This window comes from Oryzobacter faecalis (genome assembly GCF_046764005.1).
Lineage (GTDB): Bacteria > Actinomycetota > Actinomycetes > Actinomycetales > Dermatophilaceae > Oryzobacter > Oryzobacter faecalis.
On the sequence record NZ_JBKOFW010000004.1, the window covers coordinates 1 to 57421 of the forward strand.

Annotated in this window: 48 protein-coding genes, 2 tRNA genes and 1 pseudogene (1 of these 51 cut by a window edge); 39 read left to right on the forward strand and 12 right to left on the reverse strand. The window is 73.8% G+C overall.

Annotation, left to right across the window (positions count from 1 at the left end; all coding sequences use genetic code 11):
* Positions 1-896: 896 nt before the first annotated feature.
* From ACK8HX_RS08950 to ACK8HX_RS08960, 3 genes are all read right to left on the reverse strand, one after another.
* Positions 897-4538 carry a TM0106 family RecB-like putative nuclease gene (locus tag ACK8HX_RS08950; RefSeq protein ID WP_411940342.1) on the reverse strand — a complete coding sequence of 1214 codons (3642 nt, stop codon included), beginning with the start codon at positions 4536-4538 and terminating at the stop codon, positions 897-899.
* 70 nt (positions 4539-4608) lie between these two features.
* Positions 4609-5058 (reverse strand): hypothetical protein, encoded by a 450-nt coding sequence (locus ACK8HX_RS08955; RefSeq protein ID WP_411940343.1) that lies wholly within the window; start codon positions 5056-5058, stop codon positions 4609-4611.
* Positions 5059-5144: 86 nt separating this feature from the next.
* Positions 5145-6704, reverse strand: coding sequence for a dolichyl-phosphate-mannose--protein mannosyltransferase (locus tag ACK8HX_RS08960; RefSeq protein WP_411940344.1), 1560 nt, complete (start codon positions 6702-6704; stop codon positions 5145-5147).
* A gap of 82 nt (positions 6705-6786) precedes the next feature.
* Between ACK8HX_RS08960 and rsmI the strand changes: the two genes are divergently transcribed.
* The 5 genes from rsmI (at position 6787) to ACK8HX_RS08985 (ending at position 12860) form a co-directional block, all read left to right on the forward strand.
* Positions 6787-7617, forward strand: a complete 831-nt coding sequence (rsmI, locus tag ACK8HX_RS08965; protein WP_411940345.1) for a 16S rRNA (cytidine(1402)-2'-O)-methyltransferase — start codon at positions 6787-6789, stop codon at positions 7615-7617.
* Between the two features lie 122 nt (positions 7618-7739).
* The gene (locus ACK8HX_RS08970) at positions 7740-9257 is read left to right on the forward strand and encodes a M28 family peptidase (protein ID WP_411940346.1); all 1518 of its coding nucleotides are present in this window, start codon (positions 7740-7742) and stop codon (positions 9255-9257) included.
* Between the two features lie 141 nt (positions 9258-9398).
* A complete protein-coding gene (locus tag ACK8HX_RS08975) occupies positions 9399-10106 on the forward strand; it encodes a succinate dehydrogenase cytochrome b subunit (RefSeq protein ID WP_411940347.1) in 708 nt (235 codons plus the stop codon).
* Between the two features lie 13 nt (positions 10107-10119).
* Positions 10120-12120, forward strand: coding sequence for a fumarate reductase/succinate dehydrogenase flavoprotein subunit (locus ACK8HX_RS08980; protein ID WP_411940348.1), 2001 nt, complete (start codon positions 10120-10122; stop codon positions 12118-12120).
* The gene (locus ACK8HX_RS08985) at positions 12117-12860 is read left to right on the forward strand and encodes a succinate dehydrogenase/fumarate reductase iron-sulfur subunit (RefSeq protein WP_411940349.1); all 744 of its coding nucleotides are present in this window, start codon (positions 12117-12119) and stop codon (positions 12858-12860) included. The genes ACK8HX_RS08980 and ACK8HX_RS08985 overlap by 4 nt, the downstream gene beginning before the upstream one ends.
* 37 nt (positions 12861-12897) lie before the next feature.
* Here the strand turns inward: ACK8HX_RS08985 and ACK8HX_RS08990 are convergent, their stop codons facing one another.
* Both ACK8HX_RS08990 and ACK8HX_RS08995 read right to left on the reverse strand, forming a co-directional pair.
* Positions 12898-13641, reverse strand: coding sequence for a CPBP family intramembrane glutamic endopeptidase (locus ACK8HX_RS08990; protein WP_411940350.1), 744 nt, complete (start codon positions 13639-13641; stop codon positions 12898-12900).
* A 113-nt stretch (positions 13642-13754) separates the two neighbouring features.
* On the reverse strand, positions 13755-13940 hold the full coding sequence (locus tag ACK8HX_RS08995; RefSeq protein WP_411940351.1) for a hypothetical protein: 186 nt from the start codon (positions 13938-13940) through the stop codon (positions 13755-13757).
* A gap of 125 nt (positions 13941-14065) precedes the next feature.
* On the opposite strand from ACK8HX_RS08995, the gene ACK8HX_RS09000 reads away from it, so the two are divergent.
* Together ACK8HX_RS09000 and ACK8HX_RS09005 are read left to right on the forward strand one after the other, a co-directional pair.
* Entirely contained in the window at positions 14066-14659 is a 594-nt protein-coding gene (locus ACK8HX_RS09000) for a TetR/AcrR family transcriptional regulator (RefSeq protein ID WP_411940352.1), read from the forward strand.
* Between the two features lie 70 nt (positions 14660-14729).
* Positions 14730-15554: a hypothetical protein gene (locus tag ACK8HX_RS09005; RefSeq protein WP_411940353.1), complete on the forward strand. Its 825-nt coding sequence runs from the start codon at positions 14730-14732 to the stop codon at positions 15552-15554.
* Between the two features lie 17 nt (positions 15555-15571).
* Here the strand turns inward: ACK8HX_RS09005 and ACK8HX_RS09010 are convergent, their stop codons facing one another.
* Positions 15572-16174: a DUF4126 domain-containing protein gene (locus tag ACK8HX_RS09010; RefSeq protein WP_411940354.1), complete on the reverse strand. Its 603-nt coding sequence runs from the start codon at positions 16172-16174 to the stop codon at positions 15572-15574.
* 174 nt (positions 16175-16348) lie between these two features.
* Positions 16349-16666 (reverse strand): hypothetical protein, encoded by a 318-nt coding sequence (locus tag ACK8HX_RS09015; RefSeq protein WP_411940355.1) that lies wholly within the window; start codon positions 16664-16666, stop codon positions 16349-16351.
* Positions 16667-16841: 175 nt separating this feature from the next.
* Here ACK8HX_RS09015 and metG point away from each other — a divergent pair, with 175 nt between their 5' ends.
* From metG to ACK8HX_RS09045, 6 genes are all read left to right on the forward strand, one after another.
* Positions 16842-18644: a methionine--tRNA ligase gene (gene metG / locus ACK8HX_RS09020; RefSeq protein ID WP_411940356.1), complete on the forward strand. Its 1803-nt coding sequence runs from the start codon at positions 16842-16844 to the stop codon at positions 18642-18644.
* 51 nt (positions 18645-18695) lie between these two features.
* Positions 18696-19502 (forward strand): TatD family hydrolase, encoded by an 807-nt coding sequence (locus tag ACK8HX_RS09025; RefSeq protein WP_411940357.1) that lies wholly within the window; start codon positions 18696-18698, stop codon positions 19500-19502.
* Positions 19503-19843: 341 nt separating this feature from the next.
* Positions 19844-20953: a ubiquitin-like domain-containing protein gene (locus ACK8HX_RS09030; protein ID WP_411940358.1), complete on the forward strand. Its 1110-nt coding sequence runs from the start codon at positions 19844-19846 to the stop codon at positions 20951-20953.
* Between the two features lie 57 nt (positions 20954-21010).
* Complete coding sequence (rsmA, locus tag ACK8HX_RS09035; protein ID WP_411940359.1) at positions 21011-21928, forward strand: 16S rRNA (adenine(1518)-N(6)/adenine(1519)-N(6))-dimethyltransferase RsmA; 918 nt, start codon at positions 21011-21013, stop codon at positions 21926-21928.
* Positions 21929-21959: 31 nt separating this feature from the next.
* Positions 21960-22889, forward strand: coding sequence for a 4-(cytidine 5'-diphospho)-2-C-methyl-D-erythritol kinase (locus ACK8HX_RS09040; RefSeq protein ID WP_411940360.1), 930 nt, complete (start codon positions 21960-21962; stop codon positions 22887-22889).
* Positions 22889-24712: an ABC-F family ATP-binding cassette domain-containing protein gene (locus ACK8HX_RS09045; RefSeq protein WP_411940361.1), complete on the forward strand. Its 1824-nt coding sequence runs from the start codon at positions 22889-22891 to the stop codon at positions 24710-24712. The genes ACK8HX_RS09040 and ACK8HX_RS09045 overlap by 1 nt, the downstream gene beginning before the upstream one ends.
* A 1076-nt stretch (positions 24713-25788) precedes the next feature.
* Here ACK8HX_RS09045 and ACK8HX_RS09050 read toward each other — a convergent pair.
* Positions 25789-27390, reverse strand: a pseudogene (locus ACK8HX_RS09050) (AMP-binding protein); the annotation flags it as partial.
* A gap of 66 nt (positions 27391-27456) precedes the next feature.
* Positions 27457-27954 (reverse strand): MarR family winged helix-turn-helix transcriptional regulator, encoded by a 498-nt coding sequence (locus ACK8HX_RS09055; RefSeq protein ID WP_411940362.1) that lies wholly within the window; start codon positions 27952-27954, stop codon positions 27457-27459.
* Positions 27955-28016: 62 nt separating this feature from the next.
* Between ACK8HX_RS09055 and ACK8HX_RS09060 the strand changes: the two genes are divergently transcribed.
* A complete protein-coding gene (locus ACK8HX_RS09060) occupies positions 28017-28877 on the forward strand; it encodes a methyltransferase domain-containing protein (protein WP_411940363.1) in 861 nt (286 codons plus the stop codon).
* Between the two features lie 23 nt (positions 28878-28900).
* Here ACK8HX_RS09060 and ACK8HX_RS09065 read toward each other — a convergent pair whose 3' ends face one another.
* Positions 28901-29512 (reverse strand): TetR/AcrR family transcriptional regulator, encoded by a 612-nt coding sequence (locus ACK8HX_RS09065; protein WP_411940676.1) that lies wholly within the window; start codon positions 29510-29512, stop codon positions 28901-28903.
* Between the two features lie 182 nt (positions 29513-29694).
* On the opposite strand from ACK8HX_RS09065, the gene ACK8HX_RS09070 reads away from it, so the two are divergent.
* The 8 genes from ACK8HX_RS09070 (at position 29695) to ACK8HX_RS09105 (ending at position 38535) form a co-directional block, all read left to right on the forward strand.
* Positions 29695-29773, forward strand: a tRNA-Gln gene (locus ACK8HX_RS09070).
* A 256-nt stretch (positions 29774-30029) separates the two neighbouring features.
* Entirely contained in the window at positions 30030-30791 is a 762-nt protein-coding gene (locus ACK8HX_RS09075; RefSeq protein ID WP_411940364.1) for a DeoR/GlpR family DNA-binding transcription regulator, read from the forward strand.
* Positions 30788-31735 carry a 1-phosphofructokinase gene (pfkB, locus tag ACK8HX_RS09080; protein ID WP_411940365.1) on the forward strand — a complete coding sequence of 316 codons (948 nt, stop codon included), beginning with the start codon at positions 30788-30790 and terminating at the stop codon, positions 31733-31735. The genes ACK8HX_RS09075 and pfkB overlap by 4 nt, the downstream gene beginning before the upstream one ends.
* Positions 31736-31762: 27 nt before the next feature.
* Positions 31763-33898 (forward strand): PTS fructose transporter subunit IIABC, encoded by a 2136-nt coding sequence (locus tag ACK8HX_RS09085; protein WP_411940366.1) that lies wholly within the window; start codon positions 31763-31765, stop codon positions 33896-33898.
* Positions 33899-33960: 62 nt separating this feature from the next.
* Entirely contained in the window at positions 33961-34230 is a 270-nt protein-coding gene (locus tag ACK8HX_RS09090) for an HPr family phosphocarrier protein (RefSeq protein ID WP_411940367.1), read from the forward strand.
* Positions 34231-34235: 5 nt separating this feature from the next.
* Positions 34236-35918, forward strand: a complete 1683-nt coding sequence (gene ptsP, locus ACK8HX_RS09095) for a phosphoenolpyruvate--protein phosphotransferase (protein WP_411940368.1) — start codon at positions 34236-34238, stop codon at positions 35916-35918.
* A gap of 101 nt (positions 35919-36019) precedes the next feature.
* The gene (gene glmU, locus ACK8HX_RS09100) at positions 36020-37534 is read left to right on the forward strand and encodes a bifunctional UDP-N-acetylglucosamine diphosphorylase/glucosamine-1-phosphate N-acetyltransferase GlmU (RefSeq protein WP_411940369.1); all 1515 of its coding nucleotides are present in this window, start codon (positions 36020-36022) and stop codon (positions 37532-37534) included.
* A complete protein-coding gene (locus tag ACK8HX_RS09105) occupies positions 37531-38535 on the forward strand; it encodes a ribose-phosphate diphosphokinase (protein ID WP_411940370.1) in 1005 nt (334 codons plus the stop codon). Before glmU ends, ACK8HX_RS09105 begins: the two co-directional genes overlap by 4 nt.
* A 12-nt stretch (positions 38536-38547) precedes the next feature.
* Here the strand turns inward: ACK8HX_RS09105 and ACK8HX_RS09110 are convergent, their stop codons facing one another.
* Positions 38548-39102, reverse strand: a complete 555-nt coding sequence (locus ACK8HX_RS09110) for a CGNR zinc finger domain-containing protein (protein ID WP_411940371.1) — start codon at positions 39100-39102, stop codon at positions 38548-38550.
* Positions 39103-39199: 97 nt separating this feature from the next.
* On the opposite strand from ACK8HX_RS09110, the gene ACK8HX_RS09115 reads away from it, so the two are divergent.
* From ACK8HX_RS09115 to ACK8HX_RS09190, 16 genes are all read left to right on the forward strand, one after another.
* Positions 39200-40165, forward strand: a complete 966-nt coding sequence (locus tag ACK8HX_RS09115; RefSeq protein WP_411940677.1) for a DMT family transporter — start codon at positions 39200-39202, stop codon at positions 40163-40165.
* A 210-nt stretch (positions 40166-40375) separates the two neighbouring features.
* On the forward strand, positions 40376-41074 hold the full coding sequence (locus ACK8HX_RS09120) for a 50S ribosomal protein L25/general stress protein Ctc (protein ID WP_411940372.1): 699 nt from the start codon (positions 40376-40378) through the stop codon (positions 41072-41074).
* Positions 41075-41236: 162 nt separating this feature from the next.
* Positions 41237-41839 carry an aminoacyl-tRNA hydrolase gene (gene pth, locus ACK8HX_RS09125; protein WP_411940373.1) on the forward strand — a complete coding sequence of 201 codons (603 nt, stop codon included), beginning with the start codon at positions 41237-41239 and terminating at the stop codon, positions 41837-41839.
* 112 nt (positions 41840-41951) lie between these two features.
* Positions 41952-43439: a tyrosine-protein kinase domain-containing protein gene (locus tag ACK8HX_RS09130; protein WP_411940374.1), complete on the forward strand. Its 1488-nt coding sequence runs from the start codon at positions 41952-41954 to the stop codon at positions 43437-43439.
* 63 nt (positions 43440-43502) lie between these two features.
* The gene (gene mfd, locus ACK8HX_RS09135) at positions 43503-47081 is read left to right on the forward strand and encodes a transcription-repair coupling factor (RefSeq protein ID WP_411940375.1); all 3579 of its coding nucleotides are present in this window, start codon (positions 43503-43505) and stop codon (positions 47079-47081) included.
* Between the two features lie 30 nt (positions 47082-47111).
* Positions 47112-47645, forward strand: a complete 534-nt coding sequence (locus tag ACK8HX_RS09140) for a SurA N-terminal domain-containing protein (RefSeq protein ID WP_411940376.1) — start codon at positions 47112-47114, stop codon at positions 47643-47645.
* Positions 47642-48604, forward strand: coding sequence for a MazG family protein (locus tag ACK8HX_RS09145; RefSeq protein WP_411940377.1), 963 nt, complete (start codon positions 47642-47644; stop codon positions 48602-48604). Before ACK8HX_RS09140 ends, ACK8HX_RS09145 begins: the two co-directional genes overlap by 4 nt.
* 136 nt (positions 48605-48740) lie before the next feature.
* Positions 48741-49910 (forward strand): PfkB family carbohydrate kinase, encoded by a 1170-nt coding sequence (locus ACK8HX_RS09150; RefSeq protein WP_411940378.1) that lies wholly within the window; start codon positions 48741-48743, stop codon positions 49908-49910.
* A complete protein-coding gene (locus tag ACK8HX_RS09155) occupies positions 49907-50857 on the forward strand; it encodes a pseudouridine-5'-phosphate glycosidase (protein ID WP_411940379.1) in 951 nt (316 codons plus the stop codon). The genes ACK8HX_RS09150 and ACK8HX_RS09155 overlap by 4 nt, the downstream gene beginning before the upstream one ends.
* 98 nt (positions 50858-50955) lie before the next feature.
* Entirely contained in the window at positions 50956-52248 is a 1293-nt protein-coding gene (eno, locus tag ACK8HX_RS09160; protein WP_411940380.1) for a phosphopyruvate hydratase, read from the forward strand.
* Between the two features lie 20 nt (positions 52249-52268).
* Complete coding sequence (locus ACK8HX_RS09165) at positions 52269-52820, forward strand: FtsB family cell division protein (RefSeq protein WP_411940381.1); 552 nt, start codon at positions 52269-52271, stop codon at positions 52818-52820.
* Entirely contained in the window at positions 52817-53350 is a 534-nt protein-coding gene (locus ACK8HX_RS09170; RefSeq protein WP_411940382.1) for a DUF501 domain-containing protein, read from the forward strand. The genes ACK8HX_RS09165 and ACK8HX_RS09170 overlap by 4 nt, the downstream gene beginning before the upstream one ends.
* On the forward strand, positions 53347-54291 hold the full coding sequence (locus ACK8HX_RS09175) for a Ppx/GppA phosphatase family protein (protein WP_411940383.1): 945 nt from the start codon (positions 53347-53349) through the stop codon (positions 54289-54291). Before ACK8HX_RS09170 ends, ACK8HX_RS09175 begins: the two co-directional genes overlap by 4 nt.
* 31 nt (positions 54292-54322) lie before the next feature.
* Positions 54323-54397: transfer RNA gene (locus ACK8HX_RS09180), tRNA-Leu, on the forward strand.
* Positions 54398-54546: 149 nt separating this feature from the next.
* Entirely contained in the window at positions 54547-55383 is an 837-nt protein-coding gene (locus ACK8HX_RS09185) for a Bax inhibitor-1/YccA family protein (protein ID WP_411940384.1), read from the forward strand.
* Entirely contained in the window at positions 55380-55730 is a 351-nt protein-coding gene (locus ACK8HX_RS09190) for a hypothetical protein (RefSeq protein ID WP_411940385.1), read from the forward strand. Before ACK8HX_RS09185 ends, ACK8HX_RS09190 begins: the two co-directional genes overlap by 4 nt.
* A 71-nt stretch (positions 55731-55801) precedes the next feature.
* On the opposite strand, the gene ACK8HX_RS09195 is transcribed toward ACK8HX_RS09190, so the two are convergent.
* Positions 55802-57025: an acetyl-CoA C-acetyltransferase gene (locus tag ACK8HX_RS09195; protein WP_411940386.1), complete on the reverse strand. Its 1224-nt coding sequence runs from the start codon at positions 57023-57025 to the stop codon at positions 55802-55804.
* 184 nt (positions 57026-57209) lie between these two features.
* Between ACK8HX_RS09195 and ACK8HX_RS09200 the strand changes: the two genes are divergently transcribed.
* A protein-coding gene (locus ACK8HX_RS09200; RefSeq protein WP_411940387.1) for a RidA family protein crosses the window boundary here: on the forward strand, positions 57210-57421 show its 5' portion. The gene runs 181 nt beyond the window's last position; 212 of the gene's 393 nt are visible here — the first part of the coding sequence; its start codon is at positions 57210-57212; its stop codon lies beyond the right edge, outside the window.

Sequence of the window (57421 nt, forward strand, 5' to 3'; positions counted from 1 at the left end):
AGCAGCTCGCTCGGATGCCCGGTGCGGCTGCTGGTCGCTGGTGCGGTGCTGCTCATGCTGTCCCCCTCCCCTGTACCCGCGAGCCTACCCGCCGACGACCATTAGCACAAGTGTTCGATAGCTCGAATGTGGATGACCCACAGCCGAATTCGCGCGGCAACCTGACGTCGGTGCGCGCCCTCCGCACCGCCCTGCGTCGGGCGAAGGTGGGTGAGAATCGTCGGCCCAGCGACGATCATCACCCACGTTCGCGGGGGGAGGGGTGAGCCCGGCGCGAGGTGAGATGGCCGGTACGTCCAGCGGGCGGTGGGCGGGCCACGGAGCGAAACACAGCGGGACGCCGTCCGGGCGCCTGTGAAGGAGCCAGGGCGGAAGGCGAGGTGGGCGGTGCGAACAGCGGGTGGTGAGCGGGCCACGGAAGCGAAACACAGCGGGACGCCCTCCGGGCGCCTGTGGAAGGAGCCAGGGCGGAAGGCGAGGTGGGCGGTGCGCCCCGCGGGTGGTGAGCAGGCAACGGAACCAAGCCGAGCGGGACGTCGCCCAGGCGCCTGTGAAGGAGGCCCGGCGCGAGGCGTGGTGAGCGGTGCGAACAGCGGGTGGTGGGCAGGCAACGGAACGAAGGACAGGGGGCAGGTGGCGGGCCAACCACCTCGGCCCTCACGGCGCCGGAGGTTGGCGAGCGCACTGCGGTCAGGGCGAGGCGGGAGCCGACCGCAGCGGGACGCCGTCCACGCCGGCTGGGAGGGAGCCCGCCCGGCAGACGAGGGACGGGCGGAGTGCGCTGAGCGACTCGGAAGGATCGGTGACCTACGACGGCCCGAAGCGCGCGACGCGTCCAGGCGTCCCCACAAGGAGGCCGACCGCGACGCGAGGGCACGGCGGAGGCGAGATCACCGTCAGACCGTCGCGACGGCGAGCGGCTCGACCCGTTCGGTGGTGACGGCCTGCTCGCAGAGCCCGAGGAAGGCGCCGAGGGCGAGGAGCTCGTCGGTGGTCCGCGGCGCGAAGTCGGTGAGGACCTCGGAGCGCACGACGAACGCGGCGTGCTTGCCGCGTGAGACCGCGACGTTGAGGCGGTGCCGGTCCAGGAGGAAGCCCATGCCGCGCGAGACGTCGGAGTGCGAGGACGCCGCCATCGACAGGATCGCCACGGGCGCCTCCTGCCCCTGGAACTTGTCGACCGTGCCCACCGCGACGTCGGCGAGCCCGGCGTCGTCGAGGGTGCGGCGGATCCGGCCGACCTGCCCGTTGTATGGCGTGATGACGAGGATGTCGGCGGGCCCGAGCGGACGGGAGCCGACGTGCAGGCCGTCTCCGCCCTTCTCCGAGGGGTCGTGCCACGTGCGGCCGAGGAGGTCGAGGACGAGCCCGAGCACGGCGTCGGCCTCCTCGGGCGACCACGTGGAGTTGTCGTGGTGGTCGACGAGGCGCACGTGCAGGCCGGGGTCGACGCCGTCGAGCGAACGGGCGGCGGTCACCCGCTCCTCCGAGCGCAGCCGTCCCGCGTAGGACAGACGCGACACGACCTCGGTGAGCGCCGGGTGCATCCGCCACGTCGTCTCGAGGAAGTAGCCGAGGTCGGCGGGCAGGACCGCCTCGTCGCCGATGAGCCAGCCGAGGGCGGACGCGTCGACGGGGTCGGGGTGCGTCCCCTGGGAGACCTGCGGCAGCTGCTGGGGGTCCCCGAGGAGGAGCAGCCGTGACCCGGCGACGGAGCAGGCGAGCGTCTTGGCGAGGGAGAACTGCCCCGCCTCGTCGGCGACGACGAGGTCGAGCTCACCGCGACCGATCCGCTTGGCACTGGTGAGGTCCCAGGCGGTGCCGCCGACGACGTACCCGAGGCCGGCGGCCGCGAGGGGACCCGTGAACCCCCGGAGGTCGTCGGCCTTGCCGAGGACCGTCCACGTGGCGCCCTCGGGGTCGCGGGTGGCCTTGCCGACCTGCGCGGCCGGGACGCCCGCGGCGACGACGGCGCGCAGGACGTTCTCGATGGCCTTGTGGCCCTGTGAGGTCACCCCGACCCTCCAGCCGTGCTCGAGGACCAGCCGCGCGATGACGTGCGAGGCGACGTAGGTCTTGCCCGTCCCGGGCGGCCCCTGCACGGCGAGGTAGGAGGAGTCGCTCGAGAGCAGGGCATCGGTGACGGCGTCGACGTGCCTGGTCGGCCCCGGACCGACCGCGGGCAGGGAGCCGCCGCCGACCTGGCGCGGCGGTCGGCGCAGGAGGAGGTCGATGCCCGCGGTGTGCGGAAGGAGACCGTCGGCGTCGACCACCGCCTGGGCGACCTCCGCGAGCGCGTCGTCGATGGGCCGGGTGCTGAGGACGCGTGACGGCACCAGCGCGACGGGGAGGACGTCGTGCTCGCAGCAGCCCCTGGGCAGGAGCTCCTCGACGAGGAGCACCTGGTGCAGCCGGCCGTTGGGCCCGACGGTGTCGAGGGCCTCGAGGACCCGGACCCCGGAGGTCGAGCACGCGTTGCAGTGTCCGGGCAGGGTCGTGATGCCGTCGGGCGCAGGGTCGCTGTAGACGGTGCTCACCTCGGAGCCGGGGCCGAGCGGGATGCTCCGCAGCGGCTCACCGTCCACGCGGACGACGCGTCGCGAGGACCGGGCGCCGGGCGGCTTGTGCCACCCGGTGACCACCTCTCCACCGTCGATGACGAAGACGCCGTCGGCCGAGCGCCAGTCGCGGACCGGGGTGCGCAGCCGCTCGAAGTGGGCCTGCCACACCGGCTTGTCCTCGCGGGCGTGGAACAGCACGGAGGAGGCCACGAGCGCCACCGCCTGCTGCTCGGGCGTGCGCTCGTGGGGCCGGACCCCGTCGAGGCGGTCGCGGAGCAGGGCCTCGAGCCGCATGAGACCCAGCCGCTGGTCGCTGGGGGTCTGGGGCTCGGCGAGCTCGGTGACCGGCGTGACGGCGCCCTCGCCCGGCCGGTGCTCGGCGCCGCGGTCGAGGAGCCAGTCGCGCAGCAGCCACGTGGAGACGCAGTCGTCGAGGTTGTAGTCGCGGATCTCGCGCAGCAGGGCGCCCTGCTCCTCCTCGCGCCCGGCGATCGTGGCCGCGATGACCTGGTGGTAGACGACGATCGAGTCGGCGGCGTTGGTGACGGCGGCCTCGCGCGCCCCCATGTAGAGGGGCTCGAGCTTCTTGATGGAGTACGAGCGCTGCGACACCCGGACCGCCGAGCGGACGACGCCGTAGAGGTCGACGAAGACGCCGTCGCGGAGCAGCTGGTCGACCTCGTCCTCACAGACCCCGTGCCGGGCAGCGAGCCGGAGCAGCGCAGCGGTCTCGTAGGCGGCGTAGTGGTAGACGTGCAGGTCGGGCCACCGGCGACGGCGCTCGGTCAGCCAGCCGATGAACGCGACGAGCGCGCGTCGCTCCTCGGCGCGGTCGTGAGCCCAGAAGGGCGTGAACTCGGTGCCGTCGGGGCCGGGGACGACGCCCTCGTGCCCCAGCGGTCCAGCGGGTTCCGCACCGGCAGAACCGGATCCGGCGCGGTCGACGGTGAGGCAGCCGAAGAGGTACTCGAGCCCCCAGGTGGCCGAGCCGGGCTCGGACCAGAGCGGGTCGCCCTCGAAGTCGAAGAAGACGTCGCCGGGTGACGGCGGCGGCATCCGACGCAGCGGGTCGGCGTCGGTGACCTCGTAGCGCACCCCGCCGCCCGGGTCGGCCTCCTGCTCGAGCTGGAGTCGCGCCTGCTGCCGGATCCGCTCGAGCGTGGACGCGCGCACGTCGGGTACCGGCTCGGTGCGCACGGCGAGGTCGTCGATCGTCAGCACCCCGGCCTCCCGCAGCCGCCGCCGCGTGGGCGCCCGCACCCCGGCGACGAGGAGGAGGTCGCGGGCGGCCTCGACCTCGGGCTCGCACACCTCGCAGCGGCCGCACGCGAGCCAGCGCGGGTCTCCCCACACCGCCGCGGCCGCCGCGCCGTGGTGCTCGGCGAGGAGGGTGTCGAGGCGCCGCCGACGGGCGAGGTAGACCGGGAGGATGTCGTCGAGCGCGAAGTCGCGGATGTCGCCGGACCCCACGACGAGCCGCGCGACGGACGCGGCCGGCACGCCGGAGTCACGGAGCATCGCGGCGTACGCGGCGATCTGGAGAAGGGCGGGGACCGACTCGCGGCGGGCCAGCTTGGTGTCGCTGACGAGCCAGCCCTCGGGGGTGCGCTCGAGGAAGTCGGCGTGCCCGACGAAGCCGCCGTCGAAGAAGGTCGCCTGGTAGACGACCTCGGCGTCGCCGGTGAGGGCGGCCACCGTCTGCGCGTGCGCGGCCTCGAGGCCCGCCCGCGTGTACGTGGGCCGCTCGAACTGCACGACGCGCCCGCGGTGCGCGGACACCAGCCGCCTCAGCTCGGCCTGCTCGTGCTCGTTGCCCAGCTGGATGACGCGCTCGGCCATCGCGTCGTCGGCGGTCGCGAGCGCCGACGCCCTCCCCAGGGCGACGTCGAGCTCGCGGACCAGCGCGAACTCGCACACGGAGGCCGTGCGCAGGTCGCTCGCGCTGATGACGAGGCGGTCGTCGCCGAGGAGGAACATGCGTCGAACCTAGCCGCGGCCACCGACAGGGGCCGGGCCGCCACGGCGGTTCGGGCCGCCCCCGTGGGGCTCAGTGGGTGACGCGGCCGTGCAGGGCGACGGCCGGCCCGGCGCCCCCGGCGCGCCGGAACAGCCACGCCGCGAGCGTGAACAGCCCCGCGTACATGAGCGTCAGGCCGGCGACGTCGAGCAGCGACACCCCGGAGGTGCCGTCGGCGCCGCTCGCCAGCAGGACGACCGGGACGAGGACCTGCGTCACCGCCGCGGCCGCCATCACGACGACCATCGAGCGCGCCCGCAGCCGCGCCAGCAGGGCGCCGACGACGAGGACGGCCAGCACCGCGAGGTAGGCGCGGTCGGCCCGACCGTCGCCGATGATGCCGAGCGCGCCGGCGCCGAGGACGAGGAAGGTGGCGGTGCCGAGGGCGACGAGCAGCCCCAGGCGGTAGGCGGTGGCGGGCCCGGGGGCGCGGCCCCCGCGGCGGGGTGGCGGGGGGACGGCGGCGCTGGATCGGCTCATGCCTCGACGGTAGGAGCGTGCCGCTGGGGGCCGTGGGGGCGAAGCGTGGAGGTTCTGTGCAGATCCTCGAGGGTCCAGCCGACGGCTCAGATCCAGCTGGGGAACCACATCCGCCAGCGCCACTGGTCGTACGGGATCGTCTCGGCGACGTAGATCGGGTGGAAGAAGGCGAAGATCGCGAGGGTCAGCAGGAGGTGGCCGCCCACGACGAGCCACCGGCGCCGCCAGCGGTCCGGGTCGTCCGCGCGCCGGCCGACGAAGAGCCCCACGGCGAACGCCACGGCCAGCACCACCCACGGCTCGAACGCCACCGCGTAGAAGGTGTAGATCGTGCGGTCCTGGTAGACGAACCAGGGCGCATAGCCGGCGACGATGCCGGCGAGGACCGCCCCCGCCCTCCAGTCGCGGCGCACCGCCCACCACCAGAGGACGACGAGCAGCGCGACGATGCCGACCCACCACACCGAGATCGTGCCGATGGGGTTGACCGCCGACGAGCACGCGTCGACCGTGCAGCCGTCGGTGCCGCGCGTCGGCGACTCGTAGTAGAACGACGTCGGCCGGCTCTGCGCCATCCACGACCAGGGGTTCGACTGGTAGGGGTGCGGGGTCTGCAGCGTCGTGTTGAAGGCGAACGCGTCCTGGTGGTACTTCACCCAGTTGCGCAGCACCGGGGGGAGCCACTGCACGCCCTCACCGGGGTGGAAGGTGTGCCACCGCCGGTGGTAGCCGGACGACGTGAGGAACCACCCCGACCACGACACCGTGTACGTGACGGCCGCCGTCCCGACCATGACGAGTGCGGCGAACGGGCCGTCCTTGACCAGTGCCCCGAGCGCCCAGCGGCGTACCCCGGCCGCCCGGCGCGCCCCCATGTCCCACCACACGGTGAGCAGCCCGAAGACGGCGAGGAAGACGAGCCCGGACCACTTCGTCCCCGTGCACAGCCCCAAGGACACCCCGGCCACCCAGCGCCACGGCCGCCACCCGAGCCACGGGCCGGTCCCCGTGGGCCACGTTCCGGGTGGCAGCGCCCCGACCTTCTCCGCGAGGACCTCGCGGCTGCGGTCGCGGTCGACCAGGAGGGCCGCGAACCCGCAGAGCGCGAAGAACATCACGATGATGTCGAGGATGCCGGTGCGGGACATGACGAAGTGCGAGCCCTCGAAGGCGAGGAGGAAGGCCGCGACGCACCCGAGCGCCGTCGAGCCGAACATCCGCCGCGCGACCCGCCCGACCACGAGGATCGACAGCGTCCCGACGAGGGCGACCGAGAACCGCCAGCCCCACCCGGACTCCGACCCCAGCAGCCACTCGCCCGCCGCGATGACCCACTTGCCGACGGGCGGGTGGACGACGAAGTCGCCGTCGACGGTGGAGAAGATCTCCTGGCTGCCCCCGGTGAAGGCCTTGTCCGGCTCCTTGAGCGAGGAGAGCACCCGCATCTCGACGCCGAAGCGGAGCAGGGAGTACGCCTGCTTGACGTAGTACGTCTCGTCGAAGACGAGGGCGTGCGGCCGGTCGAGGTTCCAGAACCGCAGGACCCCGCCGACGAGGGCGACCAGCCCGGGCCCGAGCCAGCCCCAGAGCCGGTCCGTGGGCCGGAACCCGAGCAGGCGCAGGCGCAGCTCGTCGGTCCGGGTCACCGGGTCAGCCTAGGTGAGCAGCCGCGACGCCCCGGCCGTGCCCGCGCCCGTGCGTCGAGGCGGCCCGTGCGAGGATCGCGCCATGAGCGACGGTGCCCTCGTCCTCGCGTCCACCCCGATCGGCGACCCCCGCGACGCCGCCCCCCGGCTCGCCGACGAGCTCCGCGGCGCCGACGTCGTCGCGGCCGAGGACACCCGTCGCCTGCGCCGCCTGTGCGCCGACCTCGGCGTCGAGCCGGCCGGTCGCGTCGTGTCCTTCCACGAGCACAACGAGGCCGAGCGCACCCCCGACCTCGTCGAGCGCCTGCGCCAGGGCGACCGCGTCCTCGTCGTCACGGACGCGGGGATGCCGTCGGTGTCGGATCCCGGCTACCGCCTCGTCTCCGCGGCCGTCGAGGCGGGCGTCAGGGTCACCGGCGTGCCCGGTCCGAGTGCGGTGCTGATGGCGCTGGCGGTGTCCGGCCTGCCCGTCGACCGGTTCTGCTTCGAGGGGTTCCTCCCGCGCAAGGGCGGTGAGCGGGGCACGGCGCTGGCCGCCCTCGCCCGGGAGCCGCGCACGATGGTCTTCTTCGAGGCCCCTCACCGCCTCGACCGCACGCTCACGTCGATGGCCGAGGCGTTCGGCCCCGAGCGCCGGGCCGCCGTCTGCCGCGAGCTGACGAAGACCTACGAGGAGGTCCGCCGCGGCACCCTCGCCGAGCTGGCGACCTGGGCGGCGGACGGCGTCCGCGGCGAGGTCACCGTCGTCGTCGCCGGGGCGACCGGGCCCGCCGCCACCGTGGAGAGCCGGCTCGACGACATCCGGGCGCGGGTCGCGGCGGGGGAGCGCCTGAAGACGGTCTGCGCCGAGGTCGCGGCCGAGACCGGGCTGTCGAGGAAGGCGCTCTACGACGCCGTCGTCGCCGGTCCCTGAGGGCGGGTCCGTCACTTCCTGAGGAGGGCGGTGCTCCCCGGCTTCCCCTCCGTCGGGGCGAAGGCTTACCGTCGGGGTCACCCCGTCGACGGGGTCCGCACCGCACCGGAAGGGGAGGAGCCGTGACCCGAGGCCTGCTGCGCTCCGGCGTGCTGGTGGCCGCCGGTGCCGTCGTGCTGTCCTCGGCCCCCCTCGCCGCCGCTGCTCCCGCCGCACAGCTCCCGCCCGCCGACGTCGCGGCCGAGGTCTGCGCGGCCCGGTCCAACGACTCCCACGCGGCCCTCGCCGAGTGCGTGACCCTCGACGCCGTCCGCGGCCACCAGCTCGCCCTCCAGCGCGTCGCGGACGCCCACGGCGGCACCCGGGTGTCCGGCACGGAGGGCCACGACGCCTCGGTCGCGTACGTCGTCGACACGCTGCGCCGGGCCGGGTACGCCCCCACGGTCCAGCCGGTCACGTACCGCACGTTCGCGAACCGCCGCCCGCCGCTCCTCGAGCGGGTCGAGCCCTCCGCCGCGACCCTGCCCACGACCGTCCTGGAGCACTCCGGCAGCGGTGACGTCACGGCGCCCGCCACGACCGTCCCCGTCGACGCGACGCCCGGGTGCGAGGCGCCTGACTACGACGCGTTCGTCCAGGGCACGGTCGCCGTCGTCGCCCGCGGCGGCTGCACCTTCGCGACGAAGGCCCGCCTCGCCCAGGCGGCCGGGGCCGCGGCCGTCGTCATCGCCAACGACCGCACCGGCGTCCTCGACGCCACGCTCGGGCCCGAGCCGGGGGTCGACGTCCCGGTCGTCGCCGTGACCCAGGCCGTCGGGCGGCAGCTGGCCACGACGCCGAACCTCGTCCTCCACGTCCGCACGGCGACGGTCCGCGGGCCCGTCACGGCGGCGAACGTCGTCGCCGAGCGGCCGGGGCGCCCCGGTGCGCCCGTCGTCATGGCCGGCGCCCACCTCGACTCCGACGACTCCGGGCCCGGACTGAACGACAACGGCTCCGGGGCCGCTGCGCTCCTCGCCGTCGCCGAGCAGATGGGCGGCGTGCAGCCCGAGAACACCGTCCGGTTCGCGTGGTGGGGTGCGCGGGAGGCGCCCGTGCGCGGCTCGACGCGCTACCTCGAGGGGCTGGCGCCGGCCGAGGTGGACCGCATCGCCCTCTACCTCGACGTCGACGTCATCGGCTCGCCCAACCACGTCTTCTTCGTCTCCGACGGCGACGACTCCGACCGCATCGGAGCCGGCCCCGGGCCCGAGGGGTCGGCGCGCATCGAGAAGACCTTCGAGGCCTTCTACGCCCAGCGCGGCATCCCGGCGAAGGGCGCCGACCTCACCGGCCGGTCCGACGACGGGGCGTTCATGGCGCGCGGCATCCCCACGGGAGGCATCACCACCGGCACCGACGGCGTCAAGACCGTCGAGGAGGCCGCGCGCTGGGGCGGGACGGCCGGCATCCCCTACGACCCCTGCCACCGGCAGGCCTGCGACGACGCCGACAACCGCGACGACGAGGCGCTCGACGTCAACGCGGACGCCGTGGCCTTCGCCGTCCTCCAGTACGCGATGAACACGGTCGACGTCACCGGTGTCCCGGGGCGCGACGACTTCCCCCCGGTCAGCCCGCCCGCCGCGCCCGCTCCCTGACCCGGCCGTCCCCGACCAGGCACTCCCGGACCCGACCCTCCCGGGCCTGCGGCGTACCCGCAGGTAACCGGGCCAATCTCACAGCGCCGAAGGCTCGACCCGACCTCGCCCACGTCGGGGGCCGCGGCTAGATTGACCGTCGTGGCCTCTACGTCAGCACCTCCGCGTCCGGCGACGGCCCGCCGCACCACCATCGCGCTGAAGATCCTCATGGCGGGGACCGGCCTGGTGTTCGTCGGGTACGTCCTGCTCCACATGTACGGCAACCTCAAGGCGCTCGCGGGGGAGGAGTCGTTCAACACCTACGCCGAGCACCTGCGGACGATCGGGGAACCGATGCTCCCGTACGGCGGCCTCCTCTGGGTCATCCGGGTCGTCCTGCTGCTGAGCCTCGTCGGCCACGCCTACGCCGCCTTCACGCTGTGGGCCCGGGCAGGCACCGCGCGCCGCACGCGCTACGCCGCCGGGAAGGCCGCGCTCCGCACCGCGTGGATGCGCTGGGGCGGAGTGTTCCTCCTGCTGTTCGTCGTGTGGCACCTGCTCCACTTCACGATCCTCAAGGTCTCCCCGAACACCGCGGCCCAGGGCCCCGACGTCGAGAACAACCCGTACCGCCTCGTGGTCGCCAGCTTCCAGGTCCCGTGGATGACGCTGCTCTACGTCCTCGCGATGGTGGCCCTCGCGCTGCACCTCGCCCACGGCGTCTTCAGTGCGATGCAGACCCTCGGCTGGACCAGCACGCCGGCCGCCTACCGCCGCGCGAAGTGGCTGGGGAACGGCTCGGCGGTCGTCATCGCCGGTGGCTTCCTCCTCCCGCCGCTCGCGATCCTCTTCGGCCTGATCAAGTGAGGCACTGACACCCATGACCGACACCACCGTCAACGCCGGGATCGCCCACGGCCTCTACACCGAGGGCGAGGCGATCGCCGACACCAAGGCCCCCGCCGGGCCGATCGCCGAGAAGTGGACGAAGCGCAAGTTCGAGGCCGCGCTCGTCAACCCCGCGAACCGCCGCAAGCTCGACGTCATCATCGTCGGCACCGGGCTGGCCGGCGCCTCGGCGGCCGCCACGATGGGCGAGGCGGGCTACAACGTCAAGTCGTTCTGCTTCCAGGACAGCCCGCGCCGGGCCCACTCCATCGCCGCGCAGGGCGGCATCAACGCGGCGAAGAACTACAAGGAGGACGGCGACTCCGTCCACCGTCTCTTCTACGACACCGTCAAGGGCGGCGACTACCGCGCCCGCGAGACGAACGTCTACCGCCTCGCCGAGGTGAGCGCGAACATCATCGACCAGTGCGTCGCGCAGGGCGTGCCCTTCGCCCGCGAGTACGGCGGCCTGCTCGACAACCGCAGCTTCGGCGGCGTCCAGGTGTCGCGCACGTTCTACGCCCGCGGCCAGACCGGCCAGCAGCTGCTCATCGGCGCCTACCAGGCCCTCGAGCGGCAGGTCGCCGCCGGCACGGTCGCGCAGTACACCCGCCACGAGATGCTCGAGCTCATCGTCGAGGGCGGCCGGGCGCGCGGCATCATCGCCCGCGACCTCGTGAGCGGCGAGATCGAGACCCACCTCGCCGACGCCGTCGTCCTCGCCTCGGGTGGCTACGGCAACGTCTTCTTCCTCTCGACGAACGCGATGGGGTCCAACGTCACCGCGTCGTGGCGGGCGCACCGCAAGGGGGCCTACATGGCCAACCCCTGCTACACGCAGATCCACCCGACGTGCATCCCGGTGTCCGGCGACCACCAGTCCAAGCTGACCCTGATGTCGGAGTCCCTGCGCAACGACGGCCGCATCTGGGTGCCGAAGAACCGCGAGGACTGCGAGAAGGACCCCCGCCAGATCCCCGAGGACGCCCGCGACTACTACCTCGAGCGGATCTACCCCTCGTTCGGCAACCTCGTCCCGCGCGACATCGCCTCGCGCCAGGCGAAGAACGTCTGCGACGAGGGGCGCGGCGTCGGCCCGATGGTCGGCGACTTCCGCCGCGGCGTCTACCTCGACTTCACCGACGCCATCAAGCGCCTCGGGCGGGCGGCCGTCGAGGCCAAGTACGGCAACCTGTTCGACATGTACGCCCGGATCACGGGCGAGAACCCCTACGAGACGCCGATGCGGATCTACCCCGCGGTGCACTACGTCATGGGCGGGCTCTGGGTCGACTACGACCTGCAGTCCTCGATCCCCGGTCTGTTCGTCACCGGCGAGGCCAACTTCTCCGACCACGGCGCCAACCGCCTCGGTGCCTCGGCGCTGATGCAGGGCCTCGCCGACGGGTACTTCGTCCTCCCGAACACCATCCGCGACTATCTCGCCAAGGGTCCGTTCGAGCCGCTCACGGAGGACGCCCCCGCCGTCGCCGCGGCCCGCACCGCCGTCGAGGAGCGCACCGCCCGCCTCCTCGCCATCCAGGGCGAGCGCAGCGTCGACTCCTTCCACAAGGAGCTCGGCTCCATCATGTGGGAGTACTGCGGGATGGAGCGGTCCGAGGAGGGCCTGCTCAAGGCCATCGACCTCATCCGCGGGCTGCGCGAGGAGTTCTGGCGCAACGTGCGCGTCCTCGGGTCGGCCGACACCCTCAACCAGAGCCTGGAGAAGGCCGGCCGGGTCGCCGACTTCCTCGAGCTCGGCGAGCTCATGTGCATCGACGCCCTCCACCGCCGCGAGTCGTGCGGTGGCCACTTCCGGGCCGAGAGCCAGACCGAGGACGGCGAGGCGCTGCGCCACGACGACGAGTTCCTCTACGTCGCGGCGTGGGAGTTCGCGGGCGGTGACGGCGACGGCGAGATGGGCGCGCCGGTGCTGCACAAGGAGGACCTCGTCTACGAAGCCATCGAACTCAAGCAGCGGAGCTACAAGTGAACCTCACCCTGAAGATCTGGCGGCAGGCCGGACCTCGTCACAAGGGCGAGCTCGTGACCTACAAGGTCAAGGACATCAGCCCCGACATGAGCTTCCTCGAGATGCTCGACGTCCTCAACGAGCAGCTCAACGCCAAGGGCGAGGAGCCCATCGCGTTCGACTCCGACTGTCGCGAGGGCATCTGCGGCATGTGCGGCCTGATGATCTCCGGTCAGGCCCACGGCCCCGAGCGGACGACGACCTGCCAGCTGCACATGCGCAGCTTCAGCGACGGCGAGGTCATCACGATCGAGCCGTGGCGGGCGAGTGCCTTCCCGGTCGTCAAAGACCTCGTCGTCGACCGCGGCGCCTTCGACCGCATCATCCAGTCCGGCGGGTTCATCTCCGTGAACACCGGCTCGGCGCCCGACGCCCACGCGGCCCCGGTGCCCAAGCCGAACGCCGACCGTGCCTTCGTCGCCGCCGAGTGCATCGGTTGCGGCGCGTGCGTCGCCGCCTGCCCGAACGCCTCGGCGATGCTGTTCATGGGCGCCAAGGTCACCCATCTCGCCGAGCTGCCGCAGGGTCAGCCGGAGCGGATGGCGCGGGTCGTCTCGATGGTCGACCAGCACGACCACGAGGGCTTCGGTGGCTGCACGAACGTCGGCGCGTGCTCGCAGGCCTGCCCCAAGGGCATCCCGCAGGACGTCATCTCCACCCTCAACAAGGACCTCCGCACCGCGCTGCGCGCCGCCCGCTGAGCGCCGTCCATCGACCCATCGGTCGATCTCGGTACGGTCAGAGCCAGGAGAGGTGGTCCTTGAGGAGGGCGTACCCGACGAAGGCGACGACGTCGAGCACGGTGTGCGCCACGACGAGCGGCATGACCCGCCGCGTGCGCGTGTAGAGCCACCCGAAGGCCGCGCCCATGACGAGGTTGCCGACGAACCCGCCGAACCCCTGGTACAGGTGGTAGCAGCCGCGGATCACCGCGCTCGTCACGATGACGCGCCACGTCCCCCAGCCGGCCTCGCCCCAGCGGCGGAAGAGGTAGCCGACCATGACGACCTCCTCGAGCACCGCGTTCTGCGCCGCGGCGAGGACGAGCACCGGGATGGTCCACCACGCGGCCGCGAGGTTGGCGGCCGAGACGGTGGTGTTGAGGTCGAGGGCCTTCGCGGCGGCGTAGAGGGCCAGGCCGGGGAGCCCGATGAGGGCGGCGAGCCCGGCACCGCGCAGGAGGTCGTGCATCGGACGACGGAGGTCGAAGCCCATGGTGTGCGGCTCGTCCGGGTCGTCGCGCCGGAGCAGGTGCACCGCGAGGAGCACCGGCACGAGGGCGACGGCGATGCCGACGAGCTGGTAGGTGAGGTCGAGCCAGGGCCGGTCGGGGGTGACCGAGCTGTTCATCGCGCTCGTCTGGCGGCCGAGGGGCTCGGCGCGGGTCAGCCGGTCGACGATGCGCAGCAGCGACCAGATCGCCGAGGCGCCGAGGGAGACACCGAGGACGAGCCAGGTCTCCGTCAGGTGCCGGCGCCGCATGGGGCGAGCGTACGGCGCGCTCCGGTGCGGCGGCCGGGCACCCGCCTGTGCCGTGGCACGCGCGGGAGCGGCGGGTCGGACGGCAGGGGAAGGGCGTATCGGGCGGGGGCGGATCAGGCGGGGTGCGGCGCCGGCGTCCAGCTCCCGCGCGGGACCTCCGCCGCCCGGCTGCCTGCGCGCTCGGCGCGCAGGGTCGGGACCGCCACCCCGAGGACGAGGGCGGCCACGGCGGCGCCGAGGACGACGAGCCCGACGGTGAGGACGGTGGTGATGGTCGCGAGACCGGTGATGAGACCCATGGTCGGTTCACTCCTTCTACTTCTGTCGTAGAACTCTACACCTGTAGAAGCGACCCGGGCAGCAGCAGGATGCTCCCGGCCACCACCTCCCTCGCCGGGCCGACGGGGGAGGACACAATGGCCGCGTGACCCCGCCCCCCATCCGTGCCTCCGGTGGCCGGCGCGCCGAGCTCCTCGAGGCCGGCGTGCTCGTGGTCGCCGAGGCCGGCCTGCGGGGCCTGACCCACCGGGCCGTCGACGCCCGCGCAGGACTGCCGGAGGGAACCTGCTCGGCCTACCTCCGCTCGCGCGGCGCGCTGCTCGTCGCGCTCGCCGAGCACGTCGGGGGGATGCTCGCGCGTGACGTCGACGCGATGACGGCCGAGGCCGCCGCGCACGCCGACGACCGCGACGCCGTGTCCGACGACGTCACGGCCCTCCTCCTCGGCTGGCTCGAGCGGCCCGAGGTCTGCCGGGCCCAGGCCGAGCTCTCGCTAGAGGCGGCACGGCGCCCCGAGCTCATGGAGCTCTTCCAGGCCTGGCGCGGCGGCCTCGTCGAGGTCGTCGAGCGGCTCGTCCGGGCCGGCGGCCACGCCGACGCGCACCTGCTCGCGGGGGTGGCCGTCGCCGCCCTCGAAGGTGTCCTGTCGACCGCGACCCGGATGCCCGATGACGCCCGCGAGCCCTTCGTCCGGGCGGCCGTCCCGCTCCTCGTCCACCGCCTCGACGAGGGTGCCTGACCGGCCCACGAGCCACGCGGAGCAGCCCGTCCTGCGCGCGAGCGGCCCCGCGCCGACCTACGATGCCGCCGTGGAGCGGACCCGACGACAGCCCCCCTCGCCCCGCCGCCTCGGTGCCCTGGCGGTCTGCGCCGGCATGCTCCTCGCCGGGTGCTCCGGGGAGGAGCAGCGCGCCTCGCAGACGCCCCCCGCGAACGGGCTCACGCCCTCGCCCTCGCCGACGGTGTCGATCCAGTCGCCGGCCCCCGACCCCTCGGCGAGCGGGACGACCGCCCAGCCGAGCGAGACCGAGGCCGCGCCCACGGTGGGCGAGCTCTACCGCGACACCCGCACGTCCGCCCTCGCCGCGGGGTCGGGCCACGCGGTCGGCACCCAGACGCGCGGCGGGCGCACCCTACGCATCGACGTCGAGGGGGTCGCCAACGGCTCGAACCAGCGCGTCGCCATCACCGTGCCGGGCGGTGGGACCTCCGAGGTCATCACCGAGGGCGGCCGCTACTGGCTCGGCGGCGACGAGGCGTTCTGGGTCGAGCAGACCGGTGACGCGGACGCCGGCAGGGACATGGTCGGCAAGTACGTCGAGATCTCCGAGTCCGACGCCACCGAGCTCGGCTCGTTCACCCTGCGCAGCATCCTCACCGAGAAGTTCGGCCTGGCGCAGTTCGCGGCCCTCGAGGGCGTGGGCACGCCGGCCCAGCGCACCACCCTCAAGGGCAAGGACGCCTACCTCCTCACCGGCCGGGACGGCGCGCGGCTCTGGGTCGCGACCGACGGCAGCGGCCAGCTGCTGCGGGCGGTCGGGCCGAAGGGCGCGCCCTCCGACCTGACCTTCAGCGGCTGGGAGCGGGCGAGGACCTGGCAGGCCCCGCCCGCGGGCTCGGTCGTCGAGGGCTGACCGCCGGAGGTCCGGCCTCAGCCGGGGCCGTAGGCGGGGTCGCGCCGCGAGCGCCGCCAGCGGCGCACCCGCAGCCACATCCACACGAGCAGCCACGCGAGCAGCCCGAGGGCGACGACGACGAACACCGGCGCGAGCACCGCGAGGAGCGACAGGCCGATCGAGGCCCCGTCCTCGACGGTGGAGACGACGGGCGCCCCGACACCGCCGGTGCCGACGTTGACGACGGGGCGGGCCGCCATCTTGCCGGTGTGGACCAGCCCGGAGATGATGACGCCGAGCACGACCCCGACCCACGGGTTCTCCTTCATCCAGGCGGAGCTGTCGAGCTCGGAGGCCGCGGTGGACGCCGCGAAGATCAGGCCGCCCATGCTCGGCCGGATGAAGGTCTGGATGGCGTCGTTGACGGTGTCGACGGCCGGCACCTTGTCGAGGACGACCTCGGCGAGGAGCAGGACGATGCCGATGCCGATGGCCCAGTTGCTCTCGATCCACGCGTAGCCCTCGGGGAGGACGAGGTGATCGGTGAACCGCGCGCCGAGGGCGACGACGAGGAACGGGATGTAGGCGTTGAGGCCGGCGGCTGCCGACAGCCCCATGCCGGTGAGGGCAGCGAGCACGTGGTCCTCCTTCGCACCCCGACGACCGCTGCTGCGGTCGCGCCGACGGGCGTGGGCGCCCGACGGTGCCGAGCGTAGTCCCGGGCCTGCGACGAGAGGCCGACCCGCGCGGTTCCGCGCGGGCCGGCCCCGGTCCCGCCCGCCGGGCCGGCGGGACCGCTCGTCGTGTCCCCCTCAGGCCTGGCGACCCTCGATGAAGATCAGGCCCGTGAAGGCATCGCCGGAGGCGCAGTAGGCGATGGACCAGTTGCTCCCCGTCGCGTTGCGCCACGCCCCGTAGGCGCGGACGATCCGGTTGTTGTACCCCGACCGGCACTCGATGCCGGCCCGGAACTGGTTGCCGGCCGGTGCCGAGCAGGCAGCGCCCCCGCCGTTGGCGGGACGGGTCCACGAGCACTGGTAGCTCCACGCGCTGGCCGGCGGCGCAGCGACCACGCCTCCGACGACGACGGCACCGACCACCGATGCGGTTCCCAACAGACGTCTGATCATGACCCACCCCTCTCGACGGGGGCGGACAGCGGCCGCCGTCCCGGGACCCCCGACCGTCAACCTAGCCGCGCTGACGTCGGCCCGGACGAGGCTCGGCCGACTGCGGGGCGGGGAGCGCTCCCCTGCGGCGACGCCGCGAGATGCCCGGTGGCGGGCGCCGCCTAGGATTCTCGGCATGAAGGTGCTCTCCGCCGTCGCCTGGCCGTACGCCAACGGTCCGCGCCACCTCGGCCACGTGGCCGGGTTCGGTGTGCCGTCCGACGTCTTCAGCCGGTACATGCGGATGGCGGGGCACGACGTCCTCATGGTCAGCGGGTCCGACGAGCACGGGACGCCGATCCTCGTCCTCGCCGACCAGGCGGGCGTCACGCCGCGCGAGTTCGTCGACACCAACCACGCGGTCATCGCGAGCGAGCTCACCGACCTCGGCTGCTCCTACGACCTCTACACGCGCACGACGACGGCGAACCACTACGCCGTCGCCCAGGAGCTGTTCACCCAGGTGTGGAAGAACGGCTACATGGTGGAGCAGACCACCCAGGGCGCCATCTCGCCCACCACGGGGCGCACCCTGCCCGACCGCTACATCGAGGGCACCTGCCCGATCTGCGGCTACGGCGAGGCCCGAGGGGACCAGTGCGACAACTGCGGCAACCAGCTCGACCCCACCGACCTCATCGACCCGAAGAGCCGGATCAACGGCGAGACACCGCAGTTCGTCGAGACCCAGCACTTCCTCCTCGACCTTCCCGCGCTCGCCGACGCACTGCGCGAGTGGCTCGAGGGGCGTGAGGCTTCGGGCACGTGGCGACCGAACGTCATCAAGTTCAGCCTCAACATCCTGGACGACATCCGCCCGCGGGCGATGACGCGCGACATCGACTGGGGCATCCCCGTACCCCTCGACGGCTGGCGCGACAACCCCACGAAGCGGCTCTACGTCTGGTTCGACGCCGTCGTCGGCTACCTGTCGGCCTCGGTCGAGTGGGCCCGCCGCCTCGGTGAGCCCGAGCGCTGGCGCGAGTGGTGGAACGACCCCCAGGCACTGTCGTACTACTTCATGGGCAAGGACAACATCACCTTCCACAGCCAGATCTGGCCGGCCGAGCTGCTCGGCTACGCGGGAAAGGGTTCTCGCGGAGGTGAGCCCGGCGTCTACGGCGAGCTGAACCTTCCCACGGAGGTCGTCTCCAGCGAGTACCTGACGATGGAGGGCAAGCAGTTCTCCACCTCGCGCGGGTACACGGTGCTCGTCCGCGACGTCCTCGACCGGTACGGCCCCGACGGCATCCGCTACTTCATCTGCGCGGCCGGGCCCGAGAGCCAGGACTCCAACTTCACGTGGCGCGAGTTCGTGCAGCGGAACAACTCCGAGCTCGTCGCCGGCTGGGGCAACCTCGTCTCGCGCACCGCCGCGATGATCGCGAAGAACTTCGGGGAGATCCCGGAGCCCGGACCGCTCGAGCCGGTCGACGAGGAGGTCCGCGCAGCCGTGCTCGCCGGGTTCGACTCCGTCGGAGGGCTGCTCGAGCGGCACCGGCAGAAGGCGGCCATCGCCGAGGCGATGCGCGTCGTGGGGGAGGTCAACGCCTACGTCTCGCGTACCGAGCCGTTCAAGCTCAAGGGCGAGGACCAGCGCGAACGCCTCGCGACCGTCCTCCACACCCTCGTCCAGTGCGTCAGCGACCTCAACACGATCCTCGCGCCGTTCCTCCCGCACGCGTCGAACCGGGTCGACGCGGTGCTCGGTGGCTCCGGCGACCTCAGCCCGATGCCCCGGCTCGAGACCGTCACCGGGCTCGACGAGGGCGACGAGGGGCGCACGTGGCCGGTCATCACCGGCGAGTACACCTCGACCCCGCGCTGGGAGTCCAGGCCCGTGGTCGTCGGGACCCCGATCAGCAAGCCGGCGCCGGTCTTCACCAAGCTCGACGAGTCGGTCGTCGACGACGAGCTCGCCCGGGCCGGGGGCCGCTGAGCGGTGTCGACCCAGCCGAGCCGACGGGGGGAGCCCGAGGCGCCCGACCCGTTGCCGATCCCGGTGGTCGACAACCACACCCACCTCGACATCAGCCGCGACGACGCCGTCATCGGGGTCGACGACCTCGGTCCGGTGCTCGCCGAGGCGGCGGCGGTCGGCGTCGACCGCGTCGTCCAGGTCGGCTGCGACCTGCCCGGCGCGCGGTTCGCGGTCGAGGCGGCCGAACGGCACCGCGCCGTCGTGGCCGGGGTGGCGCTCCACCCGAACGAGGTCCCCGCGCTCGCGGCCGACGGTGCACTCGGGGACGCCTGGTCCGAGATCGAGCGCCTCGCCGGGCACCCGCGGGTGCGCGTCGTCGGCGAGACCGGCCTCGACTACTACCGCACCGGACCCGACGGGGTCCCGGCGCAGCAGGACTCGTTCCGCTGGCACATCGACCTCGCGAAGCGTCTGGGCAAGACCCTCCAGATCCACGACCGCGACAGCCACGAGGACGTCCTGCGGATCCTCGCCGAGGAGGGCGCCCCCGAGCACACGGTGATGCACTGCTTCTCCGGCGGCCCCGAGATGGCGCGCGAGTGCGTCGACCGCGGCTACCACCTGTCGTTCAGCGGCACCGTGACGTTCAAGAACGCCAAGGCGCTGCGCGACGCCCTGGCGAGCACGCCCCTCGACCGGCTGCTCGTCGAGACCGACGCGCCCTACCTCGCGCCGCACCCGTGGCGGGGTGCCACCAACAGCCCGGCCCTCGTGCCGCTGACGGTCCGCGCGATGGCGTCGGTGCTCGGCGTCGCGGTCCCCACGCTCTGCACCGCCCTCAGCGAGAACGCGGAGCGCCTCTACGGCCCCTGGTGAGCCTGCCGGTGTGCCTCGTCCGCAGGTTGACGTCCTGGTCGATCTCGGGACGCGGTGTGATGCGGATCTCGTGGTCTGTGTGACTGGTGGGGCTGCTGTGCACAGAGGGGCACTTCCTCGTGAGACCCGTCGTTACCGAAATTTGACCTGACGGTCCGCGTCCTGCACGGTGGATGGGATGGCCGGGGCCGGATCGCCTCGGACGACACGCGTGGCACCCGCTCCGCCGGCGCTGCCGGGCCGGCACCCGTCGCGCGCACGCGCCCCCTCCGCGGGGTCGTGGCCGCCCTCGGCTGGACGTCCGACGCCGGTGCCCGGGGAGCACGACCACTGGAGCACCTGTGCTGTTCTCTCGTCCCCTTCGTCACGCCGCCCAGGGCGTCGCCGCGCTCGCCGTGGCCGCCGGATCGGTCGGCGTGGCCCACTACGACAAGGCCGTGCAGGTCTCCGTCGACGGCAAGCCGGCCACGGTCCACGTCTTCGGGTCCACCGTCGCCGACGTCCTCGACAAGCAGGACATCGAGCTCGGTGCGCACGACGTCGTGGTGCCCTCCCTCGGCAGCACGGTGAGCGACGGCGACCACATCTCGGTCCGCTACGGCCGCAAGCTCACCGTCACGGTCGACGGGGTGACCAAGGAGTACTGGACGACCGCCACCACGGTCGACGCCGCCCTCAAGGACCTCGGGATCCGCGCCGACGGCGCCGTCCTGTCGGCCTCCCGCTCGCAGCCGCTCGGCCGCGGTGGCCTGGCGATGACCGTGACGATGCCCAAGCAGGTCACCGTGACGGCCGACGGGAAGACCCGCACGGTCACCTCCGTCGCGCCGCAGGTCTCCGGTGTCCTCAGTGAGCTCGGTCTCGTCCGTGGCGCGAAGGACATCGTGCAGCCCGGCCTGACGACCCCGGTCGCGGCGGGCATGAAGATCGTCCTCAAGCGCGTCGAGGTCAAGAAGGAGACGGCCACCGAGTCCATCGGCTACTCGACCGTGAAGAAGAAGGACGACTCGCTCTACGTCGGGCAGACCAGGGTCGTCACGGCCGGCAAGGCCGGCAAGAAGACCGTCGTCCGCGAGGTCACCTACGTCGACGGCAAGAAGTCGAAGTCCAAGGTCCTCTCCACGAAGGTCGTCAGCCAGCCGACCTCCGCCGTCGTCCGCGTCGGCACCAAGCCGGTCTCCACCGGTGGGTCCGGCGGCGCCATCAACCTGGCCCGCGCCGACATGTGGGACCGCATCGCCGAGTGCGAGTCCAGCGGCAACTGGAGCATCAACACCGGCAACGGCTACTACGGCGGGCTGCAGTTCTCGATCTCGTCGTGGCTCTACAACGGCGGTGACGACTTCGCCTCGCGCCCGGACCTCGCGTCGCGCGCCGAGCAGATCACCGTCGCCAACCGGTACTACGAGAAGGCGGGTCTCTCGCCGTGGGGCTGCGCCCACGCCGCCTGACCCCTCCTCGACGCCAGCCCCGCCCGGACCCGGTCCGCGGCGGGGCTGCGTCGTCCCATGGCTAGGGTGAGGGCCGTGCCCGACCCCACCGACCACACCCTGCTCGGAGCGGGCGAGATCCGCGAGCTCGCCGCGCGCCACGGCATCCGGCCGACGAAGCAGTGGGGCCAGAACTTCGTCGTCGACGGCAACACCGTGCGGCGCATCGTCCGCGTCGCCGGCGTCGGGGAGGGCGACACCGTCGTCGAGGTCGGCCCGGGGCTCGGCTCGCTGACCCTCGCCCTCCTCCCCGTGGTCGACCGGGTCGTCGCCGTGGAGGTCGACCCCACCCTCGCCGCCGCCCTCCCGGCCACCGTCGCCACGCACGCCCCCGGCCTCGCCGACCGCCTCGAGGTCGTCCACGCCGACGCCCTCAAGGTCGCCGAGCTCCCCGGCCCCGCGCCGACCGCCCTCGTCGCGAACCTGCCCTACAACGTCTCGGTCCCCGTCGTCCTGAGGTTCCTCGAGGCATTCCCGTCGATCGCCCGGGTGCTCGTCATGGTGCAGCTCGAGGTCGCCGAGCGACTCGCCGCCGGCCCCGGCTCGAAGACGTACGGGGTGCCCAGCGTCAAGGCCGCGTGGTACGGCGACGTCCGGCTCGCCGGGCAGGTCCCGCGCAGCGTCTTCTGGCCCGTCCCCAACGTCGACTCCGGCCTGGTCGCCCTGACCCGGCGCGAGCCCCCGGCGACGAGTGCCAGCCGTGAGGACGTCTTCGCCTGTGTCGACGCCGCGTTCGCGCAGCGCCGCAAGACCCTCCGCGCCGCCCTCGCCTCCTGGGCCGGGTCGGCGGCGGCGGCCGAGGCCGCCCTCGTCGCCGCCGGCGTCGACCCGCGCACGCGGGGGGAGCAGCTCGACGTCGCGGCGTTCGCCGCGGTCGCCGCCGCCCGGACGGCAGGCCGGGCGGCACTGCGGACCGCCCGGGACGAGGGGTCCTGAGGGCCCCCGACGTCTGGCTAGGGTGGGGCGCATGACGACCGCGCCGATCGTGCCCGCGCCCGTGACGGTGCGCGTCCCGGCGAAGGTCAACCTCGAGCTGCTCGTCGGGCCGCGCCGCGACGACGGCTACCACCACCTCGCCACGGTCTTCCACGCGGTGAGCCTGTACGACGACGTCACCGTGTCGGTCGCCGACGAGTGGGGTGTCAGCGTCAGCGGACCCCTCGCGGCGGGGGTCCCGCTCGACGGGAAGAACATCGCGATCCGCGCGGCCCGGCTCCTCGCGTCCCGCTACGACGTCGACCCCGTGCAGGTGGACATCCGCAAGGGCATCCCCGTCGCGGGCGGCATGGCGGGCGGCTCGGCCGACGCCGCCGCGACCCTCGTCGGCCTCGACCACCTCTTCGACCTCGGGCTCGGCCGCGAGGAGCTGGAGGAGGTGGGTGCCGAGCTCGGCAGCGACGTCCCTTTCCTCGTGGCCGGGGGGACCGCGGTCGGCAGCGGCCGCGGTGAGCTGCTCGCGCCCGTCCTCGCGCGCGGCACGTACCACTGGGTCTTCGCGCTCGGCGAGGGCGGGTTGTCCACACCCGCCGTCTACGCCGAGTGCGACCGCCTTCGCGGCGACGAGGACGTCCCCGAGCCGGTCGCGAACCCGGCCCTCATGGCGGCCCTGCGCAGCGGCGACCCCCACGAGCTGGCGCCGCAGCTCGCCAACGACCTCCAGGACGCCGCGATCTCGCTCCGCCCCGCGCTCGGCGACGTCCTCGCCTCCGGCATGGAGTTCGGCGCGCTCGGCGGGATCGTCTCCGGCTCGGGGCCCACGGTCGCCTTCCTCGTCGAGGACAACGAGGCCGGCATCGACCTCGCGGTGGCCCTGACCGCCAGCGGCGCCGTCCGCGACGTGCGCCGGGCGAGCGGACCGGTGCACGGCGCGCACGTCCTCCAGCGCCGGGTCGACTAGTGGCCAACCTCGTCTCGGTCGAGCGCGCCTCCCTCGCGCTCGGCACCGCCCAGGTGCTCGACGCCATCTCGCTCGGCGTCGGTGGCGGAGACCGCATCGGGGTCGTCGGCCGCAACGGCGGCGGGAAGACGACCCTGCTCCGGGTCCTCGCCGGCACGCGCGACGTCGACGGCGGCCGGGTCGCCCGCACCGGCGGCCTCACGACGGGCGTCCTGACCCAGGACGACTCCCTCGACCCCGCCGCCACGGTGCGCGCGGCCGTCCTCGGGTCGCTCGCCGAGCACGAGTGGGCGGCCGACCCCCGGGTGCGCGACGTCCTCACCGGGCTCCTCGGCGGGCTCGACGCGCCGGTCGTCGGCGGGCTCGACGCCGTGGTCGGTCCGCTGTCCGGTGGGGAGCGGCGCCGGGTCGCCCTCGCCGGGCTCCTCGTGGCCGACCCGCAGCTGCTCCTCCTCGACGAGCCGACGAACCACCTCGACGTCGAGGGCGTCGCCTGGCTCGCCGACCACCTGGTGACGCGGCACTCGCGCCCCGACAACGCGCTCGTCGTCATCACCCACGACCGGTGGTTCCTCGACGCCGTCGCGACGCAGACGTGGGAGGTCGACGGCGGCTCGGTCCACTCCTACGAGGGCGGCTACGCGGCGTTCGTCCTGGCCAAGGCCGAGCGCGAGCGGATGGCGGGCGTCGTCGCCGACCGCCGCGACAACCTGTTGCGCAAGGAGCTCGCCTGGCTGCGACGCGGGCCGCCCGCGCGCACGAGCAAGCCGAAGTTCCGGATCGACGCCGCCAACGCGCTCATCGCCGACGAGCCCCCGGCGCGTGATGACGTCGAGCTGGTCGGGTTCGCCACCTCCCGCCTGGGCAAGGACGTCGTCGACCTCGTCGACGCCACCCTCAGCATCGGCGACCGCATCCTCCTCGACCGGTTCACGTGGCGGCTCGCCCCGGGGGAGCGGGTCGGGATCGTCGGGGTCAACGGCGCCGGCAAGTCGACCCTGCTGCGGGCGATCGCGGGCACGCACCCCCTGGCGGCCGGCAAACGGCGCGAGGGGGTGACCGTGCGGCTCGCCTTCCTCAGCCAGGAGGTCCGCGAGCTCGAGGAGTGGGAGGGCCGCCGCGTCATCGAGGCCGTCGAGGCCGTGAAGTCGGTCGTGCGGCTGGGGAAGAAGGAGCTGAGCGCCTCGCAGCTCGCGCAGCGGCTGGGGTTCACCGGGTCGCGGCAGCAGACGCGCGTCGGCGACCTCTCGGGCGGCGAGCGGCGCCGCCTCCAGCTGACCCGCCTCCTCATGGATGAGCCCAACGTCCTCCTCCTCGACGAGCCGACGAACGACCTCGACATCGAGACGCTCACCTCGCTCGAGGACGTCCTCGACGGCTGGCCGGGGACCCTCCTCGTCGTCTCGCACGACCGCTACCTGCTCGAGCGGGTGTGCGACCGGCAGGTGGCCCTGCTCGGCGACCGGCGGCTGCGCGACCTCCCGGGCGGGGTCGAGCAGTACCTCGCGCTGCGGGCCGAGGTCGCGGCGCGTGAGGGCGCGAGAGTCGCGCCCCCGGGACCCGCCGGCACCGCGGGCGGCCCGCCCTCGCCGGGCTCGACCGCGAGCCCGGCCGAGCTGCGGGAGGCCCGCAAGGTCATGGCACGGGTCGAGAAGCAGCTGGCCCGCCTCGCCGACCGCGAGGAGAAGGTGCACGCGCAGATGGCAGCGGCCGCCACCGACCACGAGCGCGTCCTCGGGCTGAACCGGGAGCTGCGGGAGATCGTCGACGAGCGCGAGTCGCTCGAGCTGGAGTGGCTCGAGGCCGCCGACCTCGTCGGCTGAGCCGCCCCCGCGCATCGAGGGGCCACTCGACGTCGGGGGGACCGGGTCGAGGTCACGGCCCGGCTCCGGAGCCGGCCGGCGACGCGGCCGGCGCGCGTCCACAGCCACCAGAGCGCCACACCCGCCGCGAGGCCCGCGGCGAACCCGGTCCACGGGGTGTCCCGCATCTCCTGGAGCACCTGCCAGTGCACGACGTAGACGAAGAGCGACGCCGAGGCGAGCACCCTGAGGAGCGGCACGAGCAGCCGGGGGACCCTCGTCGTCGGGACCCAGACGACGAGGAGGACGACGGCGAGGGTGAGCAGGTCGCGGCGCGGGTTCCCGGAGAAGGTCCCGACGGCCGGCACCGCCACGGCCGTGACGACGAGCCGCTCTCGGACGCCCCCCGCGGCGGCGGCCGCCCAGCCGAGGCAGAACAGCCAGAACACGACGAGCGCGGATCCCTGCATGTGCGGCACGGGCGGGAAGAGGACCTCCTTCCACCACAGCATCCCGAGGCCGCACAGGGCGAGCGGCAGCGCGAACGGGTGACGGCGCTGGAGCCGGTCGCCCCACGGCGTCGCGAGGAGCAGGGTCGTGGCGAGCAGCCCGACGACGACGGCCTCGACGAACCAGAACCGCCAGTTCGGTCCGAGCACCGCCTCGCCGAACAGCCAGTTGGCGAGCCCGACCGTCGCGCCCGCGTACTGTCCGGTGACCAGGTGCACGGTGCCGACGACCGCGAGCGTGGGGGCGACGACGCGGCCCACCGCCGTGAGGAGCCCCCGCGCTCGCGCGGCCCGCGGCTCCTCACCCATCCGGAACCGGGCCATGTTGTACCCGACGAGCACGAGGAGGGCGTGCGCCGTTCCCTGGAGGGTGAAGACGTGGGCGTGCGTGCCGACGATGAGGACGATGGCGAGGGCCCGCAGGACGACGCTCGTCTCGACCGTGCGAAGGGCCCGCCGGCCGCGCACCCGCGCCCGCCACGCCGCGCCGCCCGTCCCGGGGGTCGCCGGTGCGTGGGCGGCCGCGCGGGACTCGAGCTCGCGCAGGCTCATGAGGTGCCAGCCGCGGGGCAGGGCGCCCAGGCACTCCTCGACGTGGAGCGAGGCCTCGACGTAGGAGAGCGAGTCACCGCCCAGGGAGGTGAAGGAGTCGTCCGGGCCGACGTCCTCCCGGCCGAGGATCGACGCGTACCGCTGGGTCAGCGTGCCGTCGAGGCGCGGGGTGTCCGGTGGCCCCGTGGCGACGAGCCCGCTCAGCCGCGCGTAGTCGACCTTGCCGGTGGGGAGGACGGGCACGGCGTCGAGACCGAGCTCGGCGGGCTCGACGACCCGAACGCACCGGGTGGGCAGCGCAGCGCGGTGGGCCGCCGCCGCAGCGAGGCCACCGGTCCCGGCCACCGGCGTGCTGCCGGCCGCGCACACGACGAGGCCGGGTCCGCCGGCGACGCACCGGACGTCGCAGCCGTCGGCGCGCAGGGTGCGCTCGACGTGGTCGAGGTCGACCCGGTGTCCGAGGACCTTGGCGACCCGCGACCTCCTGCCGGTGATCTCCAGCAGCCCGTCGTCGGTCCAGCGGCCGAGGTCGCCCGTGTGCAGGCGCTCGACGGTGCGGCCGAGGGCGAGGTCGGCCGGTCGCTCGGCGTACCCGAGCATGACGTTGGGACCGCTGTAGACGACCTCGTCGTCGACGAGCTCGATGTCCCCGCCGGGTACGGGCACGCCCACGACGTGCGGGTGGGTGGCCGCGAGATCCGGTGGGAGGTACGCCATCCGGGCCGTGGCCTCGGTCTGGCCGTACATGACGAAGAGGTCGAAGCCCTTGGCGGCTCCGAGCCGGGCGAGGTCGACGACGCGGTCGGGGTCGAGCCGCCCCCCGGCCTGGGTGAGGGTGCGCAGGTGCGGGAGGTCGAGCGCGGCGAACCCCACCCGGTCGAGGAGGTCGACGCCGTGGGGGACCGTGGCGAGGGTCGTCACGGCGGCGTCGCGCGCGAGGTCCCAGAAGCAGGGGTCGGCGACGGAGAGGTCGGTGAGGACGACCGACGCCCCGGCGACGAGGTGGCTGTGCACGACGCTGAGCCCGTAGCAGTAGTGGACCGGGAGGCTGGTGACGGCCCGGTCGGTGCGGCGCACGGCGAGGTAGTCGGCGATGGCGAGGGCGTTGCTGCGCAGGTTCGCCCAGGAGAGCCGGACGAGCTTCGGCGACCCCGTCGACCCGCTCGTGCTCATGAGGAGGGCGAGGTCGGGGTGGAGGGCATGGTGGGACCTCGCGCGGTGCACGGTCGTCGTGCCGTCGGGGTCGACGGTGACGTCCGGGTCCCAGGCCCCGGCGAGGGCCCGTGCCGCGTCCCCGGGCCCGGGCGTCAGGAGGACGACGTGCCCGGCCGCGTGCGCCGCGAGGAGGCCGACGAGGGTGTGCAGGGTGTTCTCGCCCCGTACGTGGACGAGGCGGCGTTCGCCCCGGAGCCGGTGGGCGGTCGCCCTCACCCGGTCGGCGAGGTCGGCCCGCGTGAGCGAGACGAGCCGGCCGTCCTCGATGACGTGGACCGCCGGGTCGGTCGCGGCGCCGGGTCCGGTGCCGAGCCAGCCGCCCAGGTCACCGGCCGCAGGGTGCGCCGCCGGGTCGGCCCCGGGGCGCCCGGGGACGGGCGGGGGTGTGGGCCGGGCCGGGGCGGTCCGGGGGAGGACGGTCACGGGAGCCCACTGTAGTGAGGTAAGCCTTACCTACCAAGCGGCGCCGTGGTGATCCCACGCACGGGCTCAGCGAGCGGCCTCGAAGGGTCGCAGGAGCCGGCGCAGGAGGGCGGCGAGCTCACCCCGCTCGTCCGGGCCGAGCTCGGCGAGGAGGTCGTGCTCGTGCGAGATCAGGTCGGCCATGGCCGCGTCGACGACGCCCATGCCGGCCGGGGTGAGCCGCACGATGACGCCGCGTCGGTCGCTCGGCGCCGGGTGCCGCTCGACGAACCCGCGCGCCGCCAGCCGGTCGACCCGGTTCGTCATGGTCCCGCTCGTCACGAGGGTCTCGGAGACGAGCTGGCCCGGGCTGAGCTCGTAGGGCGTGCCGGCGCGGCGCAGGGCCGACAGCACGTCGAACTCCCAGCCGTCGAGGCCGTGCTCGGTGAAGGCCGCCCCGCGGGCCCGGTCCAGGCGCCGGGCGAGGCGGGACACGCGCGAGAGCACCTCGAGCGGGGAGACATCGAGGTCGGGGCGCTCGCGGCGCCATGCGGAGACGATACGGTCGACATCGTCAGCGGCCATGCGCGGGACTCTACTCCGCGTCAACATTCTTGATGTCGAGATGAATTGCCCCGGGAGGCACGATGAGCGCGAGCGGTAGCTGGGACCCGACGGCCTACTCGCGGTTCTCCGACGAGCGCAGCCGCCCGTTCTCCGACCTCGTGTCGCAGGTCCGTGCCGAGAGCCCGTCCCTCGTCGTCGACCTCGGCTGCGGCCACGGTCCGGCGACCCTCACCCTCGCCCGGCTGTGGCCGGACGCCCGGGTGGTCGGTGTCGACTCCAGCGAGTCGATGCTCGAGGCCGCCCGCGAGCTCGACCGCGAGGGTCGCGTCGAGTGGGTCCAGTCCGACCTGCGCGAGTGGGACCCCGCCTCGCTCGGCCAGGCGCCCGACGTCATCGTCACCAGCTCGACGCTGCAGTGGGTCTCCGGTCACCTCGACCTCCTCGACGTCTGGGTCGCGTCGCTCTCCGACGGCGGCTGGTTCGCCCTCCAGGTCCCGGGCAACTTCGACGCGCCGTCGCACCGCCTCATGCGCGAGACGGCCGAGCACCACGAGCGGTCCGGCGAGCTGACCGCAGCCCTCGACCTCCCCGCCGTCGGCGAGCCGGCCACCTACCTGCGCTACCTCCACCGGCTCGGCTGCGAGGTCGATGCCTGGGAGACGACCTACCTCCACGTGCTCGACCCCGAGGGCGTCGACGACAACCCGGTCCTCACCTGGGTGCGCGCGACCGGGCTGCGCCCGGTGCTCGACATCCTCACCGACGACGCCGAGCTCGAGTCCTTCCTCGAGCCGTACCGGGAGGCCCTGGCGGCGGCGTACCCGAGGACGGCCGCGGGTGTGCTCTTCCCGTTCCGCCGCGTCTTCGCCGTCGGTCGCAGGAGCGGCCGGGCGGAGGCCGAGGCGACGTCGTCGGAGGTCGCGATCGACCCGGAAGGCTGACGCCTCCCGGTCACGCTGGCCGTTCAGGGCCGGGTGGGCTCGTCTGCGGTGAGGGTGGGCCTGGCCTCGAGTCCCGTGAGGCCGTTCCACGCGAGGTTGACGACGTGGGCCGCGACCTCGTGCTTCTTGAACTTGCGCGAGTCGAGCCACCACTGGCCGGTGAGCGCCACCATCCCGACGAGCATCTGCGCGTACATCGGGGCGGCCTTGGGGTCGAGGCGGTGCTCCTTGAACTGCGCCGCGAGGATGTGCTCGACCTGGCTGGCGATGTCGCTCATCAGGCTCGCGAAGGAGCCCGTGGCCTGGCCGGTCGGGCTGTCGCGCACGAGGATCCGGAAGCCGTCCGTCGAACCCTCGACGTAGTCGAGCAGGGCGAGGGCCGCCCGTTCGATGATCTGGCGGGAGGTGCCGCCGCTCGCGAGGGCTGCGGTGACGCCGCCGAGGAGGCTCTGGATCTCGCGGTCGACGACGACGGCGTAGAGGCCCTCCTTGCCGCCGAAGTGCTCGTAGACGACGGGTTTGGAGACACCCGCGCTGTGGGCGATCTCCTCGATGGTCGCGCCCTCGAACCCCTTGTCCGCGAACTGCTTGCGGCCGATGCCGATGAGCTGCTCGCGCCGTTCGCGGCCGGTCATCCGGGCACGGCCGGACTTCGGCGGCTTGGTCGTCATGGGGTCGCTCACCCGGCCATTCTGCCCCCGTCGGGATGCCGCTGCCCGGCGGCCCGCGCGCTGAGCGGCGGGTCGCCGGAGGGGCGGTCGTGGGGGGAGGGGTCGACTACCCTCGCTGTGTCGCCGCTGCGCCGGACGGGCGGCGTTCCCCGGTTGGTCTGCTGGCAGGGCCCGCCTGACTTTGAATCAGGACAAGCGACGTAGGTTCGATTCCTACCCGGGGAGCAGGGGCAGCCGAGCGGCGCTCGGCCTGCCGCGGCGCCTACCCGGCGAGCAGTGAGCGCACGATGCCGTCCCTCGCCCTCGCCCTCGCCTTCGTCCTCGACGCCACTCTCGCCCCGACGCTCCATGACCGGCCGGGCCACACACTCGGGCAAAAACCACGAAAACGGGCGCCCGCATCTCTTTACTTCGGTGGGGGTTGGTGGTTTGATGGTCACCACGAGGTCCACCGAGGGGCCGCCGAGGACGAGGGAGTCCGATGTACGCAGCGGAGCGGCAGCAGCGCATCCTCACCGAGGCGCGCCGGGCCGGCCGGGTCGAGGTCGCCTCCCTCGCCGACTCCCTGGGCGTCGCCACCGAGACGGTCCGCCGCGACCTCACCGCCCTCGAGCAGCGGGGCGCCCTCCGCCGGGTCCACGGCGGCGCGATCCCCGTCGAGCGCCTCGAGCTCGAGCCCACGCTGGCCGCACGCTCCTCCCGCCTCACCGACGTCAAGCGCCGCATCGCGGCCCGCGTCCTCGACGAGCTCCCCACGGGCGGAACGGTTCTCCTCGACGCCGGCTCCACGACGCAGGCCGTCGTCCAGCTGCTCCCGCCCGACCTCGACCTCACCGTCGTCACGAACTCCGTCGCCGCAGCGGCCACCCTGAGCACCCATCCCGGCGTCAGCCTCTACCTCCTCGGCGGACGGGTCCGCGGGGTCACCGGTGCCGCCGTCGGGGAGTGGGCGACCCACGCCCTCGAGGGCGTCGTCGTCGACGTCGCGGTCCTCGGCACCAACGGGTTCTCGGCCCGCCGCGGGCTGACGACGCCCGACCAGGCCGAGGCACTGGTCAAGGGCGCCATGGTCCGCAGTGCCCGCCGGGTCGTCGTCGCCACCGACTCCAGCAAGGCGGGCGACGACCACCTCCACCGCTTCGCGCGGCTCGACGAGGTCGACCTCCTCGTCACGGACACCGACCTCTCCGACGAGGTCGCCGCCGAGGTGCGCGCGGCCGGTCCTCAGGTGGTGACGGCGTGATCGTCACCCTGACCCCCAACCCGAGCATCGACCGGGCCATCACGATCGAGGCCCTCCACCGGGGCGAGGTCCACCGCGCGACGGGCAGCCGCATCGACCCGGGCGGCAAGGGCGTCAACGTCTCCCGGGCGCTCGCCGCGCAGGGTGCCGACACCGTGGCCGTCCTCCCTGCGGGGGGTCCCGAGGGGCACCTCATGGAGGAGCTCCTCGACGCCGCGGGGGTCGCGCGCCGCAGCGTGCCGGTCAGCGGCTCCCTCCGGATGAACGTCAGCGTCCTCGAGCCCGACGGCACGACGACCAAGCTCAACGAGCCCGGCCCCACCCTCGCCGAGTCCGAGGTCGACGCCCTCCTCCACGAGACCCTGGAGGCGGCCCGGACCGCCACGTGGGTCGTCGGCTGCGGCAGCCTCCCGCCGGGCGTGCCCTCCGGGCTGTACGCGCAGCTCGTCACCCGGGGACGCGAGCTCGGTGTCAAGGTCGCCGTCGACTCCAGCGGCAGCCCGATGACGACCGCCGTCGACGCCCGCCCGAGCCTGGTCAAGCCCAACCACGAGGAGCTCGCCGAGCTCGTCGGGCGGGACCTGCCCACCCTCGGCGACGTCGTCGCCGCCGCCCGGGACCTCGTGGAGGGCGGCATCGAGGTCGTCGCCGTGAGCCTCGGCGGCGACGGCGCCGTCCTCGTGACCGCCGACGAGCTCGTCCACGCGCGGGCCACCATCACCGCCCCCCTGTCCACCGTGGGCGCCGGCGACTGCATGCTCGCCGGCCTGCTCCACGGCCTGTCGAGCGGGATGACCCCCGCCGACGCCCTCGCCACCGCCGTCACCTGGGGCGCCGCCGCCGTCACCCTCCCCGGCAGCCGCGTCCCGACGCCCGACGACCTCCACGGCATCCCCGTCGAGGTCACCCGCACCCCCGACCCCCACCTCGTCCTGGGCCACTGACACAGGCGCCCTGAAAGGAACCCCGCCATGTCCCTCATCACCACCGAGCAGGTCGTCCTCGACCTCACCGGTGCCGACCGGCACGAGGCGACCCGCGTCCTCGCCGAGCGGCTCGTCGCCAGTGGCCGGTGCACCGACCTCGACCAGTTCATCGCCGACGTGCGCGAGCGCGAGTCGAAGATGGCGACCGGGCTCCCCGGCGGCATCGGCATCCCGCACGCCCGCAGCGCCGCCATCACCGAGCCCTCGCTCGTCTTCGGCCGCGTCGCCGACGGCATCGACTGGGGCGCCAAGGACGGGCCCGCGACGCTCGTCTTCCTCATCGCCGCGCCCGAGGCCGGCGGCGACGCCCACATGCAGATGCTCCCCAAGCTCGCTCGTGCGCTCATGAAGAAGGAGTTCAAGGAGGCGCTCGCCGCGGCGACGACCGAGGAGGAGGTCGTCCGCATCGTCAGCGCGGAGGTCGCCCTCGACGCTCCCGCGGCCGCCGCCCCCGCCACCGCCGCCCCCCCGACCTCCGCTCCCGCCCCGGCTGCCTCGCCCGCGCCCGAGGACACCCCGGCCGCCCCCGCGGCATCGTCGGCGGCTCCGGCCACGACGGTCGCGACGGCCGAGCCGGCGAAGCGCTCGCTCACCCTCGTCGGCGTCACGAGCTGCCCGACCGGCATCGCACACACCTACATGGCGGCCGAGGGCCTCGAGGCCGCGGCCGCCGCCGCCGGCCACACGATGACCGTCGAGACCCAGGGCTCGGCCGGTAGCAAGCCCCTGTCCGCGGCCCAGATCGCCGCCGCCGACGCCGTGATCTTCGCGCACGACCTCCCCGTCAAGGACGCCGGCCGCTTCGCCGGCAAGCCGACGGTCGACGTCGGCGTCAAGAAGGGGATCTCCGACGGCCCGGCCCTCGTCGCCCAGGCCGAGGCGCTCGTCGCTGAGTGGGAGGCCGACCCGAGCAAGGCCGCCGCCGCGGCCGCGGCCGCCGCCTCCTCCGGCGGCCTCACGACCAAGGTCGACGAGGGCGCCAGCACCCTGACCCGCGTGCGCCAGTGGCTCATGACCGGTGTGTCGTACATGATCCCGTTCGTCGCGGCGGGCGGCATCCTCATCGCCCTCGGCTTCATGCTCGCGCAGTTCGCGCTCGGTGAGCAGGGCGCCATCGAGATCGTCAAGTACGGCCTCACCGCCGAGGGCGAGTTCAACATCGTCCAGAACTTCAACCCACTCAGCGGGACCCACTGGGCCGCCCTGCTGTTCGTCATCGGCGCGGCGTCGTTCGGCTTCCTCGTCCCGATCCTCTCGGGCTTCATCGCCTTCGCGATCGCCGACCGCCCGGGCCTGGTCCCCGGCATCGTCGGTGGCTCGATCGCCGCGACGATGGGCGCCGGGTTCCTCGGCGGCCTCGCCACCGGCGTCCTCGGCGGCCTCGTGGCCCGCTGGGTGTCCGGCTGGAACGTCGCCAAGGGCGTGCGCGGCGTCATGCCCGTCGTCGTCATCCCGATCGTCTCCACCCTCATCACCGCAGGACTGTTCATCACCCTCCTCGGCCGCCCCATCGTCGCCCTCAGCGAGGGCCTGACGAGCGCCCTCGAGGGCATGAGCGGCTCGAGCGCGGTCGTCCTCGGCCTCGTCCTCGGCGCGATGATGGGCTTCGACCTCGGCGGCCCGGTCAACAAGGTCGCCTACGCCTTCGCCACGGGTGGGCTCGGCGCCGCGGGTGCCGCCTCCGACTCGGCCCCCCTGAAGATCATGGCCGCGGTCATGGCCGCCGGGATGGTCGCGCCCCTCGCCATGGCCCTCGCGACCACCGTTCGCCCGCAGCTGTTCTCGGAGCCCGAGCGCGAGAACGGCAAGGCCGCGTGGCTCCTCGGCGCCTCGTTCATCTCCGAGGGCGCGATCCCGTTCGCGGCGGCCGACCCGGTCCGCATCATCGCCTCCTCGGTCGTGGGCTCGGCCGTCACGGGTGGTCTCTCGATGCTCTTCGGCACCGCGATCCGCGCCCCGCACGGCGGCATCTGGGTCACGCCGATCATGGGCAGCATCACCCAGGTCCTGCTCTTCGTCGTCGCCATCGCGGTGGGCGTGGTCGTCATGGCCGGCATCGTCGTCGCCCTGAAGTCGCGTGACCGTCGCCTCGCGGAGGTCGACGCGGTGGCTACCGTCTGAGGCGAAGGCCACCGCACCACCCCGTCCGCAGCACCTCCAGCACCACGACCCCAGGAGAACCCATGGCACAGCGCACCGTCACCATCGCCTCGTCGGTCGGCCTGCACGCCCGCCCCGCCGCCCTCTTCGTGCAGGCGGCGAGCGAGTCCGGCCTCGACGTCGAGATCGGCCGCCCGGGCGAGGACGCCGTCGACGCGACGAGCATCCTGGGCGTCATGGCGCTCGGGGCCAAGCACGGTGAGGAGGTCGTCCTCACGGCCGACGGCGATGGTGCCGACGCGGTGCTCGACGGCCTCGTCGAGCTCCTCTCGCGCGACCTCGACGCGGAGTGAGTGCGGTGGCCGCGACGGAGACCCGGCAGGGCATCGGCGTCAGCCCCGGCACGGCCTACGGGCCGGTGGTGCAGGTCGCACCACCGGTCCGGCCGCCGGAGAACGAGCCGGCCGTCGACGACCGCGACGCGGCACTCGACGACGTCAGGGCCGCCTTCGAGTCCGTCGCGGTGGCGCTGGAGGGCAAGGCCCGTCACGCCGACGACACCGCCCAGCAGATCCTCGCGGCGACCGCCCTCATCGCCCGCGACAAGGGCCTGGTCAAGGCGGCGACCAAGCAGCTCGAGGCCGGGCGCGGGCGGGCGACCGCCATCGCGAACGCGGTGGAGGAGTACTGCGTGCAGTTCGAGGCGCTCGGGGGCTACTTCGCCGAGCGGGTCACCGACCTGCGCGACGTCGGGTCGCGCGCCGTCGCGGCCGTCCTGGGGGTCCCGGCGCCGGGCGTGCCCCACTTCACCGAGCCGAGCGTCATCGTCGCCGAGGACCTCGCCCCCGCCGAGACCGCGACCCTCGACCGGTCGCTCGTCGTCGGGATCATCACCCAGCACGGCGGCCGCACCAGCCACACCGCGATCCTGGCCGCCCAGATGGGGATCCCGGCCGTGGTCCAGCTCGGCGGCGCCACCGGCATCCCCGCGGGCACGCCGGTCGCGCTCGACGGCGACACCGGCGAGGTCACCATCGCCCCCGACCCGGCACTCGTCGAGGCCCAGCGGGTCCGGCGCGAGAAGCGTGCCGAGGCGCTGTCGGCGAGCCGCGGGCCGGGCGTGACCAAGGACGGTCACGCCATCGCCCTCCTGGCCAACATCGGCGGGGTCAAGGACGCGGAGGAGGCCGGGGCGCAGGACCTCGAGGGCGTCGGCCTGTTCCGCACCGAGTTCGTGTTCCTCTCCGCCGACAAGGCGCCGACCGTCGAGGAGCAGACCGACATCTACCGAAAGGTGTTCGCGCCGTTCGGTTCTCGTCGCGTCGTCGTCCGGACCCTCGATGCCGGCGCCGACAAGCCGTTGGCGTTCGCGGACCTCGGGCCCGAGGAGAACCCTGCCCTCGGCCGGCGCGGGCTGCGGCTGTCCGCGGAGCGGCCCGAGCTGCTCGACGCCCAGCTCGAGGCGCTCGCCGTGGCGGCCCGGGAGACCGGCGCGGACGTCCGGGTCATGGCCCCGATGGTCGCCACCGTGGAGGAGGCGGCGTGGTTCGCGCGCCGCGTACGGGAGAACGGGCTCCCCAAGGCCGGCGTGATGATCGAGGTCCCGGGGGCCGCGATGCGGGCCCGGCACGTCCTCGCCGAGGTCGACTTCGGCAGCCTCGGCACGAACGACCTCGCGCAGTACACGATGGCCGCCGACCGGATGCAGGGCGAGCTCTCCGACCTCCTCGACCCGTGGCAGCCGGCCGTCCTCGACGTCGTGGCCGCCGCGTGTGACGGTGCTCGCGAGGCCGGCGTCCCCATCGGTGTCTGCGGGGAGTCGGCCGGTGACGCGCTGCTGGCCCTCGTCCTCGCCGGGCTCGGTGTGTCGAGCCTGTCGATGGCGCCGAGCAAGGTCCCGGTCGTCCGGCTCGCCCTCTCGCTGCACACCCTCCCCGAGTGCCAGGGCCTGGCCCGGGCCGCGCGCGACGCCCCCACGGCCCGCGAGTCGCTGGAGGCCGTCCGCTCCCGCGCCCGCTCCGAGCTCACCGACCTCCTGTGAGGTCGGTGGGGCGGGTGGGGTGCGGGTCCTCGGGGGGCGCGACCCGCGGGTAGCATCACTGTTCGTCCGCCGGCCCCGACTGATCCCTGGAGCGCCTCCGCGTGAGCACCCCCCGCCCGGCCGCCGTCATCGTCCTCGCCGCCGGAGAGGGCACCCGGATGAGGTCAGCGACCCCCAAGGTCCTGCACCGCATCGGGGGCCAGCCCCTCGTCGGGCACGCCGTCCGCGCGGCCCGCGCCTCGGGCGCCGAGCACGTCGAGGTCGTCGTCCGCCACGAGCGCGACCGGGTCGTCGAGGTGCTCACCGCCCTCGACCCGGCACTCGTCATCGCCGACCAGGACGAGGTCAAGGGCACCGGGCGGGCCGTCGAGTGCGGCCTCGACGCCCTGCCCCCCGGCCTCGCCGGCACCGTCCTCGTCACCTACGGCGACGTCCCGCTCCTCTCCGGCGAAACCCTCGTCGCCCTCACCGCCTCGCACGTCGAGAGCGGTGCCGCCGTCTCGGTCGTCACGGCACACCTCGCCGACCCCACGGGCTACGGCCGGGTCGTCCGCGACGCCGAGGGCGCCGTCGAGCGGATCGTCGAGCACAAGGACGCCTCCGAGGACGAGCGCGCCCTCACCGAGATCAACTCCGGCATCTACGCCTTCGACGCCGACCTCCTGCGCGAGGCCCTGACCCGGGTCGGCACCGACAACGCGCAGGGCGAGAAGTACCTCACCGACGTCGTCTCGATCGCCCGCGAGGGCGGCCGGGTGGTCCGCGCCCACGTCGTCGACGACCTGTGGCAGACCGAGGGCGTCAACGACCGCGTCCAGCTGGCAGCCCTCGGCCGCGAGCTGAACCGCCGCGTCTGCGAGCAGCACATGCGCGCCGGCGTGACGATCGTCGACCCGGCCACGACGTGGATCGACGTCGACGTGACGATCGGTGCCGACAGCACGGTCCTCCCGGGCACCCAGCTGCTCGGCGCGACGAGCATCGGCGCGGACGCCGTCATCGGCCCGGACGTCACCCTCACCGACACCGAGGTCGGCGACGGCGCCGAGGTCACGCGCGCGGTCGCGAAGCTCGCCGTCATCGGCCCCGGCGCGACGGTCGGTCCGTACTCCTACCTGCGCCCCGGCACGCGGCTCGGCGCGAAGGGCAAGATCGGCGGCTTCGTCGAGACGAAGAACGCCGACATCGGCGACGGCGCCAAGGTCCCGCACCTCACCTACGCCGGCGACGTGACGATCGGCGAGGGCGCCAACATCGGTGCCGGCACGATCTTCGCCAACTACGACGGGGTCGCCAAGCACCACTCGAAGATCGGCAGGCACTCGTTCATCGGGTCGCACACGGTCGTCGTCAGCCCGGTCGATGTCGCCGACGGCGCCTACGTCGCCGCCGGCAGCGCCCTCGTCGGCGACGTGGAGCCGGGGGAGATCGCCGTGGCCCGAGGACGCCAGCGCAACGTGCCCGGATGGGTCGCCCGCGCCCGCGCCGGGACGAGGACGGCCGAGGCGGCCGCTGCCGCGACCGCCGCCGCATCCGCGACCACCGCCACGACGGCGGCGCGGCACGAGGCGGGCACCGAGCAGTCCCCGAGCGCCGTGGAGGGCGAGCACCAGTGAGCAAGGACCACCGCCCGCCGTCGGCGAACATCCGCAAGCGCCCGAAGAAGCAGCTCATGGTCTTCTCGGGGCGCGCCAACCCCGGGCTGGCCCAGGAGGTCGCGTCCGACCTCGGGACCGAGCTGGTCCCGACGAGCGCCTACGACTTCGCGAACGGCGAGATCTACGTGCGCTTCGAGGAGTCGGTGCGCGGCTCGGACGCGTTCGTCATCCAGAGCCACACCAGCCCGATCAACGAGAACATCATGGAGCACCTGCTCATGGTCGACGCGTTGAAGCGGGCCTCCGCCAAGCGGATCACCGTCGTCATGCCGTTCTACGGGTACGCCCGGCAGGACAAGAAGCACCGCGGCCGCGAGCCGATCAGCGCCCGCCTCGTCGCCGACCTGTTCAAGACGGCCGGCGCCGACCGGCTCATCTGCGTCGACCTCCACACCGACCAGATCCAGGGCTTCTTCGACGGCCCGGTCGACCACCTCATGGCCATCCCGATCCTCTCCGAGTACGTCGCCCGCAAGTACGGCGACCAGGACCTCGCGGTCGTCTCGCCCGACGCCGGCCGGATCAAGGTCGCCGAGCAGTGGTCGAAGCGGCTCGGCGGCGCGCCGCTGGCCTTCATCCACAAGACCCGCGACATCAACCGCCCCAACGAGATGGTCGCGAACCGCGTCGTCGGTGACGTCCGCGGCCGGGTCTGCGTCCTCGTCGACGACATGATCGACACCGGTGGCACCATCGCCAAGGCCGCCGACGCCCTCATGGCCGACGGCGCCAAGGGCGTCGTCATCGCGGCGACCCATGCCATCCTCAGCGAGCCCGCCGTGCAGCGCCTCACCGAGTGCGCCGCCGAGGAGGTCATCGTCACCAACACCCTCCCCATCCCGCCGGAGAAGGAGATCGACTGCCTCACGGTGCTCTCGATCGCCCCGCTCATCAGCGCCGCGGTCAAGGAGGTCTTCGAGGACGGCTCGGTCACGAGCCTCTTCGGCGGCCGAGCCTGACGCGCCGCGTCCTCAGGCCCCGGCGGCCTTCCTCGCGCGGTAGGCGGCGACGTTCGCCCGGGTGCCGCACGTGCCGTCGCAGAACTTGCGCGACCGGTTCCTGCTGAGGTCGACGAGCAGGTCCTCGCAGTCCTCGCCCGCGCACACCTTGAGCCGGTCGACCTCATCGGCGCGGATGACGTCGACGAGCGCCATCCCCACCTCCACCGCGATCCGCCGGTCGAGCGGGGCGTCGTCGGAGGTCGCGTGGACGTGCCACCCGAACGCGCCGTGCCGGACGAGGCGGGGGAGCGCCCCGCCCTCCTCGAGGAGGGCGTTGGCCTCGGCGACGAGTGCCTCGTCGCGCAGCGACCACAGGCGCCGCAGCCGCGGGCGCAGCGCGTGGACGGCGGCCACCTCGGCGGCGCTGGCCGGCCGGCGGCCGGTCCACTCCCAGCGGTCGAACCACGCCTGCAGGGCGGCGAGGTCGGGGAGCTCCTCACGGTCCTCGTCGCCGAGGCCGGGCCCGGTGTTGGCGATGGCGGCGGCGTGCGCGAGCGTCACGTCCGTGTCATAGGTGAAAACCATCTTGACTCCTGACATCGCCCGGGGCTAGCGTCATGACCAACAGCATACTTCGGTGGTTACATCCGGTGCGGGAACAGAGGAGGTCGTCGTGGTCGAGATGGTGCGCCGTCACCTGGGTCTGGGGCTCGTCGCGATGCTCCTGTCGTGCGCCGCCTTCGGGACCTCGGGCCCGTTCGCCAAGGCCCTGATGACGGCCGGCTGGACCCCCGGCGCCGTCGTCCTCACCCGCATCACCGGCGCCGCCCTCCTCCTCCTGCCGTTCACGCTGTGGGCCCTGCGCGGCCGCTGGCGCGAGGTCGCCCACGAGCTGCCGCGGGTCGCGCTCTACGGCTCGCTGGCCGTCGCCGCCGCCCAGCTCGGCTACTTCCAAGCCGTCGCCCGGATGCCGGTGGCCGTCGCCCTCCTCATCGAGTACCTCGGGATCGTCCTCGTCGTCCTGTGGGTGTGGGCGCTGACCCGAGTCAGGCCGCACCGGCTCACGGGGGTCGGCATCGTCCTCGCCATCGGCGGGCTCGCCCTCGTCCTCGACGTCACCGGGCAGTCCACGCCCAGCCTCGTCGGCGTCCTCTGGGGTCTCCTCGCGGCCACGGGCCTCGCCGGCCACTACGTCCTCGCCGGGCGCCCGACCGCCCTGCCCGCCACCTCGTTCGCCGGGCTCGGGCTCACCGTCGGCGCCGTCGCCCTCGGGCTCCTCGGCCTCGTCGGGGCGCTGCCGATGCACCGCGGCTCCGGCGCCGTCGTCGTCGCGGGTGCCGAGATCCCCGCGTGGGCCGCCATCGGCGAGCTCGTCGTCGTCGCGGCGGCGCTCGCCTACGTGCTCGGCGTCCTCGGCGCCCGCCACCTCGGGTCGACCCTCGCCTCGTTCGTCGGCCTCACCGAGGTGCTGTTCGCGGTCCTGTTCGCGTGGCTCGTCCTCGGCGAGCTGCCGGGCGTCGTCCAGCTCGTCGGCGGCGTCGTGCTCCTCAGCGGGGTCGTCGCGGTCCGGCTGGGGGAGCGAGACCGGGCGCGGAGGGCCGAGCAGGCCGTCGAGACCGATTTCGACGTTCCGTCGCCCGTCGCCTAGACTCGGGGGGTTGCCTCGGCGAGGGACGTCGCACCGCACACGGACGTGCGGGGCCAGGACCGCCACCGCGCGGTCCGACGCATCCGTGATCGACGCTGGCGGCTCATCGGGTCCACCGGGCCCGCGGGTCGTCCCGCGCCCGGTCGTTCGGTGCCGCGTCCCACGTCGAGGAGACCGCACCCGTAGACCCCCAGCACCAGGAGCACTCCAGTGTCCGACGCCATCAAGCTCGTCGCCGAGCCGCGCACCCAGTTCGGCAAGGGCGCCGCGCGCAAGATCCGCCGCGCCCACAAGATCCCCGCCGTCATGTACGGCCACGGCACCGCCCCGGTCCACATCACCCTCCCGGGCCACGACGCGATGCTCGCGCTCAAGCACAGCAACGCCCTCCTCACCATCGTCCTCGACGGTGACGAGCAGCTGGCGCTCGCCAAGGACGTGCAGCGCGACCCCATCAAGCCCGTCATCGAGCACGTCGACCTCGTCGTCGTCAAGAAGGGCGAGAAGGTCACCGTCGACGTGCCCGTCCACGTCGAGGGCGAGGCCGCGCCGGAGACCGTCGTCACCACCGACCACACGAGCCTGCAGCTCGAGGTCGAGGCGACCGCCATCCCCGAGAGCCTCACCGTGAACGTCGACGGGCTCGAGGCCGGCACGCAGATCCTCGCGGGCGCCGTCGAGCTCCCCGCCGGGGCCACGCTCGTCACCGACACCGAGGCGCTCGTCGTCAACGTCACCCAGCAGGTGTCCGCCGAGGCCCTCGAGGCCGAGCTCGCCGAGGCCGAGGCCGAGGCCGGCATCGAGCGCGAGGAGTCCGACGAGGAGGCCGCCGAGGGCGAGGCCGCCGAGGGCGAGACCGCGGAGGGCGAGGCCGCCGCGGGCGACGCCGAGAAGGCCGACGAGGCCTGAGCCGCCCGCTCACCACGCACGACCCACCGGGGCCCGGTCCGTTCGCGGACCGGGCCCCGGCGCGTGTCGGGGCCCGTCGCGCCCTCCGCCCGCTGCACCGGCCTGCGCTCGGTGACACGGGGGCGGGAGGAGGCGGCGCCGGGGGTGGATAGCCTTGGGGACGTGACCGACTCCGGACCCTGGCTCGTCGTCGGGCTCGGCAACCCCGGGCCGGCCTACGCGGGCAACCGACACAACGTCGGCGCGATGGTCGTCGACGAGCTCGCCCGTCGCGCCGGCACGGCCCTGCGGACCCACAAGGCCAGGGCGCACGCGGCCCACATCCGCCTCGGCACCGGACCGGGCGGGGTCCCCGGCCCGGCGGCCGTCGTCGCGGTGCCCAGCTGCTACATGAACGAGTCGGGCGGTCCCGTCTCCGCGCTGCTCCGCTTCTTCTCGGTGCCGCCCGAGCGCCTCGTCGTCGTCCACGACGAGCTCGACCTCGACGCCGGCACCGTCCGCCTCAAGCGCGGCGGCGGCGAGGGCGGCCACAACGGGCTGCGCTCGATCAGCAGCTCGCTCGGCACCAAGGACTACCACCGGGTGCGCGTCGGCATCGGCCGTCCGCCGGGCCGGATGGACGCCGCCGACTTCGTCCTGCGCGACTTCTCCTCGACCGAGAGGAAGGACCTGCCCTTCCTCCTCGACGACGCCGCCGACGCGGTCGAGGCCCTCGTCGCCCTCGGGCTGCTCGACGCCCAGCAGCGGGTGCACGCCCCCCGCTGAGCCCGTCCCGCACGGGGTCGCAGGCCCGGGCCCAAAGGCCCGGAACCACAGACGCACCACGCGTGCCGGCCGTAGCATGGTTCCTCTCGCGTCTTCGCAGGGGAGGACCCCAATGACGCTCCTCGACGCCGTCCGCATCGTGCGGCGGTTCTGGATGACCATCGCGACCTGCGTGCTGCTCGCGGTCGGCGCCGCCGCGTACTACGCGGCCCAGCAGCCGCGCCTGTACGTGGCCAGCTCCGAGGCCTACGTCTCCGTCGGCGGGACCGAGCAGGTCGCGGAGGCCTCCGTCGGCAACTCGGTGGCCGCCGCGAAGGCGCTCGCGTACGCACCCCTGACCCGCAGCGGGATGGTCGCCGAGCGGGTGATCGCGGCCCTCAACCTGCCCGAGTCGATCGGGGCGGTCAACGGCGCCGTGCAGTACGCCACCGAGCCGGGCAGCCCCCGGATCCAGGTCTTCGTCACCTCGACCTCGCCCCAGCGTGCCAAGGACATCGCCAACGCCGTCGTCACGGCGACGGCCCAGGTCGCCTCCATCGTCGAGAGCGGGGGTGAGTCCGACTCGGGCATCGTCAAGCTCCTGCCCGTGACGAACGCGGTGCTCCCCACGAGCCCGAGCTCGCCCAACGTCGAGAAGCTCCTCCTCATGGGGTTCGGGGCCGGCATCGTCCTCGCCTACCTCGTCGTGATGGCCCGGCTGCGGCTCGACACCCGCATCCGCCGGCCCGACGACATCACGGAGATGACCGAGCACGGCCTCATCGGGACCATCCCGCGCTCGCGGGACCTGCGCTCCCGGCTGCACTCCGAGGACCTGCTGCGCGGGGCGGTCGGCGAGTCGCTGCGCCACCTGCGCACCAACCTCATGTTCGCCGACCCGGACACGTCGCCCCGCTCGGTCGCGGTGACCAGTCCCCAGCCGGCGGAGGGCAAGTCGACGATCTCCGCGCTCCTCGCCCGCGCGCTGGCCGTCCGCGGCGAGCACGTCGTCCTCGTCGACGGCGACCTGCGCCGCCCCATGGTCGCGACGCTGTTCGACATCGACTCCGGGGTCGGCCTGACCCAGGTGCTCTCCGGGGCGGTGCCGCTCGACGAGGCCCTCGTCCCCACCGACACCCACGGCCTGGTGGTCCTGCCCGCCGGGCGCATCCCGCACAACCCGAGCGAGGTCGTCGGCTCCGAGCGGATGCGCGACCTCCTCGCCGAGCTCTCGAGGGACCGCCTCGTCGTCATCGACGCCCCGCCCGCCCTGCCCGTGACCGACGCGATGATCCTCGCCCAGCGGGTCGACGGCCTCATCGTCGTCACGCTCATGGGCAAGAGCCGCAAGGAGCACCTCAAGCGCGTCATCTCCCTCGCCGAGAGCGTCAACGCGAGGATCTTCGGCATCGTCCTCAACGGCATCCCGCAGGGTCGCGCGGCCGGGGTCTACGGGTACGAGACGTACGGGTACGAGCACGACGACCGGGCGTACCGCAAGAAGGTGCGCCGTGGGCGCCGTCGCCCGGCGTCGAGCGAGGTCCGCTCGTCGCCCCAGCCCCACGAGCTCACACCCGAGCAGGTCGACCTCGTCACGACCCCGCCGAAGCGCAAGCGCTGACCGAGGGTCACCGCCCCCCGGCGCCGTCGGGGCCGTCGGACCCCGGACCTAGACTTGACGGCGATGCCCTCGCTGTCCGTCCTGCGCTCCCGCGTCGCCGCCCTCCCGGGCACCGTGCGACTTCGGGAGGCCCTCGCCCTTCCCTCCGCCGAGGTCACCGCGGCCGCCCCGCCCGGCGCGCGACCCGCCGTCGTGGCCGCGCTCGCCCCCGACGCGGCGGCCGGGCCGCCCGTCCTCGCCGTCACCGCCACCGGCCGCGAGGCCGAGGACCTCCACGCCGCCCTCGCCGCGGTCCTCGGCGAGGAGGTCGTGGGCCACTTCCCGTCGTGGGAGACCCTCCCGCACGAGCGGCTGAGCCCGCGCAGCGACACCGTCGGGCAGCGCCTGTCGGTCCTGCGCCGCCTCACCCACCCCGAGGCCGGCGACGCCACGCACGGCCCGCTCTCGGTCGTCGTCGCGCCGGTCCGCGCCGTCCTCCAGCCCATCGCCAAGGGCCTCGGCGAGCTGCGCCCGGTCTCGCTCCAGCAGGGCGAGGACGTCCCGCTCGAGCTGGTCGTCGAGCGGCTGGCCGCGGCCGCCTACACCCGCACCGACCTCGTCGAGCGCCGCGGCGAGTTCGCGGTGCGCGGCGGCATCCTCGACGTCTTCCCGCCCACCGAGGAGCACCCGCTGCGCCTCGAGTTCTGGGGCGACACCGTCGAGGAGATCCGCTGGTTCAAGGTCGCCGACCAGCGCTCCCTCGAGGTGGCCGAGCACGGCCTGTGGGCCCCGCCGTGCCGCGAGCTGCTGCTCACCGACGCGGTGCGCGGACGGGCGGCGGCGCTCGCCGACGTCCTCCCCGGCGCCGTCGACCTCCTCGAGAAGCTCGCCCAGGGGATCGCGGTCGAGGGGATGGAGTCCCTCGCGCCCGCCCTCGTCGAGGGGATGGAGACCCTCCTCGACGTCCTGCCCGAGGGCGCCCTGCTCGTCGCCTGCGACCCCGAGCGCGTCCGCACGCGCGCCCACGACCTCGTCGAGACGAGCCAGGAGTTCCTCGAGGCCGGGTGGGCCAACGCGGCGAGCGGCAACGCCGTCCCGATCGACCTCCAGACCGTCCTCGGCACCGCGTCGTTCCGCACGATCGCCGAGCTGCGGGCCCAGGCGCGCGACCTCGGCGTCCGCTGGCTCGACCTCACGCCGTTCGCGTCCGACGACGAGGGCGACACCCTCGACCTCGGCCTCGAGGCGTCGCCGACCTTCCGCGGCGACACCGAGGCCGCGGTCGCCGAGCTGACCCGCCTGGTCGCCGACGACTGGACCGTCCTCGCCACGACCGAGGGTCCCGGCCTCGCCAAGCGCGTCGCCGAGGTGCTCGCCGAGCACGAGGTCGCGGCCCGGCTCGCGACCGACGACTCCGGGCTCGAGCCCGGGGTCGTCACCGTCACCACGGGCGGCCCGGGCGCCGGTTTCGTCGCGCCGGGCGCTCGCCTCGCCGTCCTCACCGAGGCCGACCTCACCGGCGCCGCCGGTGGGTCGGGCACGTCGACCAAGGACATGCGCAAGATGCCCTCGCGGCGGCGCAACCAGGTCGACCCCCTCCAGCTGCGCCCCGGCGACCACGTCGTCCACGAGCAGCACGGCGTCGGCAGGTTCGTCGAGATGATGCAGCGCACCGTCGGCGGCGCCACGCGCGAGTACCTCGTGCTCGAGTACGCCCCGTCCAAGCGCGGGCAGCCCGGCGACCGGCTCTACGTGCCCACCGACCAGCTCGACCAGGTCACCCGCTACGTCGGCGGCGAGCAGCCCTCCCTCAACAAGATGGGCGGGTCCGACTGGCACCAGACGAAGAGCAGGGCCAGGCGCTACGTCAAGCAGATCGCCGCCGAGCTGATCCGCCTGTACTCGGCCCGGATGGCGACGAGCGGGCACGCGTTCGGCCCCGACACCCCGTGGCAGCGCGAGCTCGAGGACGCCTTCGCGCACGTGGAGACCCCCGACCAGCTGAGCACCATCGACGAGGTCAAGGCCGACATGGAGCGGCCCGTCCCCATGGACCGCCTCGTCTGCGGCGACGTCGGCTACGGCAAGACCGAGATCGCGGTGCGCGCGGCGTTCAAGGCCGTCCAGGACGGCAAGCAGGTGGCCGTCCTGTGCCCGACGACCCTGCTCGTCCAGCAGCACGTCAACACCTTCTCCGAGCGGTACGCCGGGTTCCCGGTCGTCGTCAGGGCGCTGTCGCGCTTCCAGACCGACCGCGAGGCCAGGCTCGTCCTCGACGGCCTCGCCGACGGGACGGTCGACCTCGTCATCGGCACCCACCGGCTGCTGTCCAAGGAGGTCCGGTTCAAGGACCTCGGCCTCGTCGTCGTCGACGAGGAGCAGCGGTTCGGGGTCGAGCACAAGGAGCAGCTCAAGGCGCTGCGGACCTCCGTCGACGTCCTCGCGATGTCGGCCACGCCCATCCCGCGCACGCTCGAGATGGCGGTCACCGGCATCCGCGAGATGTCGACGCTGCAGACCCCTCCCGAGGAGCGGCACCCCGTCCTCACCTACGTCGGCGCCTACGACGAGAAGACCGTCACCGCCGCCATCCGCCGTGAGCTCATGCGGGAGGGCCAGGTCTTCCTCGTCCACAACAAGGTGTCCACCATCGAGAAGGCGGCGGCCCGGCTGCGCGAGCTCGTGCCCGAGGCCCGGATCGCCACGGCACACGGGAAGATGGGTGAGCACCGGCTCGAGCAGGTGGTCCTCGACTTCTGGGAGAAGCGGTTCGACGTCCTCGTCTGCACGACGATCGTCGAGACCGGGCTCGACATCTCCAACGCCAACACCCTCATCGTCGAGCGGTCCGACCGGCTCGGCCTCAGCCAGCTGCACCAGCTGCGCGGGCGCGTCGGGCGCGGCCGCGAACGGGCCTACTCGTACTTCCTCTACCCGCCGGAGCTGCCGCTCACCGAGACCGCCCTCGACCGGCTCCAGACGATCGCCAGCCACACCGACCTGGGCTCCGGCATGCACGTCGCGATGAAGGACCTCGAGATCCGCGGCGCCGGCAACCTCCTCGGTGGCGAGCAGTCGGGCCACATCGCCGGCGTCGGGTTCGACCTCTACGTGCGGCTCGTCGGCGAGGCCGTGGCGAGCTTCCGCGGCGAGGGCGAGCAGGCGCCGGCCGAGATCAGGATCGAGCTCCCGGTCGACGCCCACCTCCCGCACGACTACGTCCCGCACGAGCGGCTACGCCTCGAGATGTACAAGAAGCTCGCCGCGGTGGCCGACGAGGCGCAGCTCGCCGAGATCGAGGCCGAGCTGCTCGACCGCTACGGCGCGCTGCCCGAGCCGGTGCGCAACCTCGTCGAGGTCGCCCGGCTGCGCACGGTGGCACGCGCGGCGGGGATCGCCGACATCTCGGTGCAGGGCAACCACGTCCGCTTCGGTCCGGTCGAGCTCCGTGAGAGCCAGACCCTGCGCCTGCAGCGGCTGTACCCGCGCTCCATCGTCAAGCCGGCGGTGTCGGCCGTCCTCGTCCCCAAGCCGATGACCCGCCCGGTCGGCGGCCAGCCGCTGCGTGACCGCGAGGTCCTCGCCTGGGCTGGTGACGTCATCCGGGCGGTCGTCGTGGATGATGTGGGGCAGGCCGCCCGGGTGGCCACCGCCGGCGCCTGACCGGACCCGACCCCGAAAGGACTCCCTGACGTGACTTCCTCGGTTCGCCGCACCGTGGCGGCGCTCGTCCTCGGTGCCGCGCTCGCCACCGCGGGTTGTGGCGCCACCACCGCCGACCGTGCCGCCGTCGTCGACGGGTCCGTCATCTCCGAGACCGAGCTCCAGGCCGCGATGCGCGAGGTCAACGGGATGGAGCCCGCGCTGCTCCAGCAGCCGCTGACGCCGAGCGGCACGCTCACCGCGCTCGTCCAGGCGCCCGTGGTCCTCGCGGTCCTCGCGGAGAAGGGCGTCGCCGTCTCCGACTCCGTGGCCCGGCAGGCCGCCGCCCAGCGCGGGCTCCGCGAACCGAGCGAGGCGACGCTGCAGATCGTCCGGCTCGCCACCGCCATCGGCACGGCGCAGGAGCAGGGCCTCGTCACCGAGGCCGAGGCCACCGAGGTCAACACCCGCCTCGCCGCCCTCGACGTCGAGGTCAACCCGCGCTACGGCACCTACGACACGCAGGCGGCCTCGATCCAGCTGACCCAGCCCTCCTGGATCACCACCACCGACACCCAGCAGTGACCCCCGGCCGGCTCGGGCTCGTCCTCACCTCCCCGCGCGTCGCCCCGGGCCTGCTCTCGCACGGCGCCTGGGCCGCGGTCTCGGAGGCCGCCGTGCGGCTCGCGCGCTCGCTGGACGAGCCGCTCGCCGAAGCGGTGGAGGAGGCCGGGTTCACCGTCGAGGAGGTCGGGGAGGCGCCCGCTCCCGCGCTGGCCCGGCGCCTCGTCGACCTCGCGGCGACCGTGCCGGTCGTGTGGCTCGGCTCGTCCGACGGGGACCCGGGGCTCGCCGACGCCATCGCGTCCGAGGTGTCGCGGCTGGAGGCGCCGCCCGCCGTCGAGGTCGTCGTCGGGTCGTGGGACGTCCAGGGCGGTCGCCTCCTCGACGTCGTCGCGACGATGGACCGGCTGCGCTCGCCCGGCGGCTGCCCCTGGGATGCCGAGCAGACCCACGCGACCCTCGCGCCGTACCTCGTCGAGGAGACCCACGAGGTGCTCCACGCCATCGAGGCCGGCGACCCCCGCCACCTCGCCGAGGAGCTCGGCGACGTCCTCCTCCAGGTCGTCTTCCACGCCCGGGTCGCCGAGGACGCCGACGACGGCGCGTTCGACATCGACACGGTGGCGGGGCTGCTCGTCGAGAAGCTGGTCCGACGACACCCCCACGTCTTCGGCGACGGCGACGCCACGACACCCGACGAGGTCGAACGCGCCTGGGAGCGGATCAAGGCCGAGGAGAAGGCCGCCGCAGGCGCCGCCGGCGACCACGCCGACCTCCTCCACGGCATCGCCCCGACCCTTCCGGCGCCGCTGGCGGCCGACAAGGTCCTCGCGCGCGTCCGGCGCCGCTCGCTCGTCGCCGAGGAGGCGGCGCTCGCCGAGCTCGCCGCGTCGCGCGAGGCCCTGGCCGCCGCCGAGGAGCGGGTGAGGGTCGCCCTCGCGTCCGTGGCCGACAGCGTTCAGCCGCAGACCGGCTCGTAGGGGCGCTCGCCGGCCTCGGCACGACCCGACCCCGGCACGGGCGGTCGTACCTTCGACGCCACCGTCAGCGGCCTCGTCGACCGCGCGAGAGGGGGCCGGTTGCTTTGAAAGTACAAGTGCGCTTAATATTTGCAACATGAGGATGACGGCGCGGGAGCGGGAGATCGTCGCACTGCTGCGCGCGGAGCCCCTCCTCGACGCGGCCGCCCTCGCCTCGCGGCTGGGCTCGACCCGCGCCGCCGTGTCGGTGCACCTGAGCAACCTCACCCGCAAGGGCGTCCTCCTCGGCCGGGGCTACGTCCTGCGGCCCGAGGCCGACTCGGTCGTCGTCGTCGGCGGTGCCGTCCTCGACAGCAAGGTCCGCACGGCGGTGGCGCCGGTCCTCGGCACGAGCAACCCGGGCACGTCGACGAGCACGGTCGGTGGGGTGGGTCGCAACATCGCCGAGAACCTCGCCCGGCTCGGGAGCCCCACGGTCCTCGTGGCCGCCGTCGGCGACGACCTCGCCGGGCGCACGGTCATCGCGCGCACCGAGGCCGCGGGCGTCGAGTGCCGCCACGTCGTCACCTCGCCGCACCCCACCGGCACGTACTCGGCCGTCCTCGACGACGGGGGCGACCTCCTCGTGGCCGTCGCCGACATGCGTGCCACCGACGAGCTGTCCGTCTCCGACCTCGGGGTCGTGCCCTCGCTGCTGACCGGTGCCGACGCCCTCGTCGTCGACGCCAACCTCGACGTCACCGTCATCCGCTGGCTCCTCTCCGCCGCGGCCGAGGCCGGCATCCCGGGGATCCTCGATCCGGTGTCCGTCGCGAAGGCCACCGAGGCCGCCCCGGCCCTCGACGGGACCGTCCCCGTCCACACCGTCACGCCCAACGTCGACGAGCTCGCCGCCCTCGTGGGCGCGCCGGTCGGGCGTGACGTCGAGGCCGTCGTCGCGGCCGCGGGCGTCCTCCACGACCGCGGCGTCGAGCACGTGTGGGTCCGGCGTGGGACGAGCGGGAGCCTGCTGTCGATCGCCCCCCAGCCCACGCCCGACGCGCCCGCGCCCGCGCGCCGGGTCGTCCTCGTCGGCGCACCGCCGACCACCGTCGAGGACGTCACGGGCGCCGGCGACTCGATGACCGCCGGTTACGTCCACGCCCTGATGACGGGGGAGGACGTCGTCGCCGCCGCGCGGTTCGGCCAGGCCCTCGCCGCCCTCACCGTGGCCACGCCCGACACGGTCCGCCCCGACCTCACCGCCGCCCTCGTCGCGGCCCACCTGACCCCCGACACCCCGCCCACCGAGGAGCTCCACCCATGACCGCCACCGCCCCGTCCGTCGCCGCCGTGCCCACCCCGCACCCGATGCTCGCCCTCGCCCCCGAGGTCCGCGAGGCCCTCGCCCAGGGCCGCCCGGTCGTCGCGCTCGAGTCGACGATCATCAGCCACGGGATGCCCTACCCGCACAACGTCGCGATGGCGCGTGAGGTCGAGCAGATCGTCCGCGACGGCGGTGCCGTTCCGGCCACGATCGCGATCCTCGACGGCCGCCCGACCGTGGGCCTGTCCGACGAGCAGCTCGAGATGTTCGGCGCCGACGACGCCATCCGGAAGGTCAGCGTCCGCGACCTCGCCCACGTCGTCGCCACCGGTGTCCACGGGGCGACGACCGTCGCGAGCACGATGCGCATCGCCGCGCTCGCCGGCATCCGGCTGTTCGTGACCGGCGGCCTGGGCGGTGTGCACCAGGGCGGCGAGGGCTCCATGGACGTCTCCGCCGACCTCACCGAGCTCTCCCGCACCGAGGTCGCGGTCGTGTCCGCGGGCGTGAAGTCGATCCTCGACATCGGGCGCACCCTCGAGGTGCTCGAGACCCTCGAGGTGCCCGTCGTCGGCTACGGCACCGACGAGTTCCCCTCCTTCTTCTCGCGCTCGAGCGGGCTGGCGGTCCCCATGCGGGTCGACACCCCGGAGGACGCCGCGCGGCTCATGCGAGCCTCGTTCGACCTCGGGGTGGGCACCGGCATCTCCTTCGCCAACCCGGTCCCCGCCGAGCACGAGATGGCCCGCGACGACATCGACGGCGTCATCGCCGCCGCGCTCGCCGAGTGCGCCGAGCGGGGTGTCTCCGGCAAGGACATCACCCCGTTCCTGCTGGGCCGGCTCGTCGAGCTGTCCGGCGGACGCTCGCTCGAGACCAACCTCGCCCTCGTGCGCCACAACGCCCGCGTGGGCACCGCCATCGCGGTCGCCTACGCCGCCCTCTGAGGACGGCCGTCCGGGGGGTGGGTCGGTCGGGAGGATGCCGCGCGACGGGGACTACCCTCGGAGGCGACCCCATCCGCCCCACCCCCAGGAGCACCGGCGTGGCCACCATCGAGGCAGTAGGCGCCCGCGAGATCCTCGACTCGCGCGGCAACCCCACGGTTGAGGTCGAGGTCGCCCTCGACGACGGCACCCTGGCCCGCGCGGCCGTCCCCAGCGGCGCCTCCACCGGCGCCTTCGAGGCGGTCGAGCGCCGCGACGGCGACAAGGGCCGCTACCTCGGCAAGGGGGTCGAGAAGGCGGTCGACGCCGTCATCGAGGAGCTCGGGCCGAAGCTGCTCGGGTTCGAGGCCTCCGAGCAGCGCCTCGTCGACGCCGAGATGCTCGCCGTCGACGGCAGCGCCAACAAGGAGAAGATCGGCGCCAACGCCATCCTCGGCGTCTCGCTCGCAGTGGCCCGCGCGGCCGCCGACTCGGCCGACCTCCCGCTCTTCCGCTACGTCGGCGGCCCGAACGCCCACGTGCTGCCCGTGCCGATGATGAACATCCTCAACGGGGGGTCGCACGCCGACTCCAACGTCGACATCCAGGAGTTCATGATCGCGCCCATCGGCGCCGACACCTTCCGTGAGGCGCTGCGCTGGGGCACCGAGGTCTACCACGCGCTCAAGGGCGTGCTCAAGGAGAAGGGGCTGGCCACGGGCCTCGGCGACGAGGGCGGCTTCGCCCCGAACCTGCCGAGCAACCGCGCTGCCCTCGACCTCATCCTCGAGGCCATCGACAGGGCCGGCTACACCGCGGGCGAGCAGATCGCCCTCGCGCTCGACGTGGCGGCCTCGGAGTTCCACGACGACGGCACGTACACCTTCGAGGGCGGGTCGAAGACGTCGGCGGAGATGATCGACTACTACGCCGACCTCGTCGCGTCCTACCCGCTCGTCTCCATCGAGGACCCGCTCGACGAGTCCGACTGGGACGGCTGGAAGGCGATGACCGACCGCCTCGGCACGCAGGTGCAGCTCGTCGGCGACGACCTGTTCGTCACCAACCCCGAGCGCCTCGCCCGCGGCATCGAGACCGGCACCGCCAACGCCCTGCTGGTCAAGGTCAACCAGATCGGCTCGCTCACCGAGACCCTCGACGCCGTCGAGCTCGCCCAGCGCAACGGCTACCGCTGCATGATGAGCCACCGCTCGGGCGAGACCGAGGACACGACGATCGCCGACCTCGCGGTCGCGACGAACTGCGGCCAGATCAAGACCGGCGCCCCGGCCCGCTCCGAGCGCGTCGCCAAGTACAACCAGCTGCTCCGCATCGAGGAGGAGCTCGACGACGCCGCCGTCTACGCCGGTGCGGGCGCCTTCCCGCGCTTCGCGAACCGCCAGCAGGACTGAGCGAGAGGCGGATTCGGCCCGTGGCCACCACCGGACGCTCCCGCGGACCGGCGTCGCGACCCCCGCGGCGTCCGGCCTCGGGACGTTCGCGTGCCACGGGCCGGGCTGCCGGCGCCGCCCCGGGCAGGGTCGCGGGTTCGGCACGGTCCGGATGGCGCGGGCGGCTGACGTCGGCCGTCACCGACCGGCGGGCCCGGCGCGGGGCCGTCCTCGTCTCGATCGTCGCCTTCCTCACGGTGCTGCTCGGGTCGACCGTCGCGGCGTACTACGGTCAGCGACAGGACATCTCGGCCCTCCGTGAGCGGGTCAGCGCCCAGGAGCAGGATGTCGCGGCCCTCGAGGCCGAGCGCGAGCGCTGGCGCGACCCCGCCTACGTCGAGCAGCAGGCCCGGCAGCGGCTGAAGTTCGTCAAGCCGGGGGAGCGGTCCTACACCGTCCTCGACGCCGAGCCGGCCGCCGGCAACGCCGACCCCGTCACGGCCGTCGTCGACGCCTCGACACCCACGGCGCCCTGGTACGAGGCGGTCTGGCAGTCGACCCGCACCGCCGACGCGCCCGGGGCCCGCCGGTGACCGCACGTCCCGACCTGCCGCCCGTCGCGCAGGCCGACCTCGCCGCCGTCTCCCGCCAGCTCGGCCGCGACGCCCGGGGGGTCGCCGAGGTCGCCCACCGCTGCCCGTGCGGCGAGCCCGACGTCGTCCGCACCGAGCCGCGGCTGCCCGACGGCACGCCGTTCCCGACCTCGTTCTACGCGACCTGCCCCCGCCTCACCGGGGCGCTGTCCACCCTCGAGAGCGAGGGCGTCATGAAGGACATGACCGACCGGCTCGACGCCGACCCCGACCTCGCCGCCGCCTACCGCGCCGCCCACGAGGACTACCTCGCGCGCCGGGCCGAGCTCGGCGACGTGCCGGAGGTCGCAGGGATCTCGGCGGGCGGGATGCCCACCCGCGTCAAGTGCCTCCACGTCCTCGTCGCGCACTCCCTGGGGGCAGGCCCCGGCGTCAACCCGCTCGGCGACGAGGCGCTGGAGATGCTCGACCCGTGGTGGGTCAACCACCCCTGCGCCCTCGACGCGCCGACGACCGAGGGCGGCGCGTGAGCCCTCGCGTCGCGGCGGTCGACTGCGGGACGAACTCGATCCGCCTCCTCGTCGCCGACGTCGACGGCGACGGCCGGCTCGTCGACGTCGTCCGCCGGATGGAGGTCGTCCGCCTCGGCCAGGGCATCGACCGCACCGGCGTCATCGCCCCCGAGGCGATGGAGCGCACGCTGGCCATGTCGCGCGAGTACGCCGAGGTGTGCCGGCGGGCCGGGGTCGAGCGGGTCCGGTTCGTCGCGACGTCCGCCTCGCGCGACGCCCGGAACGCGGGGGAGTTCGTCGACGGCGTGCGCGCCGCGTTCGGCGAGCTCGACGTCGCGCCCGAGGTCGTCGACGGCGACGTCGAGGCGCGGCTGTCCTTCACCGGCGCGACCGGCGACCTGCGCACCATCGGACTGGCCGGCCCGTACCTCGTCGTCGACCTCGGCGGCGGCTCCACGGAGCTGGTCCGCGGCACCACCGACGTCGAGGCCGGGCGGTCGGTCGACGTCGGCTGCGTCCGGATGACCGAGCGGCACCTGCGCTCCGACCCGCCCACGTCCGCCGAGGTCGATGGCGCCCGGGCCGACATCCGGGCGGCGCTCGACGAGGCCGCGGCCGTGGTGCCGCTCACCGGGATCGCTGCGGTCGTCGGGCTCGCCGGGTCGATCACGACGGTGACCGCTCACGCCCTCGACCTCCCGCGCTACGACGCCGAGCGGATCCACCTCGCGCGGCTGCCCGCACCCGACCACCTCGCCGCCTGCGCCGACCTCCTCGCGATGACGCGAGCCGAGCGGGCCGCGCTGCCGTTCATGCACCCGGGGCGGGTCGACGTCATCGGCGCGGGGGCCCTCGTGTGGGCCGAGGTCCTCGAGCGCGTCCTCACGGTCTCGCCGGGGGCCGAGGTCGTGACGAGCGAGCACGACATCCTCGACGGCATCGCCCTCTCCCTCCTCTGAGCCGGGACCTGCCGCGGGATAGCGTGGCCCCGCCCCCGTGGCCCAACTGGCAGAGGCAGGCGCCTTAAAAGCGCTCCAGGTGCGGGTTCGAGACCCGTCGGGGGCACGGAGTGCACCCAACGGCACCCGAGGGGGGTCCCGCGTGTCGACAGGGCACCCACAGGGAGCGCACAGCGGGAACACCGCAGCACGGCCGCACGTCTAGTCTGGTGACACGTGCGGTGGACCCACCGCCCAGACCCCACGGAGGGAACAGTGGCCAGCAACCCGGCCTTCAACCGCCTCGATAAGGATGCGCAGTCCGGCTACGCCGGCTTCCGCTCCGACGGCCAGGCGATGTCCGCGTCGTCCGCGACGCAGGACTCGATGTCGGCGCAGCAGCTCCAGGAGATGTACCAGCGCGAGTCCGCCGGCCCGGTGCAGACCGACCGCGTGACGATGGACGACGTCGTCATGAAGACCCTGGGCCTGTTCGCCCTCGTCCTCGTCCTCGGCGCCGTCGGCTGGGGTGCCGCGGCCCTGAACCCGGGGCTGGGTTTCATGCTGCTCCTCGGCGGCATGGTCGGCACCCTCGTCCTCGGCCTCGTCATCGCGTTCAAGAAGACCCTCAGCGTCCCGCTGATCGTCGGCTACGCCGTCCTCGAGGGTCTGTTCGTCGGTGCGGTCAGCCAGGTGTTCGAGCGGATGTACCCCGGGGTCGTCGCCACGGCGGTCATGGCCACGGTGTCGACCTTCGCGGGCATGTTCCTCGCCTACCGCTTCGGCCTCATCAAGGTCTCGGCCAAGTTCCGCCGGATCATGACGATGATGATCTTCGGCTACGCCATCTTCGCCGTCGTCAACGTCATCTTCGCGTTCGCCACGAACACCCCGTTCGGCATCGGCGGCACCGGGATGCTCGGCATCGGCATCTCGATCTTCGCGGTCGGGCTGGCGTCCTTCTCCCTGGCCCTCGACTTCGACGCGATCGAGTACGCGATCCGCACGGGCGCACCCCAGAAGTACTCGTGGCTCCTCGCGCACGGCCTCATCGTCACGGTCGTGTGGCTGTACATCGAGTTCCTCCGCCTGTTCGCCCGCATGCGCGAGTGAGCGAGCAGCACACCGTCGACACCGCCGGGGCAGGTCGACCTGTCCCGGCGGCGTCGTCTGCGGACCCGGCCCGGCCCGACGTCCTCCCCGAGGACGCGCGCCGCGAGCTCGACCGCCTCCGCGCCCGGTGGGCGCAGCTGCCCCTCGACCGCGCCGAGCCGGCCGCCCCGCGCGTGCGGGCGCTCGTCGTGGACCTCGCGTCCCGGACCGCCGGCACCGCGGTACCCGACCTCGGACCGGGCCCGCTCGTCGACCAGCTGGCCGTCGTCGCCTGGGACGCGTGCGCGGCCGGCCGCGGCGACGGCATCACGCAGGCCCTGACCGAGCTGCGCCGCGCCCTCCCCTGACACCCGGAGTCGTGTGTGCTCAGGTGGCCGCCATGGCGGCCACCTGAGCACACACGCTCGGTGGTGCAGGGTCAGGTGAGGCGCTCGACGACGATCGCCATCCCCTGGCCACCGCCGACGCACATCGTCTCGAGGCCGTAGCGGCCGTCGCGCGCCTCGAGGCCGTTGAGCAGGGTCGTCATGATCCGCGTGCCGGTCGACCCGAACGGGTGGCCCAGGGCGATGGCGCCGCCATGGACGTTGAGCTTCTCGGGGTCCATGCCGAGGTCGTCGGCGCTCGGCAGCACCTGCGCGGCGAAGGCTTCGTTGATCTCGTAGAGGTCGATGTCCTCGATCGTCAGGCCCGCGCGGGCCAGGGCCTGCCGCGACGCCTCGACCGGCCCGAGGCCCATGATCTCGGGGGAGAGGGCCGACACTCCGGTGGAGACGATCCGGGCGAGGGGGGTCAGCCCCAGCGACTCGGCCCGGGCGTCGCTCATGACGACGACACCGGACGCGCCGTCGTTGAGCGGGCAGCAGTTGCCCGCCGTGATCGTGCCGTCGGCGCGGAACACCGGCTGCAGCCCGGCGACCGCCTCGAACGTCACACCGGCACGGGGCCCGTCGTCGGTGGACACGACAGACCCGTCGGCCAGCGTCACCGGGAGGATCTCGCGGGCGAAGAACCCGTCGGCGATGGCCTTCTCGGCCCGGTTCTGGCTCGTGACGCCCCACTCGTCCTGGCGCTGCCGCGAGACGCCGCGCACCGTGGCGACGTTCTCGGCGGTCTGCCCCATCGCCAGGTACACGTCGGGCAGGAGCCCCTCCTGTCGCGGGTCGGTCCAGACCGCGTTCGTCGCGGCGATCTCGGCCGAGCGGGCAGCCGCGTCGGCGAACACCGGGTTCTGGGTGTCGCCCTCGCTGCCGCCGGCGCCGCTGAAGCTCGTGTACTGCGAGACGCACTCGACGCCGCCGACGACGAACGTGTCGCCCTCGCCGGCCCTGATGGCGTGGAAGGCCATCCGCATGGTCTGCGTCGAGCTGGCGCAGAAGCGGTTGACCGTCGCGGCCGGCAGCCCGTCCAGCCCGGCGAGGACGGCGATGACGCGCGCCATGTTCGAGCCGTGCCTGCCCGACGGCTCGGCGCACCCCCAGTAGAGGTCGTCGACGGTCTCGGGGTCCAGGCCGGGGAGCTTGTCGAGCAGGCCCCGGACCACCTGCACCGACAGGTCGTCGGGCCGCACGTCCTTGAGCGAGCCCTTGAACGCACGTCCGATGGGGGTGCGGGCGGTGGCGACGATGACGGCCTCGGGCACGGGGTTCCTCCTCGGTCGGGGGCGGCGCGACGACCCTCCGGGTCGCTGAGCGCTCGCTCACTGGCGCCCCCACCATAGGTCGCGGAGCGCGCGCCCACACCGGCCCGGCGGTGTGGGCTCGGTCTCGCCGGCCCGCTTCGCCGCAGGGGGTGTGCTCGGCGCCCATCAGGGACAGGATGGCCTCATGGACACCATGCGCAGCCGGGCTTCGTCAGGGTCGCCGTACGAGGGGAGCGTGGGGTTCTCCCGCGCGGTCCGCGTCGGCCAGCACATCGCGGTCTCCGGCACCGCCCCGATCAACGCCGACGGGCACGTCTCCCGCGACCCAGCGCAGCAGGCGCGCCGGTGCTGGGAGATCGCCCTCGGTGCCCTCGCCGAGCTCGGCGGGACCCCCGA

Excerpts from the sequence above, each read along its gene's own strand:
- ACK8HX_RS08950 (WP_411940342.1), bottom strand. The coding sequence starts at position 4,538 with ATGTTCCTCCTCGGCGACGACCGCCTCGTCATCAGCGCGAGCGACCTG.
- ACK8HX_RS09060 (WP_411940363.1), top strand. The coding sequence starts at position 28,017 with ATGAGCGCGAGCGGTAGCTGGGACCCGACGGCCTACTCGCGGTTCTCC.
- ACK8HX_RS09115 (WP_411940677.1), top strand. The coding sequence starts at position 39,200 with ATGGTGCGCCGTCACCTGGGTCTGGGGCTCGTCGCGATGCTCCTGTCG.
- ACK8HX_RS09150 (WP_411940378.1), top strand. The coding sequence starts at position 48,741 with ATGAGGATGACGGCGCGGGAGCGGGAGATCGTCGCACTGCTGCGCGCG.
- rsmA (WP_411940359.1), top strand. The coding sequence starts at position 21,011 with ATGGCTAGGGTGAGGGCCGTGCCCGACCCCACCGACCACACCCTGCTC.
- ACK8HX_RS08955 (WP_411940343.1), bottom strand. The coding sequence starts at position 5,058 with ATGAGCCGATCCAGCGCCGCCGTCCCCCCGCCACCCCGCCGCGGGGGC.
- ACK8HX_RS08995 (WP_411940351.1), bottom strand. The coding sequence starts at position 13,940 with ATGGGTCTCATCACCGGTCTCGCGACCATCACCACCGTCCTCACCGTC.
- ACK8HX_RS09085 (WP_411940366.1), top strand. The coding sequence starts at position 31,763 with ATGTCCCTCATCACCACCGAGCAGGTCGTCCTCGACCTCACCGGTGCC.
- metG (WP_411940356.1), top strand. The coding sequence starts at position 16,842 with ATGAAGGTGCTCTCCGCCGTCGCCTGGCCGTACGCCAACGGTCCGCGC.
- ACK8HX_RS09090 (WP_411940367.1), top strand. The coding sequence starts at position 33,961 with ATGGCACAGCGCACCGTCACCATCGCCTCGTCGGTCGGCCTGCACGCC.
- ACK8HX_RS09110 (WP_411940371.1), bottom strand. The coding sequence starts at position 39,102 with ATGGTTTTCACCTATGACACGGACGTGACGCTCGCGCACGCCGCCGCC.
- ACK8HX_RS08980 (WP_411940348.1), top strand. The coding sequence starts at position 10,120 with ATGACCGACACCACCGTCAACGCCGGGATCGCCCACGGCCTCTACACC.
- ACK8HX_RS09055 (WP_411940362.1), bottom strand. The coding sequence starts at position 27,954 with ATGGCCGCTGACGATGTCGACCGTATCGTCTCCGCATGGCGCCGCGAG.
- ACK8HX_RS09040 (WP_411940360.1), top strand. The coding sequence starts at position 21,960 with ATGACGACCGCGCCGATCGTGCCCGCGCCCGTGACGGTGCGCGTCCCG.
- ACK8HX_RS09065 (WP_411940676.1), bottom strand. The coding sequence starts at position 29,512 with ATGACCGGCCGCGAACGGCGCGAGCAGCTCATCGGCATCGGCCGCAAG.
- ACK8HX_RS09130 (WP_411940374.1), top strand. The coding sequence starts at position 41,952 with ATGACGCTCCTCGACGCCGTCCGCATCGTGCGGCGGTTCTGGATGACC.
- mfd (WP_411940375.1), top strand. The coding sequence starts at position 43,503 with ATGCCCTCGCTGTCCGTCCTGCGCTCCCGCGTCGCCGCCCTCCCGGGC.
- ACK8HX_RS09155 (WP_411940379.1), top strand. The coding sequence starts at position 49,907 with ATGACCGCCACCGCCCCGTCCGTCGCCGCCGTGCCCACCCCGCACCCG.
- ACK8HX_RS09075 (WP_411940364.1), top strand. The coding sequence starts at position 30,030 with ATGTACGCAGCGGAGCGGCAGCAGCGCATCCTCACCGAGGCGCGCCGG.
- rsmI (WP_411940345.1), top strand. The coding sequence starts at position 6,787 with ATGAGCGACGGTGCCCTCGTCCTCGCGTCCACCCCGATCGGCGACCCC.
- ACK8HX_RS08990 (WP_411940350.1), bottom strand. The coding sequence starts at position 13,641 with ATGCGGCGCCGGCACCTGACGGAGACCTGGCTCGTCCTCGGTGTCTCC.
- ACK8HX_RS09015 (WP_411940355.1), bottom strand. The coding sequence starts at position 16,666 with ATGATCAGACGTCTGTTGGGAACCGCATCGGTGGTCGGTGCCGTCGTC.